The 55,438-nt window shown below is 73.5% G+C and carries 58 protein-coding genes (1 of these 58 cut by a window edge); 30 read left to right on the forward strand and 28 right to left on the reverse strand.

Going from position 1 to position 55,438, the window contains the following annotated elements; translation table 11 throughout:
• Positions 1-47: 47 nt before the first annotated feature.
• Positions 48-533 carry a carboxymuconolactone decarboxylase family protein gene (locus ACL02O_RS06995; protein WP_412817142.1) on the reverse strand — a complete coding sequence of 162 codons (486 nt, stop codon included), beginning with the start codon at positions 531-533 and terminating at the stop codon, positions 48-50.
• 155 nt (positions 534-688) lie between these two features.
• Between ACL02O_RS06995 and ACL02O_RS07000 the strand changes: the two genes are divergently transcribed.
• Positions 689-1,594 carry an RNA polymerase sigma-70 factor gene (locus ACL02O_RS07000; RefSeq protein WP_412817143.1) on the forward strand — a complete coding sequence of 302 codons (906 nt, stop codon included), beginning with the start codon at positions 689-691 and terminating at the stop codon, positions 1,592-1,594.
• A gap of 43 nt (positions 1,595-1,637) precedes the next feature.
• On the opposite strand, the gene ACL02O_RS07005 is transcribed toward ACL02O_RS07000, so the two are convergent.
• Positions 1,638-1,907 carry a hypothetical protein gene (locus ACL02O_RS07005; protein ID WP_412817144.1) on the reverse strand — a complete coding sequence of 90 codons (270 nt, stop codon included), beginning with the start codon at positions 1,905-1,907 and terminating at the stop codon, positions 1,638-1,640.
• Positions 1,904-2,143 carry a hypothetical protein gene (locus ACL02O_RS07010; RefSeq protein ID WP_412817239.1) on the reverse strand — a complete coding sequence of 80 codons (240 nt, stop codon included), beginning with the start codon at positions 2,141-2,143 and terminating at the stop codon, positions 1,904-1,906. Before ACL02O_RS07010 ends, ACL02O_RS07005 begins: the two co-directional genes overlap by 4 nt.
• A 387-nt stretch (positions 2,144-2,530) precedes the next feature.
• On the opposite strand from ACL02O_RS07010, the gene ACL02O_RS07015 reads away from it, so the two are divergent.
• On the forward strand, positions 2,531-2,758 hold the full coding sequence (locus ACL02O_RS07015; protein WP_412817145.1) for a winged helix-turn-helix domain-containing protein: 228 nt from the start codon (positions 2,531-2,533) through the stop codon (positions 2,756-2,758).
• A gap of 118 nt (positions 2,759-2,876) precedes the next feature.
• On the opposite strand, the gene ACL02O_RS07020 is transcribed toward ACL02O_RS07015, so the two are convergent.
• Positions 2,877-4,556: a DNA repair helicase XPB gene (locus ACL02O_RS07020; RefSeq protein ID WP_412817146.1), complete on the reverse strand. Its 1,680-nt coding sequence runs from the start codon at positions 4,554-4,556 to the stop codon at positions 2,877-2,879.
• Positions 4,557-4,730: 174 nt separating this feature from the next.
• On the opposite strand from ACL02O_RS07020, the gene ACL02O_RS07025 reads away from it, so the two are divergent.
• Together ACL02O_RS07025 and ACL02O_RS07030 are read left to right on the forward strand one after the other, a co-directional pair.
• Positions 4,731-5,600 carry a L,D-transpeptidase family protein gene (locus ACL02O_RS07025; protein ID WP_412817147.1) on the forward strand — a complete coding sequence of 290 codons (870 nt, stop codon included), beginning with the start codon at positions 4,731-4,733 and terminating at the stop codon, positions 5,598-5,600.
• A gap of 108 nt (positions 5,601-5,708) precedes the next feature.
• Positions 5,709-5,945 (forward strand): hypothetical protein, encoded by a 237-nt coding sequence (locus tag ACL02O_RS07030; RefSeq protein WP_412817148.1) that lies wholly within the window; start codon positions 5,709-5,711, stop codon positions 5,943-5,945.
• 53 nt (positions 5,946-5,998) lie between these two features.
• On the opposite strand, the gene ACL02O_RS07035 is transcribed toward ACL02O_RS07030, so the two are convergent.
• Entirely contained in the window at positions 5,999-8,473 is a 2,475-nt protein-coding gene (locus tag ACL02O_RS07035; protein WP_412817149.1) for a helicase-associated domain-containing protein, read from the reverse strand.
• A 61-nt stretch (positions 8,474-8,534) separates the two neighbouring features.
• On the opposite strand from ACL02O_RS07035, the gene ACL02O_RS07040 reads away from it, so the two are divergent.
• Positions 8,535-9,158, forward strand: coding sequence for an HAD family hydrolase (locus ACL02O_RS07040; RefSeq protein WP_412817150.1), 624 nt, complete (start codon positions 8,535-8,537; stop codon positions 9,156-9,158).
• 30 nt (positions 9,159-9,188) lie between these two features.
• Positions 9,189-9,575: a cold-shock protein gene (locus ACL02O_RS07045; RefSeq protein WP_412817151.1), complete on the forward strand. Its 387-nt coding sequence runs from the start codon at positions 9,189-9,191 to the stop codon at positions 9,573-9,575.
• Here ACL02O_RS07045 and ACL02O_RS07050 read toward each other — a convergent pair.
• Positions 9,536-10,366, reverse strand: a complete 831-nt coding sequence (locus ACL02O_RS07050; protein WP_412817152.1) for a 1,4-dihydroxy-6-naphthoate synthase — start codon at positions 10,364-10,366, stop codon at positions 9,536-9,538. The two genes, ACL02O_RS07045 and ACL02O_RS07050, sit on opposite strands and share 40 nt — an antisense overlap.
• Positions 10,367-10,949: 583 nt before the next feature.
• Between ACL02O_RS07050 and ACL02O_RS07055 the strand changes: the two genes are divergently transcribed.
• Positions 10,950-11,783: a GNAT family N-acetyltransferase gene (locus ACL02O_RS07055; RefSeq protein ID WP_412817153.1), complete on the forward strand. Its 834-nt coding sequence runs from the start codon at positions 10,950-10,952 to the stop codon at positions 11,781-11,783.
• Here ACL02O_RS07055 and ACL02O_RS07060 read toward each other — a convergent pair.
• Both ACL02O_RS07060 and ACL02O_RS07065 read right to left on the reverse strand, forming a co-directional pair.
• Entirely contained in the window at positions 11,761-12,426 is a 666-nt protein-coding gene (locus ACL02O_RS07060; protein WP_412817154.1) for a futalosine hydrolase, read from the reverse strand. The genes ACL02O_RS07055 and ACL02O_RS07060 overlap by 23 nt on opposite strands.
• On the reverse strand, positions 12,423-14,018 hold the full coding sequence (locus ACL02O_RS07065; RefSeq protein ID WP_412817155.1) for an MFS transporter: 1,596 nt from the start codon (positions 14,016-14,018) through the stop codon (positions 12,423-12,425). Before ACL02O_RS07065 ends, ACL02O_RS07060 begins: the two co-directional genes overlap by 4 nt.
• An 87-nt stretch (positions 14,019-14,105) precedes the next feature.
• Between ACL02O_RS07065 and ACL02O_RS07070 the strand changes: the two genes are divergently transcribed.
• Entirely contained in the window at positions 14,106-14,945 is an 840-nt protein-coding gene (locus ACL02O_RS07070) for a DUF3027 domain-containing protein (protein ID WP_412817156.1), read from the forward strand.
• Between the two features lie 11 nt (positions 14,946-14,956).
• On the opposite strand, the gene ACL02O_RS07075 is transcribed toward ACL02O_RS07070, so the two are convergent.
• Positions 14,957-15,214, reverse strand: coding sequence for a DUF2530 domain-containing protein (locus ACL02O_RS07075; protein WP_412817157.1), 258 nt, complete (start codon positions 15,212-15,214; stop codon positions 14,957-14,959).
• Between the two features lie 119 nt (positions 15,215-15,333).
• Here ACL02O_RS07075 and ACL02O_RS07080 point away from each other — a divergent pair, with 119 nt between their 5' ends.
• From ACL02O_RS07080 to thpR, 4 genes are all read left to right on the forward strand, one after another.
• On the forward strand, positions 15,334-15,783 hold the full coding sequence (locus ACL02O_RS07080; protein ID WP_412817158.1) for a MarR family winged helix-turn-helix transcriptional regulator: 450 nt from the start codon (positions 15,334-15,336) through the stop codon (positions 15,781-15,783).
• A gap of 76 nt (positions 15,784-15,859) precedes the next feature.
• Positions 15,860-17,146 carry an MFS transporter gene (locus ACL02O_RS07085; protein ID WP_412817159.1) on the forward strand — a complete coding sequence of 429 codons (1,287 nt, stop codon included), beginning with the start codon at positions 15,860-15,862 and terminating at the stop codon, positions 17,144-17,146.
• 111 nt (positions 17,147-17,257) lie between these two features.
• Positions 17,258-17,767: a hypothetical protein gene (locus tag ACL02O_RS07090; protein WP_412817160.1), complete on the forward strand. Its 510-nt coding sequence runs from the start codon at positions 17,258-17,260 to the stop codon at positions 17,765-17,767.
• Positions 17,768-17,770: 3 nt separating this feature from the next.
• Positions 17,771-18,349 carry an RNA 2',3'-cyclic phosphodiesterase gene (gene thpR, locus ACL02O_RS07095; RefSeq protein ID WP_412817161.1) on the forward strand — a complete coding sequence of 193 codons (579 nt, stop codon included), beginning with the start codon at positions 17,771-17,773 and terminating at the stop codon, positions 18,347-18,349.
• A gap of 125 nt (positions 18,350-18,474) precedes the next feature.
• On the opposite strand, the gene ACL02O_RS07100 is transcribed toward thpR, so the two are convergent.
• From ACL02O_RS07100 to ACL02O_RS07115, 4 genes are all read right to left on the reverse strand, one after another.
• A complete protein-coding gene (locus tag ACL02O_RS07100; RefSeq protein ID WP_412817162.1) occupies positions 18,475-19,461 on the reverse strand; it encodes an aldo/keto reductase in 987 nt (328 codons plus the stop codon).
• 109 nt (positions 19,462-19,570) lie between these two features.
• Positions 19,571-20,650, reverse strand: a complete 1,080-nt coding sequence (gene sepH, locus ACL02O_RS07105; protein ID WP_412817163.1) for a septation protein SepH — start codon at positions 20,648-20,650, stop codon at positions 19,571-19,573.
• A 188-nt stretch (positions 20,651-20,838) separates the two neighbouring features.
• Complete coding sequence (gene serC, locus ACL02O_RS07110) at positions 20,839-21,966, reverse strand: phosphoserine transaminase (RefSeq protein ID WP_412817164.1); 1,128 nt, start codon at positions 21,964-21,966, stop codon at positions 20,839-20,841.
• A gap of 278 nt (positions 21,967-22,244) precedes the next feature.
• A complete protein-coding gene (locus ACL02O_RS07115) occupies positions 22,245-23,351 on the reverse strand; it encodes a citrate synthase 2 (RefSeq protein WP_412817165.1) in 1,107 nt (368 codons plus the stop codon).
• 283 nt (positions 23,352-23,634) lie between these two features.
• Between ACL02O_RS07115 and pdxH the strand changes: the two genes are divergently transcribed.
• From pdxH to ACL02O_RS07150, 7 genes are all read left to right on the forward strand, one after another.
• Entirely contained in the window at positions 23,635-24,264 is a 630-nt protein-coding gene (gene pdxH, locus ACL02O_RS07120; RefSeq protein ID WP_412817240.1) for a pyridoxamine 5'-phosphate oxidase, read from the forward strand.
• Complete coding sequence (locus ACL02O_RS07125; protein ID WP_412817166.1) at positions 24,261-25,556, forward strand: MFS transporter; 1,296 nt, start codon at positions 24,261-24,263, stop codon at positions 25,554-25,556. Before pdxH ends, ACL02O_RS07125 begins: the two co-directional genes overlap by 4 nt.
• A gap of 66 nt (positions 25,557-25,622) precedes the next feature.
• On the forward strand, positions 25,623-26,549 hold the full coding sequence (locus ACL02O_RS07130) for an aldose 1-epimerase family protein (RefSeq protein WP_412817167.1): 927 nt from the start codon (positions 25,623-25,625) through the stop codon (positions 26,547-26,549).
• 2 nt (positions 26,550-26,551) lie between these two features.
• Entirely contained in the window at positions 26,552-27,154 is a 603-nt protein-coding gene (locus ACL02O_RS07135) for a nitroreductase family protein (RefSeq protein ID WP_412817168.1), read from the forward strand.
• A gap of 130 nt (positions 27,155-27,284) precedes the next feature.
• On the forward strand, positions 27,285-27,590 hold the full coding sequence (locus tag ACL02O_RS07140; protein WP_109945322.1) for a type II toxin-antitoxin system VapB family antitoxin: 306 nt from the start codon (positions 27,285-27,287) through the stop codon (positions 27,588-27,590).
• A 31-nt stretch (positions 27,591-27,621) separates the two neighbouring features.
• A complete protein-coding gene (locus ACL02O_RS07145; RefSeq protein ID WP_412817169.1) occupies positions 27,622-28,782 on the forward strand; it encodes an acyl-CoA dehydrogenase family protein in 1,161 nt (386 codons plus the stop codon).
• Between the two features lie 98 nt (positions 28,783-28,880).
• Positions 28,881-29,645 carry a DUF4230 domain-containing protein gene (locus tag ACL02O_RS07150; RefSeq protein WP_412817241.1) on the forward strand — a complete coding sequence of 255 codons (765 nt, stop codon included), beginning with the start codon at positions 28,881-28,883 and terminating at the stop codon, positions 29,643-29,645.
• A 56-nt stretch (positions 29,646-29,701) separates the two neighbouring features.
• Here ACL02O_RS07150 and ACL02O_RS07155 read toward each other — a convergent pair whose 3' ends face one another.
• A complete protein-coding gene (locus tag ACL02O_RS07155) occupies positions 29,702-29,899 on the reverse strand; it encodes a PspC domain-containing protein (RefSeq protein ID WP_412817170.1) in 198 nt (65 codons plus the stop codon).
• A gap of 433 nt (positions 29,900-30,332) precedes the next feature.
• Here ACL02O_RS07155 and ACL02O_RS07160 point away from each other — a divergent pair, with 433 nt between their 5' ends.
• From ACL02O_RS07160 to ACL02O_RS07200, 9 genes are all read left to right on the forward strand, one after another.
• A complete protein-coding gene (locus tag ACL02O_RS07160) occupies positions 30,333-31,703 on the forward strand; it encodes an L-serine ammonia-lyase (RefSeq protein ID WP_412817171.1) in 1,371 nt (456 codons plus the stop codon).
• A 64-nt stretch (positions 31,704-31,767) separates the two neighbouring features.
• The gene (locus ACL02O_RS07165) at positions 31,768-32,598 is read left to right on the forward strand and encodes an ABC transporter permease (protein WP_412817172.1); all 831 of its coding nucleotides are present in this window, start codon (positions 31,768-31,770) and stop codon (positions 32,596-32,598) included.
• Position 32,599: 1 nt separating this feature from the next.
• Positions 32,600-33,343: an ABC transporter ATP-binding protein gene (locus ACL02O_RS07170; protein WP_412817173.1), complete on the forward strand. Its 744-nt coding sequence runs from the start codon at positions 32,600-32,602 to the stop codon at positions 33,341-33,343.
• Positions 33,340-35,340, forward strand: a complete 2,001-nt coding sequence (locus tag ACL02O_RS07175) for a DUF5941 domain-containing protein (protein WP_412817174.1) — start codon at positions 33,340-33,342, stop codon at positions 35,338-35,340. Before ACL02O_RS07170 ends, ACL02O_RS07175 begins: the two co-directional genes overlap by 4 nt.
• A 16-nt stretch (positions 35,341-35,356) precedes the next feature.
• Positions 35,357-37,549, forward strand: coding sequence for a bifunctional glycosyltransferase/CDP-glycerol:glycerophosphate glycerophosphotransferase (locus ACL02O_RS07180; RefSeq protein WP_412817175.1), 2,193 nt, complete (start codon positions 35,357-35,359; stop codon positions 37,547-37,549).
• A gap of 157 nt (positions 37,550-37,706) precedes the next feature.
• Positions 37,707-39,011, forward strand: coding sequence for an ABC transporter ATP-binding protein (locus tag ACL02O_RS07185; RefSeq protein WP_412817176.1), 1,305 nt, complete (start codon positions 37,707-37,709; stop codon positions 39,009-39,011).
• Positions 39,012-39,114: 103 nt separating this feature from the next.
• Positions 39,115-39,582 carry a DUF4442 domain-containing protein gene (locus ACL02O_RS07190; RefSeq protein WP_412817177.1) on the forward strand — a complete coding sequence of 156 codons (468 nt, stop codon included), beginning with the start codon at positions 39,115-39,117 and terminating at the stop codon, positions 39,580-39,582.
• Positions 39,583-39,629: 47 nt separating this feature from the next.
• Complete coding sequence (locus ACL02O_RS07195; protein ID WP_412817178.1) at positions 39,630-40,379, forward strand: HAD family hydrolase; 750 nt, start codon at positions 39,630-39,632, stop codon at positions 40,377-40,379.
• A complete protein-coding gene (locus ACL02O_RS07200; RefSeq protein ID WP_412817179.1) occupies positions 40,376-42,748 on the forward strand; it encodes a glycoside hydrolase family 65 protein in 2,373 nt (790 codons plus the stop codon). The genes ACL02O_RS07195 and ACL02O_RS07200 overlap by 4 nt, the downstream gene beginning before the upstream one ends.
• A gap of 47 nt (positions 42,749-42,795) precedes the next feature.
• Here the strand turns inward: ACL02O_RS07200 and ACL02O_RS07205 are convergent, their stop codons facing one another.
• From ACL02O_RS07205 to ACL02O_RS07215, 3 genes are all read right to left on the reverse strand, one after another.
• Positions 42,796-42,972 carry a hypothetical protein gene (locus ACL02O_RS07205; protein ID WP_412817180.1) on the reverse strand — a complete coding sequence of 59 codons (177 nt, stop codon included), beginning with the start codon at positions 42,970-42,972 and terminating at the stop codon, positions 42,796-42,798.
• Between the two features lie 61 nt (positions 42,973-43,033).
• The gene (gene trxA / locus ACL02O_RS07210; protein WP_412817181.1) at positions 43,034-43,381 is read right to left on the reverse strand and encodes a thioredoxin; all 348 of its coding nucleotides are present in this window, start codon (positions 43,379-43,381) and stop codon (positions 43,034-43,036) included.
• Entirely contained in the window at positions 43,351-43,743 is a 393-nt protein-coding gene (locus ACL02O_RS07215) for a MerR family transcriptional regulator (RefSeq protein WP_412817182.1), read from the reverse strand. The genes trxA and ACL02O_RS07215 overlap by 31 nt, the downstream gene beginning before the upstream one ends.
• 202 nt (positions 43,744-43,945) lie before the next feature.
• Between ACL02O_RS07215 and ACL02O_RS07220 the strand changes: the two genes are divergently transcribed.
• Positions 43,946-44,605 (forward strand): dienelactone hydrolase family protein, encoded by a 660-nt coding sequence (locus ACL02O_RS07220; protein WP_412817183.1) that lies wholly within the window; start codon positions 43,946-43,948, stop codon positions 44,603-44,605.
• A 37-nt stretch (positions 44,606-44,642) separates the two neighbouring features.
• On the opposite strand, the gene ACL02O_RS07225 is transcribed toward ACL02O_RS07220, so the two are convergent.
• On the reverse strand, positions 44,643-45,773 hold the full coding sequence (locus ACL02O_RS07225) for an AI-2E family transporter (RefSeq protein ID WP_412817184.1): 1,131 nt from the start codon (positions 45,771-45,773) through the stop codon (positions 44,643-44,645).
• A gap of 120 nt (positions 45,774-45,893) precedes the next feature.
• Positions 45,894-46,799 carry an SMP-30/gluconolactonase/LRE family protein gene (locus ACL02O_RS07230; protein ID WP_412817185.1) on the reverse strand — a complete coding sequence of 302 codons (906 nt, stop codon included), beginning with the start codon at positions 46,797-46,799 and terminating at the stop codon, positions 45,894-45,896.
• Between the two features lie 89 nt (positions 46,800-46,888).
• Between ACL02O_RS07230 and ACL02O_RS07235 the strand changes: the two genes are divergently transcribed.
• Complete coding sequence (locus ACL02O_RS07235) at positions 46,889-47,347, forward strand: Lrp/AsnC family transcriptional regulator (RefSeq protein ID WP_412817186.1); 459 nt, start codon at positions 46,889-46,891, stop codon at positions 47,345-47,347.
• 24 nt (positions 47,348-47,371) lie between these two features.
• On the opposite strand, the gene ACL02O_RS07240 is transcribed toward ACL02O_RS07235, so the two are convergent.
• The 9 genes from ACL02O_RS07240 to ACL02O_RS07280 form a co-directional block, all read right to left on the reverse strand.
• Positions 47,372-48,295: a Nif3-like dinuclear metal center hexameric protein gene (locus ACL02O_RS07240; protein WP_412817187.1), complete on the reverse strand. Its 924-nt coding sequence runs from the start codon at positions 48,293-48,295 to the stop codon at positions 47,372-47,374.
• 43 nt (positions 48,296-48,338) lie between these two features.
• Positions 48,339-49,001, reverse strand: a complete 663-nt coding sequence (locus ACL02O_RS07245) for an HAD family hydrolase (protein WP_412817188.1) — start codon at positions 48,999-49,001, stop codon at positions 48,339-48,341.
• 87 nt (positions 49,002-49,088) lie between these two features.
• Positions 49,089-49,736, reverse strand: coding sequence for a C39 family peptidase (locus tag ACL02O_RS07250; protein WP_412817189.1), 648 nt, complete (start codon positions 49,734-49,736; stop codon positions 49,089-49,091).
• Positions 49,737-50,234: 498 nt separating this feature from the next.
• Positions 50,235-50,654 (reverse strand): pyridoxamine 5'-phosphate oxidase family protein, encoded by a 420-nt coding sequence (locus ACL02O_RS07255; protein ID WP_412817190.1) that lies wholly within the window; start codon positions 50,652-50,654, stop codon positions 50,235-50,237.
• 49 nt (positions 50,655-50,703) lie between these two features.
• Positions 50,704-51,045: a YkvA family protein gene (locus ACL02O_RS07260; protein ID WP_412817191.1), complete on the reverse strand. Its 342-nt coding sequence runs from the start codon at positions 51,043-51,045 to the stop codon at positions 50,704-50,706.
• A 40-nt stretch (positions 51,046-51,085) separates the two neighbouring features.
• The gene (locus ACL02O_RS07265; RefSeq protein ID WP_412817192.1) at positions 51,086-51,907 is read right to left on the reverse strand and encodes a hypothetical protein; all 822 of its coding nucleotides are present in this window, start codon (positions 51,905-51,907) and stop codon (positions 51,086-51,088) included.
• 122 nt (positions 51,908-52,029) lie between these two features.
• The gene (locus tag ACL02O_RS07270; protein ID WP_412817193.1) at positions 52,030-52,500 is read right to left on the reverse strand and encodes a hypothetical protein; all 471 of its coding nucleotides are present in this window, start codon (positions 52,498-52,500) and stop codon (positions 52,030-52,032) included.
• A 146-nt stretch (positions 52,501-52,646) separates the two neighbouring features.
• Positions 52,647-54,956: an FtsX-like permease family protein gene (locus ACL02O_RS07275; RefSeq protein WP_412817194.1), complete on the reverse strand. Its 2,310-nt coding sequence runs from the start codon at positions 54,954-54,956 to the stop codon at positions 52,647-52,649.
• Positions 54,953-55,438: the 3' portion of an ABC transporter ATP-binding protein gene (locus ACL02O_RS07280; protein ID WP_412817195.1), read on the reverse strand. The gene runs 198 nt beyond the window's last position; 486 of the gene's 684 nt are visible here — the last part of the coding sequence; its start codon lies beyond the right edge, outside the window — the gene reads right to left on this strand; the stop codon is at positions 54,953-54,955. Before ACL02O_RS07280 ends, ACL02O_RS07275 begins: the two co-directional genes overlap by 4 nt.

Raw genomic sequence — 55,438 nt, forward strand, 5'->3', positions numbered from 1 at the left:
GCACATTCACGGGCAGCCGACGCCCGCCGCTTGCCACGCCCCGGGGGTCAGTCGAACGCGGCGGCGAACATGCCGGGCTCGTACGAGCCGCCCTTCTGGTGCACGATCACGGCGAGCCGGTTGGCCGCGTTGATCAGGGCGACCAGGGAGACCAGCGCGGCGATCTGGTCGTCGTCGTAGTGCTTGCGGACCTGCGCCCACGTCTCGTCGGAGACGCCCTGGGCGGCGTCGGCGAGCCGGGTGCCCTCCTCGGCGAGCGCCAGTGCGGCCTGCTCCGCCTCGGTGAAGACGGTCGACTCGCGCCACGCGGCGACCAGGTTGAGCCGTGCCGGGCTCTCCCCCTCGGCCAAGGCGTCCTTGGTGTGCATGTCGATGCACCAGCCGCAGCCGTTGATCTGGCTGGCCCGCAGCGACACCAGCTCCTGCGTCGACTTCGGCAGTGACGACTGCATGATGACCATGCCGGCGTTGGCGAACCGCTTGAAGAACTTCATGGCGGTGTCGTTCTCGAGCATGTTGAATCGGGCGTCCATCGTTCCGTCCTTCGCTTCCGTCCGGTGGGACGAACACGAGATGCCGGCCGCCGGACTCCTGTGACGGTGACGACGGCCACAACCCTGAGGTGTCACACGACGGCGAGTTCCGGCATCTCATGGGTGACGCAGCCGCGAGGGAAGAGGAGCCACCGATGGTGGGTACGCCGCAGACCGACCGCCCGGACCCGGCCACCGAGGCGTTCCTCGCCCACCGCAACCTGCTCTTCACTGTCGCGTACGAAATGCTCGGCTCGGCCGCCGACGCGGAGGACGCCCTGCAGGAGACCTGGCTGCGGTGGGCCGGGGTGGACCTGGACACGGTCCGCGACCAGCGCGCCTACCTGGTCCGGATCACCACCCGCCAGGCGCTCACCCGGCTGCGGACGCTCGGCCGCCGCAAGGAGTCCTACGTCGGGCCGTGGCTGCCCGAGCCGCTGCTCACCACGCCCGACGTGGCCGAGGACGTCGCGCTGGCCGACAGCGTCTCGATGGCGATGCTGCTGGTGCTGGAGACTCTCGCGCCGACCGAACGCGCGGTGTTCGTGCTGCGCGAGGTGTTCGACCTCGGGTACGACGAGATCGCCGAAGCCGTCGACAAGAGTCCCGCCGCCGTCCGGCAGATCGCGCACCGGGCCCGCGCGCACGTGGCGGCGCGCCGGCCGCGCCAGGTCGTGTCGGCGGCCGAGACCCGGCACGCGCTCGACGCGTTCCAGCGGGCGCTGGAAACCGGCGACCTGCAGAGCCTGCTCGACATCCTCGCGCCGGACGTCGTCCTCCTCGGCGACGGTGGCGGAGTCAAGCAGGCCGTCCCGCGGCCCATCGTCGGGGCCGACAAGGTGGCCCGCCTGCTGGCCGGCGGGTGGGGCAGGGTCGCCGACACCTCGTCGCTGCGGCCGGCGCAGGTCAACGGCCACCCGGCGCTGGTCCTCCGGCTCGACGGCGAGCTCGACAGCGTCCTGGCCCTGCGCATCGACGACGGCCTCATCACCGGGCTCTACGCCGTACGCAATCCCGAGAAGCTGTCGCACATGGCGCGGGAGACCACCCTGAGCCGGTAGGTCGAGATGGTTCGGCGGGTGAACCGGCGACGGTCGGGGCTCGTCAGCGCGGCCTGAGCCACGGTGCGCGCCGCGCGCACGCCGAGCTGTGATCGACTGGCAGCGCGCACCGGCCGCCGCCGTCCGGCAACGGCCGATCACAGAAGACCCAATGGCGTACGCACTGCTCGTCCTCCGCCGACACGGTCACCCCGCCCGGCTCCACCTGGGCGCTGAGCTGGGCCAACACCCGAGCGGCGGTACGCGCGAAGATCCGCGCGCGGTGCAGGTCCGGTGCGGTGACCGGCAGGTGGATCACCCAGCGCCCTGTCATCGGTGACGGTGACTCGCAGACTGGCCGCTCTGCCAGGCGCGCAGGGCGTTCTTGATGCGTACGTTCTCCTCCTGCACCGCGACCAGGGCGGTCTGCGCGACGGCCAGTTCGTCGGCGACCCGGTGCAGGAAGGCGCGGATCTCCACCGGGTCGAGGCGGTGCCGGCGGACGTTGAAGCAGCGTTCCCGCACCTGCCAGGGGCGCAGCGGGGCGCGGTTCGGCGTGGTCCTCTCCATCGGCGCCGGTTGCGGGGCGGGGGGCCGGCGGGTCAGCCGGCGGAGCGGGTTGCGCACGAGGTGACCGCCCTTCGTGGAGGCCGCGGATCGTGGGGGGAGGGCGGCCTCCACCGGTTGCGGTCGGCGGAGGCCGCCCTGCCGCGCCGGGGGAGCGCGGAGGGTGTGAGGTCTCGACGGCGATGCGAGACCGGTACGAGAGGCGCCAACCGACCGCAGCAGCACCGCATCACCGAGAGCGACGCTACCGATACCTCTCACCTCGGTCAACGCTCTCTTACCTGTCGAACCTATCTGCCGCCCCGGTCTGCTGCCCCTACGTCAGTTATTGCCGCTGTTTCACCTGTTGCTCGATACTGGGAGGGCCAACCGACTGCAAGGGGCCTCCACGTGCCGATTCCGCCGACCATGGGTGAGTTGATCAATGATCTGCTGAAGCGGATCGAGACGGGCGAGTTCCGGCCCGGGTCGCAGATTCCGTCCACCCAACAGCTGGCTGATCACTACGACGTGTCGGTCTCGACGATTCACCGGGCCGTGGCCACGCTGCGGGAGCAGGGGGTGCTGGTCGGCCGCCCGGGGCGCGGTGTCTTCGTCGCGGAGTCTCCACAGCGCTGACCAGCCCGCACCGGCCAGCGCCGGGTTCGGTGCCGACCGACTCCGATTGCGGCATTCAGCGGCATCGCGCGCCTGGGTCACCGCGTGACGGCGCAAACGGTGTCGATCAAGCGGGGTGTCAGTCGAACGAGGGCAGCGACGGGCCGAGGACGTCGTCGGCGTCCACGATGGTGTACGCGTACCCCTGCTCGGCGAGGAAGCGCTGCCGGTGCGCCGCGTACTCCGTGTCGATGGTGTCCCGGGACACCACCGTGTAGAAGTGCGCCTGCCGGCCGTCGGCCTTCGGCCGGAGCACCCGCCCCAGCCGCTGCGCCTCCTCCTGCCGCGACCCGAACGTCCCGGACACCTGGATCGCCACCGCCGCCTCCGGCAGGTCGATGGAGAAGTTGCCCACCTTGGAGATGACCAGGGTGCGGATCTCCCCGGAGCGGAACGCGTCGAACAGCCGCTCGCGCTCCTTGTTGGTGGTCGACCCCTGCACGATCGGCGCGTCCAGGTACTCGCCGAGCTGGTGCAACTGGTCGAGGAACCCGCCGATGACCAGGGTCTGCTCGTTCGGGTGCCGGTCCACCAGCGCCTTGACCACCGGCAGCTTGGTACGGGCGGTCGCCGCCATCCGGTAGCGCTCCTCGGCCTCCGCCGTCGCGTACGCCATCCGCTCCGCGTCGGTCAGGGTCACCCGTACCTCGGTGCACTCGGCCGGGGCGATCCAGCCCTGCGACTCGATGTCCTTCCACGGCGCGTCGTACCGCTTCGGGCCGATCAGGCTGAACACGTCGCCCTCCCGGCCGTCCTCGCGGACCAGGGTCGCCGTCAGGCCCAGCCGGCGGCGGGCCTGGAGGTCCGCGCTGAACCGGAAGATCGGCGCGGGCAGCAGGTGCACCTCGTCGTAGATGACCAGGCCCCAGTCGCGGGCCCCGAACAGGTCCAGGTGGGTGAACGCGCCGCCGCGCCGCGAGGTGAGCACCTGGTACGTGGCGATGGTGACCGGGCGGATCTCCTTGCGCTCGCCCGAGTACTCGCCGATCTCGTCCTCGGTCAGCGAGGTGCGGGCCACCAGCTCCCGCTTCCACTGCCGGCCCGCCACCGTGTTGGTGACCAGGATCAGCGTGGTCGCCTTCGCCTCGGCCATCGCCGCCGCCCCCACCAGGGTCTTGCCGGCGCCGCAGGGCAGCACCACCACGCCCGACCCGCCGGCCCAGAACGCCTCCACGGCCTCCCGCTGGTACGACCGCAGCGTCCACGGCCTGCCGCCGTCCTTGCCGGCCTCGGCCAGCTCGATCGGGTGCGCCTCACCATCCACGTACCCGGCCAGGTCCTCGGCGGGCCAGCCGAGCTTGAGCAGCGCCTGCTTGAGCCGGCCCCGCTCGGACGGGTGCACCTGGATCGTGTCGTCGTCGATCTTGTTGCCGAGCATGCCGGCGAGCTTCTTGCTCTTGGCGACCTCGATCAGCACCACCCGGTCCAGGGCGCGCAGCACGAGGCCGTGCGCCGGGTCGTTGGCGAGCTGGAGCCGGCCGTACCGGTCCATGGTCTCGGCCACGTCGACCAGCAGCGCGTGCGGCACCGGGTAGCGGGAGTACTTGATCAGCGCGTCCACCACGCCCTCGGCGTCGTGGCCGGCGGCCCGCGCGTTCCACAGCCCCAGCGGGGTGAGCCGGTACGTGTGTACGTGCTCCGGGGAGCGCTCCAGCTCGGCGAAGGGCGCGATGGCCATCCGGCAGGCCTGCGCGTCGGGGTGATCGATCTCCAGCAGCAGGGTCTTGTCCGACTGCACGATCAGTGGTCCACCGCTCACGCCAGCGTCCTCTCCTTGCCGCGATCAGGGCCGCCCGCACCGCGGCTGACCTGCCGGAGGCGGACCATCCAGTGTTGCACGGGTGAAGGTGTCCGGAAAAAGTCACGCCGGACAGGCAACGTGACAGGGTTCCCATACGTCTAGCAAGCGGGACAACTGTCCAGGGGAGGGCCAATGAAGCGTGTCCGGTTCACCGCCCGGGTCGTCGCCCTGGCCGCGGTCGTGCTGGTCGGCGTCGGTGCGTGCGCGCTCGATCCGCGAGGCGACAGGGCCGGGGCCGCCGCCCCGGCCCCGGTCGCCGAGACGGAACGGGTATCGGGGGCGAGCGCGGTGCCCACGCCGGACCAGACGACCGGGTCCCCGTCGGCGGTGCCGAGCCGGACGGCCACGCCGAAACCCAGCCGGACGGCGGAGCCGACCGCCGCGCCGAAACCGAGCCCGACCGGGTTCACCGGCTGTCCGCAGGGCGAGCACCAGCGGGCCGTGGAGACGTACCTGGCCCGGCTGGGCGGGTTCGGGCAGGTCACCGTGGACGGCAAGCAGTCCGCCGCCGACTGCGCCGCGATCAAGAAATTCCAGCGCCGGTACGGGATCAGCCCGGCCGCCGGCCGCGCCGGCCCCAGCACGTACGACGTGGCCCGGCGGCTGGCCACCACCGACGTGCACCGCTGCCAGGCCGGCTCCGGCCTCACCTTCTGCGTCGACCTGACCCGGCAGACCGTCTGGGCGATGCGCGGCGGCAAGATTGTGATGGGGCCGACGGTCACCCGCACCGGCATGGCCGGGTACGCCACCCCGGCCGGCACCTACCGGGTGGGCGGGCGGAACCTGAAGGAGTGGTCCAACCCGTACGAGGTGTGGCTGCCCTACTGGCAGCGGTTCAACGGCGGGATCGGCTTCCACGAGACCACCACGTACCTGCACAACAAGTCGATCGGCTCGCACGGCTGCGTCAACCTGCTGCACCAGGACGCGGTACGGCTCTGGGAGCTGGGCTCGATCGGCACCCGGGTGGTCGTATTCGGCCGCCGCCCCGGCACCTGAGCCGTCCCGCCCGTGGCCGTCCCGGGCGGATCAGGGTTTTATCCCCTGTCCGCCCGTGCGCTCCGGTGTCACGCTGGAAGCGGGACCGGACGGGGCGGGAGGGATGGCATGACTGTCGACCACGATGTGCTCCCCGAGCAGGACCGCGCGCACGACGACGAGGTGCCCACCCCCGTCCTCGTCGGGTACGCGGCGGCCGCCGCCGCCCTGTTCGGCTGGTTCCTGTTCGGGCTGCTGGTGCAGCGACAGGGCTTCGTCGACTCGGTCGGTGAGTCGGCCGGCGCCGGGTTCGGGCTGCTGCTCGCCGTCTCGGTGATCGGCGCGTTCCGCCACAACGGGGAATGACGACGGCTCCAGGTCGCGGCGCAGGACGCGCCGCGCTGGGGCCGTCGCCCGGTTCAATCCTCCAGCACCGCCGCGGTGATCCGGTGCAGCGCGAAGGTGTGCAGCATCTCCGTACGCTCGTCCTCGGCCCGCAGGTAGCCCGCCCCGATCGACACCGGCCGGACCAGCCGGGACGCGGTCGCCCCGTGCGCGTCGACGTAGCCCACCCAGACCAGCGCCTTGTCCCGGACGGCCTGCTGAAGCACCGCGAGCGCGTCGCTGTGGGTGTGCGCCGGGGCCGGACCGGTCCGCGCCGTGCCGCCGCGGACCACCGCCGGGGCCCGCCGGGCCGCCCGCGCCGCCGCCTCGCCGCGCCGGATCTGCTCCACCACACCGAGCAGCCGGGGCAGCGGCAGCTTCGGCGCCGCGAGCGGGTCCATGCCGCGGGTGACGGCCGGCACCCGGGCCGGCGCCCGCCGGGTCTTCGGCCGGGACAGCACCGCCGCGCCGCTGGCGTCCTCCGGCACCGGCGCGTACCCGGCCTCGCGCAGCGCGGTCAGCATCCGCCCCACCTGGCACGGGGTGACCAGCACCGTGGGCGCCAGCCGGCGAAACGCCATCGACTCCAGCCGCTTGTCCGCCTGCACCTCGGTGAGCAGCGCCTCGTCGTCGCTGCGCACGTAACCGCCGGCCGAGCCGACCCGCAGGCCGCCGTGCTTGCGGGCCACGTCGTCCACCAGGTACGTCAGCCCTTGCGGTACCGGGGTGCGGGACCGGCGGCGGAACAGTGAGTGCAGGTCGTCGGCCGAGTAGCCGGCGTCCAGGGCGCGCCGGACGCTGGCCGTGGTGACCCGGTGCACGCTCGCCCCGCCCGCCGACTCGTGTTCGGCCACCACGTCCAGCTCGGCGGCGAGCGCCGGGTCGGGCGGGCCGGGCACCACCACGGTCAGGTCGGCCTGCACGAGGAAGTGGTCCACCGGGGCGGGGAGCAGGGCGTCCAGCGCCCGTACGGCGGTCGACGGCTCGCCCGACTCGGCGTCGGAGTGCAGCCCGAGCGGGTCGTCGGCCCGCTCGTCGGCGTCGGTCACCTCGGCCAGCAGCAGCCGCCCGTACGAGGTGAGCGCGCCGAGCCCGGTGACCCCGAGCTGGGCCGCCTCGGCCAGCACCTCCCGGTGCGCGGCCTCCCGGCCGCGGGCCCGCCGGGGCGCCCGCCAGTCCAGCAGCTCCAGCACCTCGTCCGGGGTGGGCGCGGTCGCCGGGGTGAGGTCGGCCAGCACGGCGAGCACCGAGCGGCGGGCGGCCGGAGCGCCGGCCCGTTCCGCCTCGGCGGAGAGCACCGAGATCGGCCGGTCCCGGTCGTCGCGCTGGCCGACCAGGCCCACCTGGCGGGTCATGGTCAGCCAGGCCCGGGCCAGCTGCTCCCAGCGCTGGGCGAGCGAGGTGGCCCGCCACACCTCGTACCCGCCGGTGGGCAGGATCTGCTGGTCGCCGCCGTGTCGGGTGGTGGCGGCACCGGTCAGGTCCAGCTCGCCGAGCAGCCCGGCCGCGTACGCCACCTCGAAGAGCAGCGCGGTGGTGGCGTCGTCCAGCCCCAGGCCCCGCGCCAGCCGGCGCAGGTCCCGGACGCCGACGCCGCCGGAGCGCAGCACCGGTGCCGGCTCGGCGGCGAGGCTCTCCAGCAGCGCCTCGGTGTGCCGGACCACCTCCATGGTCTGCCCGGCTCCGGCGGAGTCCACGGCCTTCACCTCGCGGGGTGGGCCGGCCACCACCGGCGGGCTGGTGCGCAGCGGGCCCAGCGGGCCGCTGTCCCGGCGCAGCAGCAACCCCACCTCGCGGGGCAGCTCCACGGTGCCCGCGCCGCCCTTGCCGCCCGACATCCGGACGAGCAGCCGGTGCTCGACCAGCCAGCGGATCGGGGAGCCGGTCGGCGCGCCGCCGTTGACCAGGTCCGGCGGAAGCGCGTCCTCGGCGCCGGTGGCGGGGGCCTCCAGCGCGCCCGGGGGCACGGTGCCGACCGGCGGGCCGGCGGCCAGCCGGTCCAGGATCGCCCGGGCCGACGGCGGCGCGGCCAGCAGCGTCCGCCGCAGCTTCGCCGGGTCCGCGCACAGCTCCGCCGCCCGCGGGTCCAGCTCCGCCGCGGGTCGGCCCAGCCCCGCCGGGTACGGGGCCACCTCGTCGACACCGCCCACGACGTGCAGGTCGTGCTCGGGGCCGTACAGCAGGAAGAGCGCGCGGAGCCGGTTCACCGCGCCCCGGACGGCGGTCGGGGCGGGCGGGTGCGGACCGGCGGTGGCCATCGCCAGGATGCTGTCGGTGGAGGTGCCGCCGCCGTGCGGGTCACGGGTGAGCCGGGCGGCATCCAGCATCTGGAGGGTGAACTGGTCCAGGCCGTCCAGCGCCCGGGCCACCGAAACGCGGGACTGGGCGCGGATGGCCAGCGCAGAGACGTCGGTCGGCACCGGCACGACGAGGTCGGGCCGCAGCTGAAGCAGGGCGGCCAGGGACTCGTCGGGGAGCGTCCGCAGATGGTCGGCGAGTGAGGTGGTCATCGTCGTTCCACGCTAGCCCGGCCGGGGGCCGTCGCGCCCCTCGGACGGGTACGTTCTCGGCATGCCCCCGTTCATGGTCGGCTTCGACCTCGACATGACCCTGGTCGACTCGCGTCCCGGTATCGCCGCCGCCTACCGGGCGCTGACCGCCCGGACCGGCGTGCCCGTGGACGCCGAACTGGCGGTCTCCCGGCTCGGCCCGCCGCTGCGCACCGAGATCGCGCACTGGTTCCCGCCGGAGCGGATCGAGGAGGCGGTGACGATCTACCGGGAGCTCTACCCGGCGTACGCGATCACCCCGACCCTGCCGATGCCCGGCGCGGCGGCCGCGATCGACGCGGTGCACGCCGGGGGCGGTCGGGTCATGGTGGTCACCTCGAAGATCGGCCGGCTGGCCAAGCTGCACCTGGACCACCTCGGGCTGGCCGCCGACGAACTCGCCGGGGACCTCTTCGCCGAGGAGAAGGCGACCGCCCTGCGGGAACACGGCGCGACCCTTTACGTGGGCGACCACGTGGCCGACATGGCGGCTGCGGGAGCGGCGGGAATCCCAGGTGTGGGAGTGGCGACCGGGCCCTGCTCGACGGACGAGTTGAGGGCCGCCGGAGCCCACCTGGTGCTCGATGATCTCACCGGATTCCCGGCGGCGCTGGACCGGATCATCCGGCTAGCCTTGGAGGGGTAGTGGTCTCCAGAGCGAAGCAGGGGTTTTCAGGTGCCGACGGGTCGAGTGAAGTGGTATGACGCGGCCAAGGGTTACGGGTTCGTCACCAGTGACGAGGGTGGCGACGTGTTCCTGCCCAAGGCGGCGCTGCCGGCGGGCGTCGCCGACCTGAAGGGCGGCCAGCGGGTCGATTTCAGCGTGGTCGACAGCCGTCGCGGCGCCCAGGCGATGGGCGTGAAGCTGCTGGAGGCGCCGCCGTCCGTGGCGGAGCTGCGCCGCCGACCGGCCGAGGAGCTGCACGGCCTGGTCGAGGACATGATCAAGGTGCTGGAGGCGAAGGTCCAGCCGGACCTGCGCCGGGGCCGCTTCCCGGACCGGAAGACCGCGCAGAAGATCGCTCAGCTGGTCCACGCGGTGGCGCGCGAGCTGGAGGTCTGAGGGACGAGCCCGGCGTCGGCGGCCCGGCCCAGCAGCGCCTCGACGGCGGCGAAGCCGGCCTCACCCAGGTCGGCGGTGAACTCGTTGACGTAGAGGCCGATGTGCCGGTCCACCACGTCGGGCTCCATCTCCTGCGCGTGGTGCAGGACGTACTCCCGGCTGGCCTCCGGGTCGGCCCAGGCTTGGCGTACCGACTCGCGGATCCAGGCGGCGGCCTCGACCGGGTCGACCGCGCCCTTGCGGGCCAGGATCGCGCCGAGCGGGATCGGCAGGCCGGTGTCGCCCTCCCACCACTCACCGAGGTCGACCAGGGCGGTCAGCCCGTGCCGGGGGTAGGTGAAGCGCGCCTCGTGGATCACCAGGCCGGCGTCGTACCGGCCGGCGGCGACGCCCGGCATGATCTCGTGGAAGGGCACCACCTCGATCCGGGCCGGTGACTGCTCGGCCGCCCAGAGCCGGAAGAGCAGGTACGCGGTGGTCCGCTCGCCCGGCACCGCCACGGTCGCGCCGGAGAGGTCGGTGCGGTCGCCCCGGGTGAGCACCAGCGGGCCGCAGCCCCGGCCCAGCGCCCCGCCGCAGGGCAGTAGGTGGTAGTCGTCCAGCAGCCAGGGCAGCGCCGCGTAGCTCACCTTCACCAGGTCGAACGCGCCACGTTCGGCGGCCGTGTTGGTCACGTCCACGTCGGCGTAGGTCACCTCGACCGGTGGTGCGCCCGGCACCCGACCGTGCACCAGGGCGTCGAACACGAAGGTGTCGTTGGGGCAGGGGGAGATCGCCAGGGAGAGCGCCACGCTCCCACGTTAACCCTGCCCCGCCGACCACCCGCCACCCCCGCCTGGTGCTGTGACCCGGACACCCTCTTTTCAGCGCCTACAAACTTGATGACGTAGACGGATCAGGTTCCCTGACCGGGCGATCGTGCTCCCTGCACCAGACCGGTGTGCTCCCTGCACCAGACCGGTGTGCCCTCTGCTTCAGACGGGCGTGCTCTCCGCTTCAGACGGGCGTGCTCTCCGGCCCAGACGGGCGTGCTCTCCGCCCCAGACGGGCGCGCTGCCTGCCGCAGCTGTGGCGTGCCGTCTGCCCCACGGTGGGCGTGCCCGCTGTCCGAAAGGGGCGTGCACAGACGGGCCTGCTCTACCGCAGATGGGCGTGCTGCCTGCCCTGGGCGGGAGTGCTGCCTGCGCCAGATGGACACGCTCTGTGGCGCAGGTAGATCGGTTCGCACGGGAGATTCGCTGAATCGTCCACGTCATCAAGTTCGTAGTGGCTCCAACCACTTGCCGGTCCCCAGGCGAGCGGGTTTTCCACAGCGTTGTCCACAGGTGGATACCTGGCCTTGAAGGGCGCCCGGACGCGGTCGAGCATGACCGGGTGGCTGATTTCGAGCATCGCACCGATCTGGGCGCGACCCTGCGAGCTTTGCGCCGCGCGGCCGACCTGAGCCAGCGGCAACTGGCCGCGAGGTCGGGGGTGCCGCAGGCGACGATTGCCCGGATCGAGTCGGGGCGGTGCACCGATCCCGGCTACCGCACGGTTGAACGACTGGTCGGCGGGGCAGCCGGCAGCATCACCATCTCCGCGCATCCCGCCGGTGAGCTGCCACCCGTACCGCAGGCGGAGCTGCGGGACGCGGCCGGCCGGCGCTGCCCCGCGCACCTCGACGCCCGCGGGGTGCGCGAGCCCCGGGACTGGCCGGGTGCGTGGTGGGCGCACTGGTACGTCGTTCCGCCCGAGCGCTGGCCTCGACTGCCGACGGTGACGTACCGGCTGGACCGGGACGAACGGGACCGCCAGCGGAAGCGTGACCGGGTGCGTCAGGACTACGTGGTGCGCCGGTACGTCGACCCGGCGCTCCCGTCGACCTCCTGGCGGTTGGTCGCCGAGCTGCCCGACGGAGAGCTGGTCGGCGAGCTGCGCGCGCACGAGCACAGCGACGAGATGCTGGTCGGGCACTCCCGGCCGGGCCGGCGGGAGGTCGTGCTCGACGGGGTGCTCGTCGCCACGCCCTACCAGCTGTTGGGCATCGGGCGGCGGTTGGTCGCGGCGCTGACGGCGGAGATGGACCGGGCGGGCATCCGCTCGGCCCACGCGGTCGCCGAGTTCGGCGGCATCGACTTCCTGCTCGCCTGCGGCTTCGCGGTCCAGGCGAGCCGGCCCGCGGCGCTGCGGCTGAACCGGCCGGTCAGCGCACGGCCGCCGGGGTGAGGGCCGCCGCCGCCGTGGTGAGGGCGGCGAACGCCTCCCGCATCCGCCAGGCGCCCCGGTCCCGGGGCCCGACCGGGTTGGAGACCGTGCGCAGCTCGGCGAAGGGCAGGCCGGTCTGGGCGGCGGCGACCGCCACGCCGTACCCCTCCATCGCCTCGGCCACCGCGTCGGGGTGACGGGCGGCGAGGGCCGCCGTGCCCTCGGCCGTGCCGGTCACCGTGCCGACGGTGAGCACCGTGCCGACGACCGCCGCTGGGAGCGCCGTCCGCAGGGCGTCCAGCAGCCCCGGGTCGGCCGGCACCACGCTCCCGACACCCAGCAGCTCCGCCGGCATGCCCAGCTCCTCGATCGAGAGGAAGCCCGCCGGCGACTCCGCCCCCAGGTCCGCCGCCACGCTGCGGGTGGCCAGCACCGTGCCGCCGACGGCCACCCGGCCGACGAAGCCACCCGCGATGCCCGCGCTGACCACCGCCCGGTACGGCCGTCCGGCCGCCTCCGCCAGCGCCAGCAGGCGGGCGGTGGCGGCGCCGGCGACGGCGGGGCCGACCCCGACCGGGGCGACGGTCGCCGTCGGGTCGGTGAGGCCCGCCCGGACCGCCTCCGCCTCGGCGGGTACGGCGGTCACCACCAGCAGCCCGCTCACGTGACCGGTCCCCGGGACTCCCGCTGGTTCTCCTCCCCCGTCCCGCCGGCCCCGCCGACCGAGGAGGGGCGGTAGATGTGGAAACCGGGCGGCGCCAGGCCGTCGGCGTCGACCGGTTCCGTGCTGCCGTTCCGGCCCGGGGCCGGCGAGGTGGGCGCCGGGTCGGCGAACTCCTCGACCGGCTCGGGACCCAGCTCGTCGTCGCCCAGCGGGCGGCCGACCAGGTGCTCGTTGCGCAGCCGGCCGGCCACCAGCAACCCGCGGGCCGCCACCAGGGCGGCGACGCAGGCGGCGACCGCGACCCCGACCCGCCCGGTGAACGGGACCAGGCCCAGGCCGCCGCCGGCCACGAAGGCCAGCATCAGCACCGTCTCGGAGTGGGCGAAGGAACTGGCCCGCAGCCGCTCCGGGATCCGCTCCTGGATCGACGCGTCAACGGCGAGCTTGGCGATCCCGCTGATCAACGAGGCGACCAGGCAGAGCCCGGCCACCAGCGGGAGCGAGAACTTCAAGGCCGCCAGCACCGCCACCCCGGCCACGATGATCGTGCCGCTGGACTGGATCGCGGTGGGCCGGTGGATCCGCAGCCGGGTGCCGATGGCGGTGGCCAGGAAGCTGCCCACCGCGAGCGCCCCGCCGATCAGCCCCAGCGCGGCCTGAGCGCCCAGGGTCCGGCCGAAGAAGTCGGTGGTCAGGTCGCCGGCCTTGATCGCGAAGGCCAGGAAGAGCAGCAGGAAGCCGTACAGCCCGCGCAGCGCCGCCGCACCGATCAGGGTGGCGATCACCAGGCGCCCGGCGGGGCGGCCCCGGCCCAGCGGTCGCTCGCCGTCTCGGCGGCGCAGTGCCCGGAGCGGGCGGGGGACGCGCTCCGGGGGCTCCGAATCGGCTCTCGGCGGCAGCCGCAGCGCGATGACCATGCCGACCAGGAAGATCAGCGAGGCCACCCGGAGCGGCCACTGCGCGCCGAACCAGAACGCGGCCAGCCCGAGCGGGGCGACCAGCGCGCCGGCCACCGTGCCGTAGACGCTCGCCCGCGCGCCCACCTGGGACAGCCCCAGCCCCTCCGGCAGCAGCCGGGGCACCGCCGCCGAGCGGGCCACCCCGTACGCCCGGGAGAGGGCGAGCACGCCGAACGCCGCCGGGTAGAGCCCGAAGGTGCCGATGTAGTCGGAGATCAGCCAGGCGAGGAAGGCCCGGCCGAGCATGGTGGTGGCCAGCGCGTACCGGCGGCCGTGCCGGAAGTGGTCCAGCAGCGGGCCCACCACCGGGGCGAGCATGGCGAACGGCACCATGGTCACCAGCAGGTAGAGCGCGACCTTGTTCCGGGCCTCGCCGAGCGGCACGTCGAAGAAGATCGTGCCGGCCAGCCCGATGGCGATCAGGGTGTCCCCGGCACAGGAGAGGGCGTGCAGATCGAACAGGCGGACCATGCCGACCTCGTTGCCGGCGCTGCGGGCCCGGGCCGACCCGGCCCGCCGGGTCATCCACCGTCCGCCCCGTAGCGAGCCACGGAACAGCAGGCGGGTGGCGCGGATGCCCGTACCGACGGTCCGCCCGAGGACGGACCGCCCGGAGCGGGAGGACAGCGGCATGCCCCCCATCCTCACCCATCTGCTCCAGGCATGCGCCACCAGCCGGGCAGAACGCCTCCGGGGAGTGCCTGTCAGCCGACCGTGGGCATGGGGAACAATGGGTGGGTGACCAGGCCCGCCTCCGCCCGCGCTCCCCGGCTCGACCAGGTCTGCGCCGCCGCCGTCGAGGTGGCCCGCGCCGGCATCACCGAGGTGGATCCCGCCGACGTCGGCGAACACCTGCAGGTCGTGGCCGAGGGTGATCGACTCGTGACGCACTACTTCGAATGCCGGCTGGCCGGCTACCGCGGCTGGCGGTGGGCCGTCACGGTGACCCGGGTGCCGCGCAGCCGGCTCGTCACGCTCTGCGAGACCGTCCTGCTGCCCGGCCCGGACGCGCTGCTCGCCCCGGGCTGGGTGCCCTGGCAGGAGCGCCTCAAGCCGGGCGACCTGGGCCCCGGTGACCTGCTGCCCACCCCGCCGGACGACGAGCGCCTCGCCCCCGGCTACGTGCTCTCCGACGATCCGGCGGTGGAGGACACCGCCTGGGAGCTCGGCCTGGGCCGGGCCCGGGTGCTGTCCCGGGAGGGCCGCTCGGACGCCGCCCAGCGCTGGCACGACGGCGACCACGGCCCGTCGGCGGCGATCTCGGTGGCCGCCCCCGCCGCCGCCCGCTGCGGCACCTGCGGCTTCTACCTGCCGCTCGCCGGCGCGCTGCGGCAGTCCTTCGGCGCCTGCGGCAACTTCTACGCCCCGGACGATGGCCGGGTGGTGAGCGCCGACCACGGCTGCGGCGCGCACTCGGAAACGCTGATCGAGGCGGCCGAAACGCCGGTCGACGAGCTGCCCACGGTCTACGACGACAGCGCGGTCGAGGCGGTGTCGGTGAGCCGGGCCCCGGGCTCGGTCGAGGCGGCCGAGCCGGGAGAGCCGTACGGCCACCCCTGACCCCTGACGGGTCAGCCCTGACCGGCGGCGGCCTCCCGGCGGCGACGCCGGTTCGCGTCGTGCCGCATCATCACCGCGAGGCCGGGAAAGCCCCACAGGAATCCGGCCAGGCAGGTCCAGAGCCAGTTCTGGTGCCCGTGCTCGGTGAGCCAACCGCGGAAGGCCAGCAGCACCAGCCCCACCACCGCCCAGATGATCAGCCCCGCGACGGCGATCGGCACCATCGGCGGGTCGAGCGGCTCGGGCCGTGGCGGTTGCTCCTGGGGCACGGCCACAGCGTACGCGATCGTCTTCCCCTCGCCGCCGATGATCTGGGACGATGCGCGGACCTCGTGAGTCCGGTCATATCCGATGTCGTTAGCCAGGCTCATTAGTTAAACTAACTACTGTGACGGAGCGGACGGTGACGGCGAAACGCGTGCCACCGGCGCAGCTGGCCCCTCAGTTGCGTGATGCGATCACTCGGCTCAACCGGCGGGTCCGACAGGCCCGCCCGGTCGGTGACCTGACGGTCACCCAGCTCTCCGCGCTCACCAGCCTCAAGCTGGCGGGCGCGCTGACACCCCGGGAGCTGGCCGACGTTGAGCGGGTGCAGCCGCCGACGATGACCAAGATCGTCGCGAAGCTGGAGGAGCGCGGCCTCGTGCAGCGCACCCCCCACCCGACCGACGGCCGGCAGGTCATCCTCGCGGCGACCGAGGGGGGACGGGCGGTGCTCGAACAGTTCGAGCGGGCCCGCAACTCATGGCTGGCCGAGCGGCTGGCCGCGCTCACCGAGGAGGAACGCGACACGCTGCGGCGGGCCGCCGAGATCCTCCAGGGAATCGCTCGCGCCTGAGCCGGTACCCGCGCCCCGCGGTCCGCTTCGTCCGCTGTGGATGAGGCGTACATGATCGCAAGGAGGCGCACCTAGAGTGCAGGCCAAGCTGAGCACGATGTTCCAGTCCCTACGAGTCCGCAACTACCGACTCTTCGCCACCGGACAGCTGATCAAGTTGATCGGCGTCTGGATGATGTTCATCGCCCAGGACTGGCTCGTCCTCGAGCTCAGCGACAACTCCGCCACTGCGCTCGGTGTGGTCACCGCGCTGCAGTTCACCCCCGTCCTGCTGCTGACCCTGCTCTCCGGCCGCCTCGCCGACCGGTACGACAAGCGGCTGCTGCTGTTCGTCGCCAACGCGTTCTGGACCGTGCTGGCGCTGGTGATGAGCCTGCTGGTGCTCACCGGGCTGGTGCAGCTCTGGCACGTCTTCGCGTTCGCCGGCCTGCTCGGGGTGGCCAACGCGGTGGAGACCCCGGTACGGCAGGCGTTCGTCTCCGAGCTGGTCGGCGTGCCGCTGCTGCCGAACGCGCTCTCCCTCAACGCGGCCACCTTCAACTCGGCCCGGATCGTCGGGCCGGCCGTCGCCGGCCTGGCCATCGCCGCCTTCGACGTCGGGCCGGTGTTCCTGTTCACCGCGCTCAGCTCGATCGCCCCGCTGGTCAACGTGGTGCGGATGCGCCCCGAGGAGCTGCACCGCAAGGACCTGCCGGCGACCGGCCAGCGCGACCGGGCCCGGGTGGTGGACGGCCTGCGGTACGTCTGGCGCCGGGCGGACCTCCTGCTGCCGATGGCGCTGATGTCGGTGGTCGGGATGAGCCTGTTCAACTTCCAGCTCACCCTCGCCGCGCTGGCCAAGACCGTGTTCAAGACCGGGGCCGCCTCTTTCGGCCTGTTCAGCACCGCCCTCGCGGTGGGCGCGCTGGCCGGGGCGCTGGCCGGCACCGGTCGGCGCAGCCGCCCCTCGGTCTGGCTGGTCCTCGGTGCGGCGATCGGCTGCGCCAGCTTCGGCACCCTGGTCGGGCTCGCCCCGACGTACGGGCTGGTGGTGGCGCTGCTGATGCCGACCGGGTTCTTCATGGTCTTCTTCGCCCAGGCCGCCAACCAGCGGGTCCAGCTCGGCGTCGACGCCGCCTTCCGGGGCCGGGTCATGGCCCTGTGGGTGCTGGTCTTCCTCGGCACCAACCCGGTCGGCGCGCCGATCATCGGCTGGGTGGCCGAGACCTTCGGCGCCGGGGCGAGCATCTGGATCGGTGGCCTGATCTCGCTGGCCGCCGCGCTCCTCGCGCTCACCTGGCAGCTCCGCCGGTCCGGCGCCCGGCTGCGGCTCCGGGTGCTGCCGATGCCCCGCTTCTACGTGGTTTCGCCCGGCGCGGAGTGATTTTCGCAGGGGCCGGTCCCCGACACGGGGGGCCGGTCCCCGCCCATACATTCGCGTCCGGATGTCGGCAATCGGGTGGCGGCCGGCCGCGACGCGGCTTAACGTCGATATGTGGGAGCGGGCCGGGGACTGCTGCTGGTGCTGGCGATTCTCGCCGTGTGCTGCCTACCCGCCCTCTTCGCGCTGGCCTTCTGCGCCGACGAGATCATCGATCGGGTGGTCTGCCGGTGGGCCGAGTGGCGGGAGCAGCGCCGCGAACAGCGCACCATCGCCCGGCTGGACCGGGCGATCGAGGCGGACGCGCTCACCCGGGACATCGACCTCACCGAGTTCGACCGGGACGGCCGGCGACCGCTGGAACAGCTCGCCACCGACCTGCGCCGGCTCGGTGGGCACCGGCTCGCCGCCGTCCACCGGTCGGTGGTCTGGCACGGCGCGGTCATCGACGCGTACGACGAGCGGTTGCGCGCCGCCTGCCGGGCACTGGGCATCGTGGAGCATCTGGCCGAGTTGGACGGTGTCGACCGGGAGATCGAGCGGGTCCGGGTGGAGGGGCTGCTGCACGCCGCCGGGCTCACCCTGCCCGCCGCCCGTGCCGGCCACCACCAGCGGCACCGCTGACCGGTGCGGCTCTTCGTCGCGGTCTACCCGCCCCGGCCGGCGGTCGAGGACCTGACCGGCCAGGTCACCCGGCTCCGGGTCGGGGCCGCCTCCGCCGCCGGCACCAACGTACGGCTGGCCGACCCGGCCGAGGCCCACCTCACCGTCGCCTTTCTCGGCGACGTCGAGGACGACCGACTGGTCGAGGTGGAGAGCACGCTCGGCGTGGCTGTTGAGACGTTCCGGGACGGCCGGGCCAGCTCCCCCCGGCTCCGACTGGGCGGTGGCGGCAGCTTCGGACGTGGCCGGTTCACCGTCCTCTGGGTGGATCTGCGGGGCGACGTCGAGGCGCTGGCGACGCTGGCCCGGCTGATCCGGCTCGGCCTGCGCCGGGCCCGCCTGCCGCACGACGAGCGGCCGTTCCGGCCGCACCTGACCATCGCCCGCCCCGGCGATCGGGTCGACCGCGCCGACATCCTGGCCGACCGCGAGACCCTGCACGACTACCTCGGCCCGGAATGGCCGGCCGCCGAACTCGTCCTGGTCCGCAGCCACCCCGGCCCGCACCCCAGCTACGACCGCCTGGCGGCCTGGCCGGTCTGAGCGGACCGGCGCGCACCTGGGGTGACGGGTTGCGGCATGCCGGGGCATTCCGAGGACCGGAAGCCGAGACATGCCGCAACCCGTGGATCATGCGCCGGGCCGGCCAGGCGCGACCCGGCGCGGCGTCACCAGGCCCAGGCCTCCGGGCCGGGGCCGCCGTTGCCGACCGGCGGAAAGAGCTCGTCGAGCTTCTGCAAGGTGGCCTCGTCGAGGGTGATGTCGAGGGCGCCGAGGTTGCGGTCCAACTGGTCCATGGTGCGCGGGCCGACGATCGGGGCGGTCACCCCGGGGCGCGAGAGCAGCCAGGCCAGCGCGACGTCGGCCGGATCGTGGCCGAGGTCCGCGCAGAGCTTCTCGTACGCCTCGACGGTGGGCCGGTGCGCGGCGAGCGCGTCGGCCGACCGGCCGCTGGTGCCGCGGGCCGCGCTGCCCTCGGCCATCTTCCGGATGATCCCGGAGAGCAACCCGCCGTGCAGCGGGGACCAGGGGATGATGCCCAGCCCGTAGTGCTGCGCGGCCGGGATGACCTCCAACTCGACGCAGCGGGTCATCAGGTTGTAGATGCACTGCTCGGAGACGAGGCCGAGGAAGTTGCGCCGGCCCGCCGCGGCCTGCGCCTGGGCGATGTGCCAACCGGCGAAGTTGGACGATCCGACGTAGAGGACCTTGCCCTGGGCGACCAGGGTCTCCATCGCCTGCCAGATCTCCTCCCACGGCGTGGTCCGCGAGATGTGGTGCATCTGGTAAAGGTCGATGGTGTCGGTCTGCAGCCGGCGCAGCGACTCCTCGCAGGCCCGGATGATGTGCCGGGCGCTGAGGCCCTGGTCGTTGGGCCACTCGCTCATCTTGCCGTACACCTTGGTGGCCAGCACCACCTTGTCGCGGCGCCCGCCGCCCTGCGCGAACCAGCGGCCGACGATCTGCTCGGTGACGCCCTCACCGAGCTTCCAGCCGTACACGTTGGCGGTGTCGAAGAAGTTGATCCCGTGGTCGAGCGCCCGGTCCATGATGGCGAAACTGTCCGGCTCGTCGGTCTGCGGCCCGAAGTTCATGGTGCCGAGGCAGAGCCGGCTCACCGAAAGACCTGTGCGTCCCAGGTTCGTGTACTCCATGCGTCCACCCTGGCACGCGGGCACTTCGAGTGCCCACGACAACTCCAGCTCCGCGCGTCCGACGCCGCGCTGCGACCTGGAGCCGTCGCCTACCAGCGTGGACCGTCGGTCAGGACGACTCGCGGGCGGCCGGGCCGCTGCCGAAGAGGACGTCGTCCCAGCTCGGCAGGCGCTTACGCGGCTTGCCGCCGGCCTCCGTCGACTCGCTGCCACCGGCCGCCGCGGCGCCCGTGCGGCGCGGCCGCAGCACGGCCAGCGAGGGTACGGCCGGGACCTCCTTCGGTGCGTCCGAGTCGTCGTCGAACGCCGAGCCCTGACCGCCGCCGAGCAGTGCCGCCGCTCCGCCGGAGACGGCCCGCTGCCGGGGCGCGTCCGGACCGGCCAGCGCGGCCGGGGACCGGGTCTCCAGACCCCGGCCGGACGCGCCGCCGAGCGGCCGGTCCAGCGAGGCGAGCAGGGCGTCCCGGCCGGCGCGGATCGGGTCCCGGCCCGGGCGGGCGTGCTCCGCCGGCGCCGGCAGGCCGTGCCCGCCCCGGCTCGGCTCGCCGCGCGACGGGCCGGGCAGCGCGTGACCGCCCCGCTCCGGTGCCGGCTCCTGGCCGAGGATCGGCGTGGGGCGCTCGGCGCACAGGTACTGCGCCATGTCGTCGTGCGGCGCGACCTGCTGCCGGGTCTTGTCGAGGTCCCAGACCGCCTGCGCGGTGGCCTTGCCCGACGGCCAGGTGGCGATGATCCGCCAGGTGCCGTCGTCCCGCCGGTAGGCGTCCCACGAGATCTTCTCGGTGTCGATCCCGTGCTGGGCCAGGCGGCCGTTGACCACCTCGGCCAGCGGGGTGGGCTTCTCCGCGCCCTTGAGCCGGGTCCGCCGGGCGTGCTGGGCGAGCATGGCCCGCTCCTGGAGCACCGGGCCCGCGTAGCGCAGGACGCGGTCGACCGGGACGCCGGCGATCCGGGCGACGTCCTCGGCGGACTCGCCGGAGCGGATCCGGGCCTGGATGTCCCGCGGGGAGAGTGACGGCGTCGGATCGGCGGTGGTCGGCACCGCCGCCAGCGGGGCCGCGCCGGGCTCGGCGTGCAACGCCGTGGCGATGCGTTCGTCGATGGGGAGGGCGAGCAGGCGCCCGACCTCGTCGGCGAGCACCAGAGCCTGACCGTCCTCGGAGAGGGCGACGAAGCGTACTGGGCGCATGGGCTTGCCTCCGTCCCGCTTCGCTGGCCGTCGCGCCACGAGCCGGCCACCCGGGCGTCTCGCACCACCGTACGCTCATCTACCCGGAGGTGGGGGATGCGACACCCGGCATGTCGCGACTGAGCTGCGGCGATGATCACGGTGGGTGGCCGGCGGAGCCCCGACGGCCACCCACCGTCACGAGGTGATCAGAGTCGCTCGACCACGTAGTCGATGGACGCGGTGAGCGCCTCGACGTCGGCCGGCTCCACCGCCGGGAAGAGCGCGATGCGGAGCTGGTTGCGACCCAGCTTCCGGTACGGCTCGGTATCCACGATGCCGTTGGCGCGCAGCGCCTTGGCGATCGCCGAGGCGTCCACCCCGTCGGCGAAGTCGATCGTGGCGACCACGTTGGAGCGCAGCGCCGGGTCGGCCACGAACGGGGTGGCGAACTCGGCCCGCTCCGCCCAGCCGTACACGGTGCCGGCGCTCTCGGCGGTGCGCTTGGCCGCCCAGGAGAGGCCGCCCTGCGCGTTCATCCAGTCGGTCTGCTCGGCGGCCAGGAAGATGGTGGCCAGCGCGGGCGTGTTGTACGTCTGCTCCAGCCGCGAGTTGTCGATCGCGGTGACCAGATCCAGGAAGGCCGGGACGTAGCGGCCCGACTCCTTGATCTCGGTGGCCCGGGCGAGCGCGGTCGGCGACATGAGGGCCAGCCAGAGGCCACCGTCGGAGCCGAAGCACTTCTGCGGGGCGAAGTAGTAGACGTCGGTCTCGCCGACGTTGACGTCCAGGCCGCCGGCGCCGGAGGTGGCGTCAACCAGCAGCAGCGAGCCCTCGTCGGCGCCCGCCACCCGGCTGATCGGCACGGCGACGCCGGTGGAGGTCTCGTTGTGCGGGGTGGCGTAGACGTCCACGCCCGCCTCGGCGACCAGGGTCGGCGCGGTGCCCGGCTCGGCCTTGCGGACGGTCGGCTCGCCCAGGAACGGTGCGTCCTTGACCGACTTGGCGAACTTCGCGCCGAACTCGCCGAAGCTGGCGAACTGGGCCCGGTCGCGGACCAGGCCGAAGGTGGCGACCTCCCAGAAGGCGGTGGTGCCCCCGTTGCCGATCACCACCTCGTAGCCCTCGGGCAGGGAGAAGAACTCGGCGATGCCCCGGCGCAGCCGGGCCACCTGGTCGCGGACCGTCTTCTGCCGGTGCGAGGTGCCCAGGTAGCTGGTGGCGACGTCGGCGAGGGCGGAGACGGCCGCCGGACGGACCTTGGACGGCCCGCAGCCGAAGCGCCCGTCGGCGGGCTTGATGTCGTCGGGAATCCGGATGGTCGGTGCGTCAGCCACGGTTTTCTCGATCCTTCCGCATGGGCGGGGACGGGCCCTGATGCGGGCGCGGACCGACGACGGCCGCGCGCGGGGCGCGCGGGGGAGCCGGGATCCGAGCCCGGTCCGGCGGCACTGCCGGCCTTCATCCTCGCACCCGCACCACCTGCCCCGACGGCTGGTCCCACCGCCGGGGCTGAGGGATGCGCCACATGCGGCGAGGCCCCGGCCGGAGCCGGGGCCTCGCTGGCGTCGCCGATCCTCGGGGGGTGTTGCGAGGTGCCCCCCTTCCGGACACCTCAGACGCCGTGCGGGACGGCGTCCCAGCCCTCGACCTGCTGCGGCTTGCGCGGGCCGTGGCCGACGTACTTCGCGGACGGGCGGACCAGGCGCTGGAGCTTCTTCTGCTCCAGGGTGTGCGCGGACCAACCGCCCATCCGGGCGCAGGTGAACATCGAGGTGAACATGTGCGCCGGCACCTCGGCGAAGTCCAGCACCACGGCCGACCAGAACTCGACGTTGGTGGCGAGCACCCGGTCCGGGCGGCGGGCCTGCAGCTCGGCGAGGGCGGCCCGCTCCAGCGCCTCGGCAACCTCGAAGCGCGGCGCGCCCAGCTCCTTGGCGGTGCGGCGGAGCACCCGGGCGCGCGGGTCCTCGGCCCGGTAGACCCGGTGGCCGAAGCCCATCAGCCGCTCACCGCGGTCGAGGACGCCCTTGACGTACCCCTCGGCGTCGCCGCTGCGCTCGACGGCCTCCAGCATGCTGAGCACCCGCGACGGGGCGCCGCCGTGCAGCGGGCCGGAGAGCGCGCCGATGCCGGAGGAGATGCAGGCGGCGGCGTCGGCGCCGGTGGAGGCGACGATCCGGGCGGTGAAGGTGGAGGCGTTCAGGCCGTGCTCGGCGGCCGAGATGAAGTACGCGTCGACGGCCTTGACGTGCCGCGGGTCGGGCTCGCCCCGCCAGCGCTTCATGAAGCGCTCGACGATCGTCTCCGCCTTGTCGATCTCCTTCTGCGGCACCGCGGGCAGGCCGAGGCCGCGCGCGGACTGGGCGACGAAGGAGAGCGCGGTGACCGACACCCGGGCCAGGTCCTCGCGGGCCTGCTCGTCGGAGATGTCGAGAAGCTGGTTGAGCCCCCAGTACGGGGCGAGCATGGCGACCGCGGACTGCACGTCGACGCGGATGTCACCGGAGTGCACCGGCACCGGGAACGGCTCGGCCGGCGGCAGGCCGGGGCCGAACCGCCCGTCGACCAGCAGCGCCCAGACGTTGCCGAAGGAGACCTGGCCGATCAGATCCTCGATGTCCACGCCGCGATAACGCAGCGACCCGCCCGCGCGGTCCGGTTCGGCGATCTCGGTCTCGAAGGCTACGACGCCCTCCAGGCCCGGTTTGAAGTCGGACATATCGTCTCCTGGCTTCCGGCGGCGGTGTGCGCCCGGGCGGGCGGGCTGATCCGGCCCCGCGACCCCGGGCGACCCTCTCAGGGTTGTGGTTCGTGACATCTTGCCTGCTGGGTAACCGAGTGCGCGACCCACCGCGACTGTGCGCCACGCGACATCCCCATGGGTGGACAAGCTCACGGCCTCGACCAGACTTGGCGGTGGGGTCTGGCCAGCGTCGGGGGACGCGGCCGCCCCGACGAGGGAGACGAAGACTGTGACGGGCAACACACCAGCTCCGGCCGGCATGCGTAACGAGTACGCGGCCGACCTGGGCCTTTCCGAATCGGACCTGGCTCCGGACTGGCCGACCCAGTTCGCCTGCTGGTTCGCCGACGCGGTGGCGTACCCGCTGCCCGAACCGAACGCGATGGTGGTCGGCACCGCCGACGCCGAGGGCCGCCCCAGCGGCCGGACCGTCCTGCTGAAGGGGTACGACCCGGAGGGCTTCGTCTTCTACACCAACTACGGCTCGCGCAAGGGCGCCGAGGCGACCGCCAACCCGTGGGCCAGCCTGGTCTTCCCCTGGTTCCCGATGCAGCGGCAGGTGGTCGTGGCCGGGCGGGTGGAACAGGTCGACCGGGCCGAGACCGAGGCGTACTTCGCCAGCCGGCCGCGCGGCTCCCAGCTCGGGGCCTGGGCCAGCAGCCAGTCCCGGGTCGTCCCGGACCGCGCGGCGCTGGACGCGGCGTACCGGGCGGCGGCCGAGCGCTTCGCCGGGGTGGACGGGATCCCCGCGCCGCCGCACTGGGGCGGATTCCGGGTCCGCCCGGAGACGGTGGAGTTCTGGCAGGGCCGGGCCAGCCGGCTGCACGACCGGCTGCGCTACCGGCGGACCGACGAGGGTGCCTGGGTCGTCGAGCGGCTGGCGCCGTGACCGGAGTCAAGGAGGCCCGGCCGCGCGGAGCGCGCCGCTGGGCGATCGACCTGCGCCCGCTGGGCGTGCCCGCGTACCGGCGGGTGTGGCTCGGCAACGCCGTGGCCATGTTCGGCTTCCAGTTCACCGCCGTGGCCGTACCGGTGGAGATGTTCAACCTGACCGGCGGCTCGTTCTGGGTCGGCCTGCTCGGGATCGCCGGGTTCGTGCCGCTGCTGGTGTTCGGGCTCTGGGGCGGGGCGGTCGCCGACGCCCGGGACCGGCGGCGGGTGCTGCTGGCCGGGGGTGGGCTGCTCTGGGCGTCGACCCTGGCGCTGCTGGTCCAGGCGCTGCTCCGGGTCGGCAGCCCGACCCTGCTGCTGTTGCTCGTGGCGGTGCAGTCGACCGCGTTCGCGATCACCTCGCCGGCGCGGAGCGCGATCCTGCCGCGGCTGGTACCGGCCGAGCTGGTGCCGGCGGCCAGCACGCTGAACTTCACCACCTTCACCGCGGCCTCGGTCTTCGGGCCGCTGACGGCCGGGCTGATCTTCGCGACCTGGCGGACCGAGGTCGGGCTGCCGATCGCGTACGCGGTGGACGCGCTGCTGTTCACCGTCTCGCTCTGGGCCACGCTGCGGCTGCCCGCGATGCGGCCGGAGCCGGATCCGGACGGCCACGGCTCCCCGCGCCGGGCGGGGCTGGCCAGCATCGTGGACGGGTTCCGCTATCTGGCCACCACGCCGGTGCTGCTGCTCTCCTTCGCCATCGACCTCGTCGCGATGATCCTGGCCATGCCCCGGGCGCTCTTCCCCGAGCTGGCGCACGAGCGGTTCGGCGGCGGTGCCGCGGTCGGCTGGCTCTACAGCGCGATCGCCATCGGGGCGATGCTGGGCGGCCTCACCTCCGGCTGGATCGGCCGGGTACGCCGGCAGGGGCTGGCCCTGGTGGTGGCCGTGGTGGGTTGGGGCGTGGCGATCGCCCTGGCCGGGCTGGCCCGGCAGCTCTGGCTGGTGGTGGCGCTGCTCGGCCTGGCCGGGGCCGCTGACCTGGTCAGCGCGACCCTGCGGCAGTCGATGCTGCTGGTCTACGCCCCCGACCGGATGCGCGGCCGGCTCCAGGGGGTGAACACCGTGGTGGTCGCGGGCGGCCCGCGCCTGGGCGACCTCCGGGCCGGTGCGACGGCGGCGGCGTTCGGCACCGGCGTCGCGATGGTCGGCGGCGGCGTCGCCTCCGCGATCCTGGCCGTGCTGCTGGTGGTGGCCTTCCCGGCGCTGCTCCGCTACCGGGCGGCGACCGCCGCCGGCCGGGACTGACCCACCGGTCGGGACGCGATCATCGAAGCCAGCGGGGGCCGACGGGGACGGGCTAAGGTCGCCGGCATGGAGAACGCCACGCACCCGTCCCCCTCCGGCGCACAGTGGACCATCGCCGCCGACGGCCACGAGGCCGTCGTGGTCGAGGTCGGCGGTGGCCTGCGGGCCTACCGGCACGACGGGGTCGACCACGTCGACGGGTACGAGGCGGACGAGCTCTGCCCCGGCTCGGCCGGCCACGTGCTCGCGCCCTGGCCGAACCGGATCCGGGACGGCGCGTACACCTTCGGCGAGCGGTCGTTGCAGCTCGACCTGAGCGAGCCGGCCCGGCACAACGCCATGCACGGCCTGGTCAACTGGGTCTCCTGGCACCTGGTCGAGCAGTCGCCGGAGGCGGTGACCGTCGGCTACGAGCTGCCGCCGAGCCCGGGCTACCCGTGGGCGCTGCGGCTGCGGACCCGGTGGAGCGTCGGGGCGGACGGGCTGCGCGCCGAGCACGAGGTGACCAACCTGGCCGGCGAGGCGGCGCCCTTCGGCTTCGCGACCCACCCTTACCTGCGGCTGCCGAAGGCGGCGGTGGACGAGGTGTCGCTGCGGGTGCCGGCGCGTACCCGGGTGCTGGTGGACAACCGGATGCTGCCGCTGGCCGCCACGGAGGTCGCCGGCACCGAGTACGACTTCACCGAGCCGCGGGCGATCGGCGACGCCGTGCTGGACACGGCCTTCGGCGACGTCGTGCGGGACGCCGACGGTGGCTCGGCGGTGACCCTCGCCGCGCCGGACGGCTCGGCGCTGCACGTGTGGGCGGACCGCGAGTTCGGCTGGTGGCAGGTGTTCACCGGGGACACGCTGCCCGGCGAGCGCCGCCGCCGCTCGGTCGCGGTCGAGCCGATGACCTGCCCGGCGGACGCGTTCCGCTCCGGCAAGGACCTCATCTCGCTGGCCCCCGGCGAGACCTGGCGGGGTGCCTGGGGCATCCGGCCCGGGGCCTGACCGTGGAGTTCGCCGAGGTTGTCCGGCGGCGCCGGATGGTCCGCAACTACGACCCGGACCGGCCGGTCCCGCCCGAGGTGGTGGATCGCCTGCTGGCGCACGCGGTCCGGGCTCCCTCGGCGGGTTTCGCCCAGGGCTGGGGCTTCCTGGTGCTGGAGGAGCCGGCCGACCGGGAGCGGTTCTGGGCGGCGGCCACTCCGGGCGGGGGCGGCCGGGACCGCTGGCTGGCCGGCATGCGCCGGGCCCCGCTGATCGTGGTGCCGCACGCCAACCGCTCCGTCTATCTGGACCGGTACGCCGAGCCGGACAAGGGCTGGGCGGACCGGTCGACGGACCGCTGGCCGGTGCCGTACTGGTACGTGGACACCGGCTTCGCCGCGCTGCTGATGCTGCTCACCGCGGTGGACGAGGGGCTGGGCGGGTGCTTCTTCGGCATCCCGCCGCAGCGGCTCGACGCGTACCGGGAGGCGTTCGGGGTGCCGGCGGAGTACCAGCCGATCGGCGCGCTCACCATCGGTTATCCGGCGCCCGACCACCGGTCACCGTCGCTGCGGCGGGGGCGGCGGCCGGTGACCGAGGTGGTCCGGCGGGGCCGGTGGGATTGAGGGGATTTGTTCCCGCCTGGCCGGGTATTGCAGGTCTAGAAACCGACATGAGGGAGGAAAACGCGGTGTGCCGGGTGCGGCTAGGCTGGCACCGACATCACCAGCCGGGCCAGGGGGAGGGGAGCGCGCCTTGATCTTCAGAGCGGTCCGGGACGGGCGTCCCTACCCGGAGCACAACCTCACGCTCAAGCAGTGGGCGGAGATCCCGCCGCGGCCGCTGCGGCTGGACCAGCTCATCACCACCAAGCGGGAGTTGGCGCTGGACAAGCTCCTCGCCGAGGACTCGACCTTCTACGGCGACCTCTTCCCGCACGTCGTGCAGTGGAACGGCGGTCTCTACCTGGAGGACGGCCTGCACCGGGCGCTGCGCGCGGCGCTCCAGCAGCGCAACCAGATCCACGCCCGGGTGCTGGTGCTCGGCCCGCAGGGCGAGTGACCGCCCACTGAGCCTTCGTTAAGGTGACGGCATGACTCCTCTCGACCTGCTGGACATCGACGCGTCGCTGGGCGAGGAGGAGCGGCAGATCCGCGCCGTCGTGCGCCAGCTCGTCGACGACCGGGTACGTCCGCACGTCGCCGGCTGGTACGAGGACGGCCGCGTCCCGGCCCGTGAGCTGGCTCGTGAGTTCGGCAAGCTCGGCCTGCTCGGCATGCACCTGACCGGGTACGGCTGCGCCGGCGCGTCCGCCGTCGCGTACGGGCTGGCCTGCCTGGAGCTGGAGGCCGGCGACTCCGGCGTCCGCTCGCTGGTCTCGGTGCAGGGCTCCCTGGCCATGTACGCCATCTGGCGCTACGGCAGCGCGGAGCAGAAGCAGCGCTGGCTGCCCGGCATGGCGGCCGGCGAGGCGATCGGCTGCTTCGGGCTGACCGAGCCGGACCACGGCTCCGACCCGGCCGCGATGGCCACCCGGGCCCGCCGGGACGGCGACGACTGGGTGCTCAACGGCAGCAAGATGTGGATCACCAACGCGCCGATCGCCGACGTCGGGGTGATCTGGGCGCGCACCGACGAAGGCGTGCGCGGCTTCGCCGTACCGATGGACACGCCCGGCGTGACGGCGCGCGAGATCCAGCACAAGATGTCGCTGCGCGCGTCGCTGACCGGGGAGATCGTCCTCGACGACGTGCGGCTCCCGGCGGACGCCCGGCTGCCCGAGGCGATCGGGTTGAAGGCGCCGCTGAGCTGCCTGACCGAGGCCCGGCACGGCATCGTGTGGGGCGCGCTCGGCGCGGCCCGCGACTGCCTGGAGACGGCGCTGTCGTACGCGACCACCCGGACCCAGTTCGGCCGGCCCCTCGCGGGCTTCCAGCTCACCCAGGCCAAGCTCGCCGACATGGCCGTCGAGTGGAACAAGGGGCTGCTGCTGGCGCTGCACCTGGGCCGGCTCGCCGACGCCGGGAAGCTGCGCCCGGCGCAGGTCAGCGTGGGCAAGCTGAACAACGTGCGGGAGGCCCTGGCGATCGCCCGGCAGTGCCGGACCATCCTTGGCGCCAACGGTGTCTCCGGCGAGTACCCGGTGATGCGGCACGCCAACAACCTGGAGAGCGTGTTGACCTACGAGGGCACCTCGGAGATCCACCAGCTGGTCATCGGGCAGCAGCTCACCGGGCTCTCCGCCTTCGCCTGAGCGTCCTGTGCCCGCCCCGGGCCGCTCGCCGCGCGAGTGTCGCACGAGGGCCGTAACGTCATCATCAGTCGATGTTTCTGACGAGGACGGTGAGGACGATGGCCCGCGACGGTGACATCAACGAGCCCACCAGGGAGTTCCCGGAGTACCCGGCCGGTGACTCCCGCGAGGCCCGGGCCGGCGTCACGGACGAGCCGGCGCCGGACGCCCCGGCGTCGACCGGCGGCCCGGTCCGGGGCCTGCTCTGGGTGCTCGGCGCGGCCGCGCTCGTCGTGGTGGCACTGCTCGGCGTGCAGGCGACCGGCATCCTGCCGGACTTCCGCAACCCGTTCGCCCAGCAGCAGACCGACCGCAGCCAGCCGCCGCTGCTGAAGTCGATCCGGGACCTCAGCCGGTACGTGGCCGCCGAGGGTGACTTCCAGGTGGTCGTCGACGTGCAGAAGGATCGGAAGAACGTGCCGGACTTCCTGCTCAACGAGCGGACGCTCTTCGTCGGGGCGGGCCGGGTCGAGGCGTACGTGGACTTCTCGAAGATCGCCGAAGGGGCGGTCGTGGAGTCCGCCGACAAGAAGTCGGTGGAGATCAAGCTGCCCGCGCCGCAGCTCGGGGAGACCAACCTCGACCTGGAGAAGAGCTACGTCTTCGCCGAGGAGCGCGGCCTGATCAACCGGCTGAACGAACTGGTCGCCGGCGACCCCAACCGGCAGCAGGCGGTCTACAAGCTGGCCGAGGACCGGATCACCTCCGCCGCCCGGGACAGCGGGCTGACCGCCCGGGCGGAGGAGAACACCCGCAAGATGCTGGAGGGGCTGCTCCGTTCCCTCGGCTACCAGAAGATCACGGTCACCTACACGGCTCCCTGAACGCGCGCTTCCCGACGCCCGCCCGGCCTCCCGGGCGGGCGTCGCCCGTTCCGGGGTCAGTAGCGCACGCGGCCCTCGTCAGGCATCAGGATCCAGAGGATCAGGTAGATGATCACCTGGGTGCCGGGCAGCAGCAGCGACAGCAGGAACAGCAGCCGGACCATGCCGGCGGACATGCCGAACCGCTGGGCCAGGCCGGCGCAGACGCCGGCGAACATGCGCCCCTGGCGGGGCCGGACCAGTTTGCGACTCATCGTCGTACTCCCACTCTGCGGCGATCCGCCGCGCCTAATTCCACGCTAGGAAGGGATGCGCGCCGCGCCCTCGGTCCCGAGGAGGATCGGCGACCCGGGCACCCGTAGGTGCTTACCCCGGCGGCCCGCGGCCGACGCGTGGCGGATCTCGCTCGGCACGACTGCCCTCGGCGGTGCGCGGGCCGGCCGCCGCTGCGACACCTCGACGGCGACGCGGCAGTTCGGCGGGGCGGCGGGGCGACGGGTGGTGACGGTGGGGAGACGGGTGGCCGCGCAGGGTGGGCGTGCGCCGGGAGACGGCGGGTACCGACCTGGGCGGGTAGGCTCGCCGGTCGGACCCCGTACCCCGGGGGCCCACCCGCCGTCCCCGACCGGGGCGGCTCGCACCGGTCCGGATCCGCACAACGGGTACGACGGCGAGGAAAGTGCAGCCATGATCAGTGTTTTCGACCTCTTCAGCGTCGGCATCGGGCCGTCCAGCTCGCACACCGTGGGCCCGATGCGGGCCGCGCGGACCTTCGTGGCCGGGCTCAAGGCCGACGCGCTGCTCACCGACGTCGCCCGGGTGCAGGCCGAGCTGTTCGGCTCGCTGGGCGCCACCGGGCACGGCCACGGCAGCGACCGGGCGGTGCTGCTCGGGCTGGAGGGCGAGGCGCCCGAGACGGTCGACACGGACTCGGTGGGCCCGCGGGTGGAGCGGATCCGGGCCGGTCGGCGGCTCGACCTGCTCGGCACCCAGGAGATCGCCTTCGATCCGGACCGGGACCTGGTGCTGCACCGGCGGCGGTCGCTGCCGTACCACCCGAACGGGATGACGTTCGCCGCGTACGACGCGGCCGGAGCGCTGGTCCGCGCCCGCACGTACTACTCGGTGGGTGGCGGTTTCGTGGTGGACGAGGCGGCGGCCGGGGCGGATCGGATCAAGCCGGACAGCACCCGGGTGCGGTTCCCGTTCCTCACCGGCGCGGAGCTGCTCGCCGTGACCACCGGCACCGGGCTGTCGATCAGCGAGGTGATGCTCGCCAACGAGCTCTCCTGGCGCAGCGAGGCGGACGTACGGGCCGGGCTGCTGGAGATCTGGCGCGTGATGCGGGAGTGTGTCGAGAACGGCTGCGCCCGCGACGGCGTGCTGCCGGGCGGGCTGAAGGTCCGCCGCCGGGCGGCCGAGCTGCACCGGAGCCTGGAGGCGGAGGCCGACACGACCGACCCGCTGCGGGCAATGGACTGGGTCACCCTGTTCGCCCTCGCGGTGAACGAGGAGAACGCGGCCGGCGGCCGGGTGGTCACCGCGCCGACCAACGGCGCCGCCGGGATCATCCCGGCCGTGCTGCACTACTACACCCGGTTCGTGCCCGGCGCCTCCGAGGAGGGGGTGATCCGCTTCCTCCTCGCGGCCGGCGCGATCGGGGTGCTGTTCAAGGAGAACGCCTCGATCTCCGGCGCCGAGGTGGGCTGCCAGGGCGAGGTCGGGTCGGCCTGCTCGATGGCGGCGGCCGGGCTCGCCGAGGCAATGGGCGGCACCGCCGAGCAGGTGGAGAACGCGGCCGAGATCGGCATGGAGCACAACCTCGGGCTCACCTGCGACCCGGTCGGCGGCCTGGTGCAGATCCCTTGCATCGAGCGGAACGCGGTGGCCAGCATCAAGGCGATCACCGCCGCCCGGCTGGCGCTGCGCGGCGACGGCGTGCACGCCGTCTCGCTGGACAAGGTCATCAAGACCATGCGGGAGACCGGCGCCGACATGAAGGTGAAGTACAAGGAGACGGCGCGGGGCGGCCTCGCGGTCAACGTCATCGAGTGCTGAACCCGAAGGAGTGAGCACGGGGGTACCCGTGTCGACCGAGAACCGTGGAGGCGAGGATGGGACGGTGACGACAGGAGTCGCCGCGCTCTGGTCGGCCCGCAACTCGCTGCGCATCCTGGTCAAGCGGGACCTCGCGGTGAAGTACCAGCAGTCGGTGCTGGGCTACTTCTGGTCGCTCATCGAGCCGCTCGGCATGGGCCTGATCTACTGGTTCGTCTTCGGCGTGCTCTACTCCGGTGCCACCCGCCGCCACCTCGGCGAGGCGGCCGGGTCGTACCCACTCTTCCTGATCACCGGCATCTTCGCCTGGATGTGGGCCAGTTCGGCGCTGACCGAGGCGACCAACGCGCTGACCGGGCAGGCCCGCCTGATCACCACGATGAACGTGCCGCGCCAGGTCTTCCCGATCGGCCGGGTCACCGGCCGGTTCGCCGAGTACCTCGCCGGACTGCCCATCCTGCTCGGCATCGCGGTGATCTACCTGGTGCCCGGGAAGATCCACCCCGGCTGGTGGCCGCTGCTGGCCCTGCCGCTCGCGGTGACCGTGCAGTTCATCCTGCTGGTCGGGCTCGCGCTGCTGCTGTCGGCATGGAACGTGCTGATGCGGGACATCGAGCGCTTCATGCGGCTGATCATCCGGGTGCTCTTCTACGCCACCCCGATCATCTACCCGCTGACTCTCGTCCGGGATTCCGGTATGCCGACCTGGGTCAAGATCGCATACGAGCTGAACCCGCTGGTCGGCATCTTCCAGCTGCACCATGCGATCTGGTACCCGGACCAGTTCCCCGACGCCCGGCTGCTGGCCGTGACCGTGCTGGGCAGCCTGCTGGTGCTGGCGGCCGGCTGGTGGTCGTTCAGCCGGCTCGAACCGGCCGTGCTCAAGGAACTCTGACATGACGGCGATCATCGAGGCGGAGGGGCTCGGCATCCGGTTCGTGCGGAACCGGCGTCGCCAGCTCCGACTGCGCGAGCTGGCGATCCACCGGGGCCGGCGGAACGCCGCCACCGACCAGTTCTGGCCGCTGCGCGACGTGTCGTTTCGGATCGAGCCGGGCGAGACCGTGGGGGTGGTCGGGCGCAACGGCACCGGCAAGAGCACCCTGCTGCGGCTGATCGCCGGGGTGCTGATCCCCGACGAGGGCCGGATCCGGGTCCGCGGCGCGGTGGCTCCGCTGCTGGAGCTCTCCGCCGGCTTCTCCAACGACCTGACCGGGCGGGAGAACCTGTACCTGGTGGGCGGGCTGCACGGGCTGTCCACCGGGTACCTGCGGCGGCACTTCGACGAGATCGTCTCGTTCGCCGGGGAGCAGGTGGAGCGTTCGGTGGACACCTCGGTCCGGCACTACTCCTCCGGCATGAAGGTCCGGCTCGGCTTCGCGATCATCGCCCACCTGCCCCACCCGGTCCTGCTGATGGACGAGGTGACCGCCGTCGGGGACGCGGAGTTCCGCGCCAAGTGCTATGCGACCATCGAGCGACTTCTCGCGGAAGGGCGCACGCTGGTGCTGGTGTCACACAACGAAAAGGACCTCACCCGGTTCTGCCGTCGGGGGCTCTACCTCGACGCCGGACGGCTCACCATCGACGGGACCATCGACGAGGCGCTGCGGGCGTACGCCGCCGCGTGCCCGCGGTGACGCTCGCGATCGTGCTCGCCGCCGGGCCGGCGGCGGGCCTGACCACCGATGCCGGGGAACGCCTGACCGACCGGCTCGCCGGGCAGTGGCGGCGGGCCGGGGCGACCGAGGTGCGGGTCGCCGCCGACCTGGCCGAGCTGGCCGGACTGCTGGCCGCCGCTACCGGCCCGGTGCTGCTCAGCGGGGCCGACCTGGTGGCGCACACCGCCGTACTGAAGCACCTGGCGACCAGCCCGGTGGGGCCGACGGTGGCCCTGGTGCTCACCGACCCGCCGGCCCCCGGCCGGGCGACGGTGCGCGAGGAGCGGGGTCAGGTGGTCGCGGTCGGCGACCCGGCCGGCGCGACCGGGGTGTTCGGCGGCGCGCTGCGGGTCGGCCCGGCCGACCTGCCGTTCCTGGCCGCCGCCGCCGAGCGGGCGGCGGCGGGTGCGGGGGACCCGGCGTCCGCGCTGGACCAGCTCTTCGCGGGCCTCGCGGCGCGTGGCTCGCTGATCTTCGCCCACCGGGTACGCCTGCTCGTGGCGCACCGGGTAGGCGCGGAGTCGGAGTTGCCCGCGGCCGAGGCGGCGGTGGCGGCGGTCGACGAGGACAAGGCCGAGCTGCGCCTGTCGGTGAAGGAGCGGGACGACTTCTTCACCACGTTCTTCGTCAGCAGCTGGTCCCCCCAGGTGACGAGGGTGGCCGCCCGGATCGGCCTCAGCCCGACCGGGGTGACCATGATCTCGGTGGCCTTCGCGGTGGCCGCCGCCGTGCTGTTCGGGGTCGGCGGCCGGGCCGCGCTGGTCGCCGGCGGTGTCCTGCTCTACCTGGGCTTCGTGCTGGACTGCGTGGACGGGCAGCTGGCCCGCTACACGCGGCACTTCAGCGCCTGGGGCGGCTGGCTGGACACCATGGCCGACCGGGCCAAGGAGTACGTGGTCTACGCCGGCCTCGGCTACGGTGCCACGCACGCCGGCTTCCGCTACGGCTGGGCGCTGGCGATCGCCGCGATGACCCTGCAGACCGTGCGGCACATGACCGACGCCTGGTACGGCGTGCTGCACGACGAGGCGGCCCGGCGGCCCCGGGCGGCGGCCGGGGACGCCGACGGCATCGGCGGGAAGCTGAACGCCGCCTCGACGAAGGTGCAGGCGGACACCGGTTCGGTGTCGTACTGGCTGAAGCGGACGGTGGTCTTCCCGATCGGTGAGCGGTGGGCGCTGATCGCGGTGACCGCCGCGCTCTTCGGTCCGCTGGTCTCGCTCTGCGCGGTGCTGGTCTGGGGCACGCTGGCGTTCGGGTACACCGGTGCGCTGCGGACGCTGCGGGCCTGGTGGATGCGGGTGCCGGTGATGACCACGGTCGACGTGACCCTGCACCGGGACGACGGCCCCGTGCTCCAGCGGTTCGCGGCGGCCCGCCCGTCGGGCGTGGAACGTCTCCTGCTCCGGGCTGCCCGCCCGGGGACCGGCGTGCTGTGGCTGGCCGGGCTGCCGGCGCTGGGGCCGGCGGTGCTGCTCCTGCTCGCCTGGCGCTGGGGCACCGACACGCCGCGCTGGGTGGTCGTGGTGGCCCTGCTGGTCTGGCTGCTCGCCGCGCTGGGCGTCCGGGCGACCCCGGACGGGCCGCTGGACTGGCTGGTCCCGGCCGCGCTGCGGGCCGGGGAGTACCTCTTCGCCATCGCGGTCGGGGTGGTCGGCGGCGCGTCCGCCTGGCTGATCTTCGGGTACGTCTTCGTGCTGACCCTGCACCACTACGACCTGACCGCCCGGCTGGAGAAGCGGCAGGCGGCCCCGCCGCTGCACGCCGCTTCGCTGGGCTGGGAGGGGCGGTCCGTGCTGCTGGGTCTCGCCGCAGTCGCCGGAATGGCCGGAATCGTGAGTATCGCTCTGGCTACACTCGGTGCGTACCTTCTCGTGGTTTTTGTCGCGAGCGTGGTCCTCGCCTGGGCGGTCCTGCCGGCTCGCGCCCAGCGGACGCCGGCCCCGACGGGCGGGGGTGTGCGCTCGCCGGGCTGACGGAGGGCCGGCCGGGATGACTCTGCTCAGCTTCGTCGTACCGGCCTACCGCGTGCAGGGCTACCTGCGGGAGTGCCTCGACTCGATCCTTGAGCAGCCCTACGACGACCTCGAGGTGATCGGGATCGACGACGCCTCGCCGGACGACAGCGCCGAGATCCTGGCCGAGTACGCGCATCGCGACCCCCGGGTCCGACCGGTCGTCCTCGCCGAGAACGTCGGGCTCGGTCCGGCCCGCAACATCGGGCTGGACCGGGCCGTCGGCGAGTACGTGTGGTTCGTCGACGGCGACGACTGGCTGGTCCCGGGCTGCCTGCCGCACGTCGCCGACCGGCTCGTCGCCACCCGCCCGGACGTGCTGATCGTCGACCACGTCCGGGTGCACTGGAACAACGTCGGCACCCGCAGCGCGATGCGCGACGTGTTCCCGGAGCCGCCCGGTGAGGCGACCTTCCGGCTGACGGACCGGCCGGAGACCACGCGGCTGCTGCACACCGCCTGGAACCGGGTGGCCCGTCGGGAGTTCCTGGTCGAGCGGGGCCTGCGCTTCGCGCCCGGCTGGTACGAGGACGTCTCGTTCAGCTATCCGGCGCTGATGGCCGCCGGGCGGATCGGCGTGCTGGACCGGGTCTGCCTCAACTACCGGCAGCGGCGGACCGGGGCGATCACCCGGACCCGGGGCGACCGGCACTTCGAGGTGTTCGCCCAGTGGCACCGGGTGTTCCGGCTGATGGACCGGTGGGACGGGCCGGTCGACGCGCTGCGCCCGGCCCTCTTCGAGCGGATGATCTGGCACTACCTGACCGTGCTCGGCAACGGCGAGCGGATCGACTCGGCGCTGCGGCCCGCGTTCTTCGCCCAGATCCACGCCGATTACGCCCGCTTCCTGCCGCCCGGCGGCTACCCGGTCCCGTCCGGCGTGGAGGGGCTGAAGCACCGCCTGGTGGCGGCCGGGCGGTGGCGGACGTTCAGCGCGCTTCGCGGCGCCAACCAGGCGGCGGACACGGCCCGGCGGACGGCCCGCAAGGTCAGGCGGCGGGTGCTGCCGGTGGCCCGGCGTACCGCGCGGAAGGCCCGGAACTCCGCGCTGCGCGAGTACTACCGGGGCGAGCTGCACCGGCCGTTGGACCCGACGCTGGCCGTGTTCGCCGCGTACTGGTACCGGGGTTTCGCCTGCAATCCGGCCGCGATCTACACCGCCGCCCGCCGCCTCGCCCCCGAGGTGCGTGGCGTGTGGGTGGTCCGGCGGGACCGGGTGGGCACCCTCCCGCCCGGGGTGGAGTACGTGGTCGCCGGTACCCGGGACTACTACCGGGCGCTGGCCCGGGCCCGCTGGCTGGTCAACAACGTCAACTTCCCGGACTTCGTCCGCAAGCGACCCGGCTCGGTGCACGTGCAGACCCACCACGGCACTCCGGTCAAGGTGATGGGGCTGGACCAGCAGCGTTACCCGACGGGTGCGATGGGCATGAACTTCGCCAAGCTGTTGCACCGGGTGGACCGGTGGGACGTCAGCGTCTCCTCGAACAGCTTCTCCACCCAGATGTGGGAGCGGGCGTACCCGGCCGCCTACCGCACGCTGGAGGTCGGCTATCCGCGCAACGACCGGCTGGCGCTGGCCACCCCGGACGAGTGCCAGCAGGTCCGCAAGGAACTGGGCATCGGTCCGGACGAGTTCGTGGTGCTGTACGCACCCACGCACCGGGAGCACCTGCCCGGTTGGCGTCCGCCGTTCGACCCGGACCGAATGCGTGACGTGCTCGGCCCCGCCGGGCGGCTGCTGATGCGCAGCCACTACTTCCACGACCGGGACCGGCGGCCCCGCGGCCCGGCCGGGGGCGGCGGGGTGCTGGACGTGAGCGCCCACGACCGGGTGGAGGACCTCTACCTGGCGGCGGACGTGCTGGTCACGGACTACTCGTCGGCGATGTTCGACTACGCGGTGCTGGACCGGCCGATCGTCGTGTACGCGCCGGACTGGGACGCGTACCGGGTGGCCCGGGGTGTCTACTTCGACCTGATCGCCGAGCCGCCCGGGGCGGTGGCCCTGGACTTTCCGGCCCTGCTGGAGGTGTTCCGGTCGGGTGCGCTGCACTCGGTCGGGGCCGAGCAGCACCGGCAGCGGTTCCGGGCGCGGTTCTGCGCCCTCGACGACGGGTACGCCGCCGAGCGGGTGGTCCGGCACGTATTCCTCGGCGAGCCAGCCTGAGAAGGGGTTACTCGCCGGTCACCTTACTCATCGGCGCCGACCGATCCGGTGTAATGGGTCTGTCACGAGACGAACATGGAACGTTTACCCGATGTGCGAATCGGATGATCCTGGTCACAGTCATTCCCGGGTTCGGCCGAGAGCTGGGGAGGAGACGGTGACCACCGTCGCGCTCAAAGATGTCACCAAGGTGTTCCAGGACGGGACAGTCGCGGTCGACACCATCAATCTGGACGTAAACGACGGCGAGTTCATGGTGCTGCTGGGCCCTTCGGGCTGCGGCAAGTCCACCGTGCTCCGGATGGTGGCCGGGCTGGAGGATCCGACCGCCGGTGCCGTGATGCTCGACGGCGAGGTGGCCAACGACCTGCCGCCCCGGGAGCGGAAGATCGCCATGGTCTTCCAGGATTTCGCCCTCTATCCGCACATGACGGTGGGCGACAACATCGGCTTCCCGCTGCGGCTGTCCGGCGTCGAGCCGGGACCGCGTGGAGAGCGGATCCAGGACGTGGCCAGCGCCCTCGGCATCGGGGACGTGCTCGCCCGTAAGCCCAGCCAGCTCTCCGGCGGCCAGCGGCAGCGGGTCGCGATGGGGCGGGCGATAGTGCGCCGGCCCGGCCTGTTCCTGATGGACGAGCCCCTCTCCAACCTGGACAGCGGTCTGCGCGCCGAGCTGCGTGCCGAGATCTCCGGGCTGACCCGCGAGCTCGGCGTCACCACCATCTACGTGACGCACGACCAGGCCGAGGCGTTGACCATGGCCGACCGGGTCGCCATCATGCGCAAGGGCGTGCTCCAGGACGTGGGCACCCCGACCCAGGTGTACGGCCGGCCGGCGACGCTCTACGTCGCCGCGTTCCTCGGCAGCCCCCGGATGAACCTGCTGGAGGCGTCGGTCTACGTCCACCTCGACCGCTACGTGGTGTTGAACCTCGGCGAGCAGTCGCTCTACCTGCCCTGGAACGACATCCGCAGCCGGGCCGTGGCCCACTACCACGGCGAGCGGATCGTGGTCGGCATGCGGGCCGAGGCGCTCACCCCGGTCGCCCCGGACACCCCCGGCGACGTGCTCCAGGGCCGGATCCGCTACCTGGAGCACCACGGCCACGAGTCGCTGGCCTTCCTCGACATCGGGGCCACGGCGATCATGGTGGACGAGATGGGCAGCCCGGTGGAGAACGCGATGCCCGGCCAGCGTGGCCTGCGCCGGTTCGGCCACGTCATGCAGCGGCTCGCCGGCCGGTCGGTGGACGCCCCGGTCTCCGCGCCGCCCGGCGGGGGGAACCGGACCAGCGTGCTTGCCGACCCCGGCCGGCACCACCGTCGCCCGGCGGAGCTGGCCGTGCGACTCGCCCCGTACCCGGCCGTCTCGGCGGGGCACCCGCTGGCCGTCCAGGTACGCATGGACGCGCTGCACCTCTTCGACGAGCGCGGCGACCGGATCGACGTCGGCTGGCGCTGAGCGGGGCCGGCTGACCGTCGGGGTGGATGTTGGCCCGAGCCGCGTAACGCTCCGTGAGAGGCATCCTCTTGCCGGTGAGGTTACCGACGAGTAGCGTTCGGGCATGTCCATCGACTCTCGCCAGGTGGCGGCCGGCCTGCTCGAGGCCGTGCCGTTCGCCCGTACGCTCGGTATCGAATTCGTCGAGGTCGCGCCCGAGGCGGAGGGCGGGGTGCGGGCGGTCGTCCGGCTCCCCGACCTCCCGGAGCACCACAACCACGTCGGCGGTCCGCACGCCGGGGCCATGTTCACCCTCGGGGAGACCGCCTCCGGGGCGGTGGTGCTGGCCGCCTTCGGTCCGGTGCTCGACCGGGCGGTGCCGCTGGCGGTGACCGCCACCATCGGGTACAAGAAGGTCGCCATGGGGCCGGTGCGGGCCACTGCCCGGCTGGGGCGGGCCCCGGCCGAGGTCATCGCCGAGCTGGACGCGGGGCAGCGGCCGGAGTTCCCGGTCGAGGTGGAGATCGGCACCGAGGACGGCGCCGTCACCTCGGTGCTGACGGTGGTCTGGACGCTTCGGCCGAATCGCTGACGCCCGAAACGTGGTCGTCCGGCCGGTCCGCTGGATAGATTGATCCGATGCTGGGCCTGCCCGCTCACGTGACCGCCTGCCTCTTCGATCTGGACGGCGTGCTGACGCAGACCGCCAAGGTGCACAACGCCGCCTGGACCGAGACCTTCAACGCCTTCCTGTCCGATCGCGCGGCGGCCACCGGCGAGCCGTTCCGCCCGTTCGACCCCGGACCCGACTACAACCGGTACGTGGACGGAAAGCCGCGGGCCGACGGGGTGCGCTCCTTCCTGGCCTCGCGCGGCATCACCCTGCCCGAGGGGTCGCCCGAAGACCCGCCGGAGGCGGAGACGGTCAACGGGGTGGGCAACCGGAAGAACGCCGTCCTGCTCAAGCGGATCCACACCGACGGGGTGGAGGTCTACGACGGCTCGGTGCGCTACCTGCAGGCGGCGGCCCGCGCCGGGATCCGGCGAGCGGTCGTCTCGGCCAGCCGCAACTGCGCCGTCGTGGTGGCCGCCGCCGGGCTGGACCACCTGCTGGAGGCCCGGGTGGACGGGGTGGTCGCCCACGAGCGGGGGCTGCGCGGCAAGCCGCACCCGGACACCTTCCTGGCCGGCGCGGAACTGCTCGGCGTGCCGCCCGAGCGGGCCGCGGTCTTCGAGGACGCGCTCTCCGGGGTCGAGGCCGGCAGGGCCGGCGGCTTCGGGTACGTGGTGGGCGTCGACCGGGTCGGCCAGGCCGACGACCTGCGGGCGCACGGTGCCGATGTGGTGGTCACCGACCTCGCCGAACTGATGAACGGGGCGGCCGCGTGATCCGGGAGCGGGCGTACCCGGTCGAGCCGTGGCACATCCGGGAGATCCAGCTCGACACGGACGTGCTCGCCCAGTCCGAGTCCGTCTTCGCCCTCTCCAACGGGCACATCGGCCTGCGCGGCAACCTCGACGAGGGAGAGCCGCACGGCCTCCCCGGCACCTACCTGAACTCCTTCTACGAGCTGCGGCCGCTGCCGTACGCCGAGGCCGGCTTCGGCTTCCCCGAGTCCGGCCAGACCATCGTCAACGTCACCAACGGCAAACTGATCCGGCTGCTGGTCGACGACGAACCGCTCGACGTCCGGTACGGCGAACTCCTCTCCCACGAGCGGGTCCTCGACCTGCGGGCCGGCACCCTGCACCGTGAGGTGCACTGGCGCTCGCCGGCCGGGCGGGAGGTCAAGGTCCGCAGCACCCGGCTGGTGTCGTTCACCCAGCGGGCCGTCGCCGCGATCAACTACGAGGTCGAGGCGGTCGACGGGCCGCTCCGGCTGATCCTGCAGTCCGAACTGGTGGCCAACGAGGCCCTGCCGCCGCAGAGCCGCGACCCGCGGGTGGCGGCGGTGCTGGAGTCCCCGCTGCAGGCCGAGGAGGAGCTGACCACCGACGACGGCGGGCTGCTCATCCACCGGACCAAACTCAGCGGCCTGCGGCTCGCCGCCGCGATGGCGCACGACGTGCACGGCCCGGAGCGCACCACCATCGAGTCCGAGGGGTACGAGCACTGGGTCCGCACCACCGTCGGCTGCGTGCTCAAGTCGGGCCAGACGCTGCGGGTGGTCAAGTACCTGACGTACGGCTGGTCCAGCCGGCGTTCGCTGCCGGCCCTGCGCGACCAGGTCGGGGCGGCCCTGGCCGCGGCCCGGCTGGACGGCTGGGACGGGCTGCGTCGGGCGCAGCGGGAGTACCTGGACGAGTTCTGGGACGCCGCCGACGTACGGGTGGAGGGCGATCACGAGGTCCAGCAGGCCGTCCGGTTCGGTCTCTTCCACGTGCTCCAGGCCGGCGCCCGCGCGGAACGTCGCCCCATCTCCGCCAAAGGGCTCACCGGCCCCGGGTACGACGGGCACGCGTTCTGGGACACCGAGATGTTCGTGCTGCCGGTGCTCACGTACACCCAGCCGTCGGCGGTGCGGGACGCGCTGCACTGGCGCTACTCCACGCTCGAACAGGCGCAGGAGCGGGCCCGGACGCTCAACCTGACGGGAGCCGCCTTCCCGTGGCGGACCATCGAGGGACCGGAGTCCTCGGCGTACTGGCCGGCGGGTACGGCAGCGTTCCACATCGCCGCCGGCGTCGCCGACGCGCTGCGCCGGTACGTGCTGGTCACCGGCGACGAGGGGCTGGAACGGGAGATCGGGCTGGAGTTGCTGATCGAGACGGCCCGGCTCTGGCGCGCGCTCGGCCACCACGACCGCAACGGCCGGTTCCACATCGACGGGGTGACCGGGCCGGACGAGTACACCGCCGTCAAGAACGACAACATCTACACCAACCTGATGGCGCAGCGGAACCTGCTCACCGCCGCCGACTGCGCGATGCGTTACCGGGACCAGGCCCTCGACCTCGGGGTCACCGAGGAGGAGGCGGCCGCCTGGCGGGACGCGGCGCACGCCATGCACGTCCCCTACGACGCCGACCTCGACGTGCACGAGCAGGTGGAGGGTTTCACCCGGTTGCAGGAGTGGGACTTCGAGCACACCCCGCCGGAGAAGTACCCGCTGCTGCTGCACTACCCGTATTTCGACCTCTATCGCAAGCAGGTCGTCAAGCAGTCCGACCTGGTGCTGGCCATGCACTGGCGCGGGGACGCGTTCAGCGGCCTGGAGAAGCTGCGCAACTTCCTCTACTACGAGCGGCGCACCGTCCGGGACTCGTCGCTGAGCGCCTGCACCCAGGCGGTGGTGGCGGCCGAGGTGGGTCTCCTGGAGCTGGCCCACCGCTACCTGCGCGAGGCCGCGCTGATGGACCTGCACGACCTGAACGAGAACACCCGCGACGGCGTGCACATGGCCTCGCTGGCCGGCGCCTGGATCGCCCTGGTGGCCGGCTTCGGTGGCCTGCGCGACCACGACGGGACGCTCTCGTTCGCACCCCGGCTGTCCAGCCGGCTCAGCCGCCTGGAGTTCTCCCTCCAGTGGCGGTCGAATCGGCTGCGGGTGGACGTCCGGCCGCACCAGACGACGTACTCGCTGCGCAAGGGGGGACCGGACACGGTGGTGGAGCTGCGCCACCACGGGGAGCCGGTCCGGGTCACCTGCGCCCAACCGGTCACCGTGCCGGTGCCGCCGGCCCACCCGTCCGGCCCGGCACCGGAGCAGCCGCCGGGCCGGGCGCCCCTGCTGCACCTGCCGGAGAACATCGACTGAGCCGCCCCGGGCCGCGTCGTGGCGGTCCGGGGCAGCTCAGGCGTACGTCAGAACTGGCGGCCGTTGGACGGCCGTCCACCGGCGTCCCGGGGCGCCATGGCCCGCGGATCGTCGGCGGTGCGGGCCTGCGCCGCATCGTCCGCCCAGTCCCGGGAACGCTCGACGTCCTGTTCGCGACGTTCCCGTTCGGCGGTCTGCTGTCGGGACCTGTCCTGCTTGGCCATGACGATCCTCGCGATCCGTCGGGGTCCGTGGTCACCCCGCGCGTTCCCGCTCGGTGCCGGCTCAACCGTCCAGGTGCCGGGCGAAGCTCAGCCGCAGGTGGTTCTTGGGCCGGGAGCCGACGGTCGAGCCGACCACCCGACCGTCCCGGAACACCAGCATGGTGGGCAGCGACATCACCTGGTACGCCCGCGTGGTCTCCGGGTTCTCGTCCGAGTTGAGGGTGACGAAGCGCAGCGTGTCGCCGAACTCCTCGGCCAGTTCGGCCAGGTGCTTCGAGACCGCCCGGCAGGGCGGGCACCACTCCGCCCAGAAGTCGACCACCACCGGCCGGTCGGCGGACAGCACCGTGGCCGGGAACGTCGCGTCGGTGATCGCGGTCAGTCGGCTCTCTTGCGTGTCCTGAGGCATGTTTCCTCCCGGTGGGCGATCGCGTGGGCGAGCTGGTCGTGCAGCTGTCGGCGGACCGCGCCGAGCCGGTCGAGGTAGTCGTCCACCTCGGCGAGCTTGCGCCGCAGCACCGCCACGGAGTCCGGGCAGGCGTCGCCGGAGCTGTGACCGGCGCGCAGGCAGGCCACGAACGGGCGGATGTCGTCCAGGCCGAAGCCGACCGCCAGCAGGGAGCGGATCTCGTGCACGACGCGCAGCTCCGCCTCGTCGTAGAACCGGTAGCCGTTCGCGGACCGGCGTGGTCGTACCAGCCCCTGGGTTTCGTAGTACCGCAGGGTCCGGGTGCTCGTGCCGGCCCGCTGCGCCAGCTCCCCGATCCGCATCCCGACCTCCCCGAGCTGCCCGTGCCGCCCACGCTAAACCTTGCCGCCGACGTCAAGGCAAGCCCGCACGCCCACCCGCCGGCGGGTCGGGCTGAGGGTGACGGTGCCGGCGAGCGCCGTCCCCGCCGCCAACCGCCCGATCGACGAGATCGGGGGTGAGGTGGGACGCAACGGGGGTATGCGGGCGGGCGGAGGTGTGGGGATGGAGACGCGTGAAGTGACGGTTCCAGTGGTGGAGGGCGGGTTGGCCGCCGACGTGATCGTGCCCCCCGGGGCCGGCGGGGTGGTGCTCTTCGCGCACGGCAGCGGCAGCTCGCGGCACAGCCCGCGCAACACGGCCGTGGCGCGCCAGCTCAATGACCGCGGGCTGGCCACCGTGCTGGTCGACCTGCTCACCCCCGAGGAGGACGCCCGCGACGAGATCACCGCCGAGCTGCGCTTCGACATCGGGATGCTCGCCGAGCGGCTGGCTGCCATCGTCGACTGGCTGGCCGCCGATCCCACGCTGGGGCGGCTGCCGATCGGTCTCTTCGGGGCCAGCACGGGCGCGGCCGCCGCCCTGGTCGCCGCGGCCGCCCGGCCGGAGCAGGTCCGCGCGGTGGTCTCCCGCGGTGGTCGCCCCGATCTGGCCGGCAGCTCGCTGTCGGCGGTGCGCGCTCCGACGCTGCTGCTGGTCGGTGGCCTGGACGAGCAGGTCATCGCGCTCAACGAGCAGGCCAGGGCCGCGCTGGGCGAGGTTGCCGAGCTGCGCATCGTGCCCGGCGCCACCCACCTGTTCGAGGAGCCCGGCACCCTGGAGCAGGTGGCCGACCAGGCGGGCAGCTGGTTCGCCAGCCGGCTGCGTACCCCGCACCCGGCCTGACCGGGTGGGGGCGCGGTCCGGGTCGACGGCCGGGGGTTCAACCGGCCGGGGCCGGCCGGTGGCGTTGGACGGTGTCCAGGACGCGCCAGGCGACCGCCGCGATCGGGACCGAGACGAACGCGCCCGCGATGCCGGCGACCAGCGTGCCGGCGGTGACCACCACCAGGATGACCGCCGGGTGGAGCTGCACCTGCCGCCGCATCACCAGCGGCTCCAGCAGGTTTCCCTCGATCTGCTGCACCGCGATGACCGCGGTCAGGGTGAGCAGGGCGGTCGTCGGACCGTCGGCGGCGAGGGCGACCAGCACGGCGATCGCACCGGCCACCGTCGCGCCGATGATCGGCACGAACGCGCCGATGAAGGTGATCAGGGCGAGCGGCAGGGCCAGCGGTACGCCGAGCAGCACCAGCGCCAGGCCGATGCCGATCGCGTCGATCGCCGCGATGATCATCGTGCCCCGGCTGTACGCGCCGAGCGTCCCCCAGCCGGCCCGGCCCGCCGCGGCGACGAGTTCCCGGTTGGGGCCGGCCATCCTGCGCAGCACCCAGCGCCACATGGACCGACCGTCCTTGAGCAGGAAGAAGAGCAGGACCAGAGCGAGCAGCATCGAGCCGAGCACCTCGGCGGCGGTACGCGCCCCGCCGACCGGGTCGGGGGCGTTGCCGCTCAGCCCCTTCCGGGCCTGCTCGATCAGCCGGTCGAGTTGGGCGTCGCTGATCGGCAGGCTGGACGTGACGAAGTCGCGAGTGCGCTCCAGCCCCTGGTCGAGCTGCTGGCTCAGCTCGCCGAACTGGCTCGCGGTCAGGTTCCACACCAGCACACCCACCCCGACCAGGACGCCGAGCAGCAGCAGGATGGTGAGCAGGGCCGCCGGAGCGGCGGGCACCCGGACCCGGCGCAGCAGGAGCAGCACCGGGTCGAGCAGCGCGGTGAGGAAGAGGGTGCCCGCCAGCGCGACGGCCAGCGGCGCGAGCAGCACCGCGATCTTCCCGAGCAGCCAGAGCCCGGTGACCACGACCACCAGGCAGGCGCTCCACGTGACGGCCGTCCGGACCGGCCAGGGCAGGCCGGCCCAGGCATGCCGGGGACCGGCTGGTCCGCCGGGCGTCACCGGTGCGGTCTGCTCCGCCGTCACCTCGGGCGTACGCCCGCCGTCGTCCTTGACCACGTCGACCCTCCTCGATCGTGGCCGTTCGGTACCCGAGTCGCCAGGATCCACACCCGAGCGGTGGCACCCGACCGCTCCGTGCCCGACGGCGGCCGGCGCCGGCCCCGCCCAGAGCAGTGATCACCACCCCGGGTAGCGGACCCCGCTGACGTTCACCCGGAGGCTGTAGAGCGAGCTGGAGGCGCAGATGTGGAGGTGGTTGCGCTGCGGCCCGCCGAAGGTGAAGTTGGCGACGATCTCGGGCAGGTGCAGCTTGCCCAGCAGGCTGCCGTCCGGGTCGAAGCAGTGCAGCCCGTCGTGCGCCGCCGCCCAGACCCGCCCCGCGTCGTCGAGGCGTACGCCGTCGAACGAGCCGGTGTCGCAGGTGGCGAAGACCTCCCCGCCGCGCAGTGCGCCGCCCTCGGTCACCCGGAACCGGCGCAGGTGCTTCATCCGGGTGTCGACCACGTAGAGCAGCGACTCGTCCGGGCTGAAGGCCAGCCCGTTGGGTTGCCCGAAGTCGTCGGCGACCCGGCGCACCACGCCGTCGTGCGGATCGACCCGGTACACGTGGTTGCCGCCGATCTCGCTCTCCGCGCGGTGCCCCTCGTAGTCGCTGTCGATGCCGTAGCTGGGGTCGGTGAACCAGATCGACCCGTCGGAGTGCTCGACCACGTCGTTCGGGCTGTTGAGCCGTCGGCCCCGCCAGCGCTCGGCGAGCACCGTGTCGGTGCCGTCCGGCTCGGTGCGGGTGACCCGCCGTCGGCCCTGCTCGCAGCTCACCAGTCGCCCCCGTCGGTCGACGGTGTGCCCGTTCGCATAGCCGGCCGGCTGGCGGAACACCCCGACCGCGCCGGTGGTCTCGTCCCAGCGCAGCAGCCGGTCGTTGGGGATGTCGCTGAAGACGAGGTGACGACCGGCGGGAAACCAGGCGGGCCCCTCCAGCCAGCGGCCCCCGGTCCACAGGCACTCCGTCCACTCGTCGCCGTTGATCCGACGGAACCGCTCGTCGAGCACCTCGAAACGAGTCCTGAACCGGTCCAGCACCGTTGCCTCCGCCCGTGACTTATGTTCGGCCTCAAGCTAACATGACCGAACCACAATCGGCATAGAGAGATTTTCCCGAACGGAGGGCGTTGGTGGACGAGGTTGACCGGAAGCTGTTGGCCGCGCTGCAACGCGACGCCACCCAGTCGTACGCCGCGCTGGCCGGCGCGGTCGGGCTCTCCACCGGGGCCGCTCACGAGCGGGTCCGCAAGCTCCGCGAGCAGGGGGTGATCCGGCGGACCACGGTGGACGTCGACCCGGCTGCGGTCGGCCGGGGGGTGCTGGCGTTCGTGCTGGTCGAGGCGAACGCCTGGATGGGTGACCGCCCGACCCACGAGGCGCTGGCCGCCCTGCCCGAGGTGGAGGAGGCGCACGTCATCGCCGGCCCCGCCTCGCTGCTGGTGAAGATCCGGGTCGGCACGCCGGAGCAGCTCCAGGCCAGCCTGCGCCGCCTGTTCCAGGTGGAGGGCGTCACCGGTACGCAGACCGTGGTGGTGCTGGAGAGCTTCTTCGAGCGCCCGCTCGACCCGCACCCGCCGAGCCGCTGACCGGTCGGTCGTTGCCTGCCTCCGTCAGCGCCACCACTCCGGCTCGCGCACCGGCACGACGTCGACCCCGTGCCGCTCGCGGAACCAGCGGGCGAGCTGGGTCTCCAGCACCAGTTGCTCGCTGGCCGCGTGCGACACCCCGACCAGGGTCATCGACGTCCCGGCGGCGAACTCGCGCACCTGGTCGTACTTGCGGCGGCCGTACTCGCCCTCGATCCGGACGTGCAGCTCGCCGGTCAGGTACGCCTGGGCGCCGAGCCGCTCGGCGTGCGCCATCTCGTCGACGTGGTCGCCGACCCCGCCCACCACCCCGATCCGCTCGATCACGTGCCGCTGCCGCCCCGCCACCTCGACCAGCTCGACCCCGAAGAGCTGGCGGGCCCGGGCCACCAGGTCGGCGCTGCTCATCGTCGGCACCTCGCAGACCAGTCCGGCGTGGCCGGCGCCGTACGGCCAGAACCGGTCCACCACCTCGCCGCCCAGCGCCTCGACGATGGCGGCGGCGGTGCCGACCCGGAGCGAGGTGTCCATCGGCGCGTGGCAGGCGTAGAGGCTGACCCCGGCGTCGCGGAGCTGCGCGAAGCGATCGGCCGGGATCGGCACGAAGCCCTCCGCCCACACCCCGCGTGGGTGGCCGTTGCGCAGGTCAATCGGGTGGTGGGTGACCAGCAGGTCGCCGGGCGCGGCGGTGGGCAGCCACCGGTCCAGCACCTCGGCCGACGGGAAGCAGGCGACGAGGACCCGGCCGACCTCGGGGTGGCCCTCGATCATCAGGCCGTTGAACCGCTCGGCGAACCCGGGGGTGACGTACCGCCGCCAGTCGATCTCGGCCTCCTCGTGCACCCGGGGCACGTGTCGCCGCATCGCGGTGTCCGGCTCGGCGTCCGCCAGCTCGAAGAGGTCGTCCAGGTCGGCCACGAGCGTGGCGAGCGGGATCCGATCCGTCATGGCTCGGCAAGATAGCCGCGGTTCACCGGCATCGACCAGCGGATTACCCCTCGCGTAGCAGGACGGGCAGGTCGCCGAGGGCGGCGAGCGCGTGGCCGTCCCAGGCGGGGTCGGTGTCGTTGTGTTCGGTCGTCCGGAACACGGCCATCCCGACCGCCGCCGCGCCGGCCAGCTCGCCGTCGGCGCCGTCGCCGACGAAGACGCAGTCGGCCGGGTCGACGCCCAGCCGGTCCGCGGCCGTCCGGTAGATCGCCGGGTCGGGCTTGGCGACGCCGAGGTCGCAGGAGAAGACCGCGATGTCGAAGCGGCGGGCCAGCGCGCTGCCCGGCCACGCCTCGGCGGTCTCGGCGGTGGCGTTGCTGATCAGGCCGAGCGGATGGCCGTCGGTGCGCAGCGCGTCCAGCACCGCGAGGGTCTCCGGCGACACGCCGGCCAGCAGCCGGGCGGCCAGTTCGCGGCGGTGCGCCGCCGCCCGGGACACCTGGTCCGCGGTCGGCGCGGCGCCGAGCCGCCCGGCGAGGATCCGCACCGTCTCGGCGACATTCCATCCGGTCATCCGGTCCCGCCAGGTGGCGTGGTAGGCGGTGACCAGCTCGGCCGGCGCCACCCCGACCATCTGGGCCATCTCGCCGATCACCCGGTCCCGCTCGGCATCGCCACCGTGCACCAGAGTGTGGAAGAGGTCGAAGATCACCGGTCGGGGCACGATCCACATGCTACCGGCGCGCCACAGTGGTCGGGACGCCGAAGGGCCGGCCTCCCACGGGGGAGACCGGCCCTTCGTGCCGCTCAATCAGGAGCTGTAGCCGCGGCTCGCGATCCAGTTGGCCAGGTCGGTGACGTTCATCCAGTACGTCGGCTCGTTCGGGCTGGCCGGGTCGGCGATCAGCACCGTGTTGCCGTCGTCCTTGTACTCGACCACGGTCAGGTAGTGGCCGGTGTAGCTGTGCGCCACTCCGTCGACGTCCACCGCGCTGCCGATGATGTTGGCGACGACCGGGCGGCCCTGGTCCACAGCGCTCTTGACGTCGACCCGCAGCCGCTCGATCTGCTCCTTGGTGGCCACGTCGTCCCGGATCTCGGTGGTCTTGTACTTGCCGCCGGTGTACTCGTTGAGCACCCGGGTGATGTCGATCGCCGAGTCGGTGCCGTTCACGGTCGTGCCCAGCTTGGCGGCGAGCTCGTCCTGGCTCACCGTCTTGCCCTCGGCGGACAGGGCGATCCGGGTCGACGCCGGGCCGCAGTAGTAGAAGTTCGGCTGGGCCTGGTAGTCGAAGCGCGCGGAGCGCTCGCCCTTGTCACCCTTGGCGCTCTTGTTCGCGGTCACCGGCTTCGCGGGCAGCGGGGCGGCGGACGCGGCCACCGCCGGCCCGGCGACGACGCCACCGGACATCACGAGACCGGCCACGGACAGCATGCTCTTGCGGAAGATCGAGTTCATGGCGAAGCTCCATTCGGGGGTTGTTGTCGTCCCCTCGCGGGACGCAGCAGCACCGGGAGTGGCGCTTGGTCGTTGTCGGGATGCGGACCGGACGAACCCGCCCGCTCACGGGAGATGTAACGGCCGGCCGGGGGTCGGGATTCCGGCGCATCGGTGGCACCGATCACCGGTGAACCGGACATCCGGGCGAGTACGGTGCGTTCGGTCGCTCGTCCGACGTCCGCGGTCGACGAACCGCCCGGCCGGCGTGCGCGCCGGGTCGGGTGGGGGCGAGGGACGGATCGGTGGGGGCGAGGGACGCTACGAACTTGATGACGCCGAACGGATCGAGGGTGACGGCGAGGACGTTCGCGCCGACTTTCGGTCCGGAGCCCGGAATCGGGTGAGTCATTCACGTCATCAACTTTGTAGCGGAACGCCAGGCAGTCCGGAGGGCGGCCGGAGCGGGGCGAGCCGGGGCGTGCCGGGACGGATCGGCGGTGCGGTGATATCGACCCGTCAGCCGGCGGGTGGGAGGCTGCCGAGGAGGCGGGTGACGGCGATCTCGATGACCACCCGCTCCGGGTTGGGGCGGGGCGGGCGGTAGCGCTCGGCGTACCGGCGCACGGCCTCCGCCACCGACTCGGGGTCGCGGCGCAGCACCGCGCGGCCCTCGACGGTCAACCACCAGCGGCCGTCCACCTGGCAGACCGCCACCGGGGTGCCCTCCGGGCCGGCCGCCCCGACGTGCCGCGCCTTGGCCGAGGTGTCCGAGGTGATCACTCGGGCCAGGCTGGCGTCCGCGTCGAAGGTGACGCCCACCGGAACGACGTGCGGGGTGCCGTCGGCCCGCAGCGTGGTCAGCGTGGCGAGGTGCCGGTCGCGGAAGAACCGCGTGACCCGTGCGTCGTGTGGGTCCAGCCCGTGGTCGCCCGCCATGCCCGTCCTCGGTCGCTCGTTCCGGGCCGCCCGCCGACCCGGTCGGACATCATGACACGGGACGGTGCGGGCGGCCCGGCACCGCCGGAGGCTGCGACCGGTCGGGCAGCCCGCGCTGCGCCGCGCGGTGCTTGGCGACCAGGCGGCCCAGGTAGAACAGGGCGCCGGCCAGCACCCCCATGTCATCCAGGTAGATCGGGTCGGGCAGCAGGTCGATCGGGAGGATCGTGTAGATCAGGGCGCCGTAGAAGGCGACCTTGCCGCCGGCGCCCAGCGCGCCGAGCAGCCGGCGGGTGCGGACCACCCGTACGGCGAGCAGCACCGCGCCGACCAGCGTCGCCAGCGCGACGACGCCGGCGAGCGCCACCAGGATCCAGGTCTCGCGGGACACGAGGTCACGCTAGCCGAATCGGGCCACCTCCGCGCGGCGGTCAGAACGCCGGCACCGCCGCCCGGCCCCGGACCGCCGGCGCGGCCTCCGGCCGGGGGGTGGCCGGCAGCTCCCGGGCGCTCTCCGCCCCACCGAGGTCCACGATGGAGAACGGCGACCGCCGCTCCGGGCCGGGCGAGGTCGCCGCGTACGCCTCGTCGCGCAGGCTCCGCGCGGCGGCGGCGGCCAGCTCCGCAGCCCGCCATGCCGCCTGCTCCCGCTCCTGGACAGCCCCGTGCCGAGCCCGGACGTTGTCCCGGACCAGCCGGCGCAGCAGCAGTTCCTGTTCCACCGGGTGCCGGCGCGAATCCCAGCCACGTTGCCCGAGGATGTCGCTGAGCTGCTCGACGGTGATCTCCCCACGCTCCTGCGCCGCCGTGGCCGCCCGGTGCAGCCAGCGCTCCCGGTCGGCGTACTCGGCGGGTGTCCGGGCCGTCCGGGGCAGCGGCAGGGCGGCGGCTGCGGCCAGTCGGCGGACGTCCCGCTCCGCCGCCTCGTACGCCTGCCAGGCCTGCTCGACCTCCTCCTGGACGGCCAGCCACTCGGCCCGCCGCCGCTCGGCGCTCGCCGCCGCCCGGCCCGCGGCCACCTCGATCTCCTGCGCGTACCGGGCCCGCTCGCGGGAGCGCTCACGGACCTCCACGGCCAGGTCCAGGCTGCTCGGCCGGGCCGCCTCGCTGATCCGATCGCCGAACACCCGGCGGAATCGGCCCGGGCGAACGATCAGGGCGGCGATCACGATGGCTGCCACGGCGATCAGGGCCAGCCAGATCCCGGCGGCCTGGGGGACGTCGTACAACACGGCGGAGAAGACGGTCTGCATCACCAGCACCTCGTGGTGGAAACGTGCGAAGTCAACGGTCTGCGGGCCCGGGCGACGGGCACGGGGAGCTGTCTGTACCCGTTGGACGGGTGAAAGATGCCGGGCCGGAGCGGCCGGCGCGATCAGGCGCGCGGCGGGCCGCGACGGGTGACCGGCTCCCGGCCGGGATCGGCAGGAGGTGCGGCAGCGGTGGTCGTCGCCCGCACGGCCGAGGCGGCGGAGTCGACGTGGCGTGCCGGTACGTCGGCGGCCGGCGCGCCCGACGGGACCTGCGGGTGCCGGGTGGGCGAGTCGACCGTGCCCGGCCCGACCCGGGACACCCCGGCCACGGCCGTCAGGCTCGGGCCCCGGCCGGCTGCGACGGCATTGCGCAGAGCCAGGCTCGCCGGAACGCCGAGCGGCTCGTGGGTGACCTGGACGCCCGCCAGCGGGCGAAACGTCGAGACTGGACGGAGCGGATCGGCGGTGACGGGCGCGGCCAGCCCGTTGAGGCCGACGACGAGCGCCAGCGCGGTCGCCGCCATCCGGGTGAGGCGGCGCAGGCTGCGCAGCGTGACCGCCCAGAGGGGCGGAGCGAACGCTACGGGCTGCACCGTTTCAACCTATCGGTCGGATCCACCTCATGCACCCCGTGAACCGGCCGGGTGACGTGACCCGCCCCACGATGCGCTGTGGACAGACCCGTCCCGGCCCGGGGCGGCCCGCCCGGTGCCCCCGTACCACCGGGCGGGCCGCCGGCTCATTCGGCGCGTAACCCGTCCGGCCGGGTGAGCCGCCAGAGCACCGGCAGGCTCGCCCCGGTGACCAGCAGCACCACCGCGGCGCCGAGCCCGACGCCCAGCCCGACCACCGGCCAGCTCACCACCACCGGCGCGCCGACCAGCCGGAGCAGCGCCGCGCCCATGGCGATCCCGATGCCGGCGGCGAGGACCAGCCCGGCCAGCACCGGCACCCCGGTCTGCCCGAGCACCGACCAGCCGAGCGTGCCCCGCGGCGTCCCCACCGCGACCAGCGTGGCGAGCAGCCGCCGTCGTTCCCGGAGCTGCTCCAGGACGCCGACCAGCATGCTCAAGCCGATCAGCAGCAGGGTGACCACCGCACCGATGAGCAGCCCGCGCCGGACGTTGGCGAACTGGCGGCTCTCCCGGGTCGCGTCCAGCGTGAGCACCGAGCCGGTCAGGTCGATCCCGGCAGCCCCGCTGCGGAGCCGCTCCAGCGCGTCCCCGTCCGTCGGATCCAGGCGGACCAGCGCGGTGGCAGTGAGCCGGTGCGCCGGCAGGGGCCCCAGCGCGCCCGGCGTGATCAGCAGACCGTTGTGCGGCGCGCCCACCGGATCCGCCCGTACCGGCACGGTCCGGGTACCGGTCGGCATCTGCCAGGTCTCCGTGCCCTCGCCGAAGTCGACCCGCGCCCCCGGGGTGAAGCCTGGCACGGGGTCGTCCCGCCAGGTCAGGAAGACGTCACCGTCGGCGCAGGTGCCGACGTCGGCGTACTCGGCCAGCGCCGAGCAGTCGCCGACCCGTACGTCGACGGCTGCCCGGGAGGACGCGGGGAACGCCGCGAACGACAGGGTGCCGGCGCTGCGGGTCACGCCCGGGACGGCGGCGATCTGCGCGAGTGCCTGCCAGGGAGCCGACGGGCTGTCAAGCAGCACCACGGCCTGAGCGCGGGTGGGGTCCTGACCGGAGGGTTGTCGGAACTCGTCCTGCACCCCGGCCACCAGCATCTGCAGTCCGATGGTGCCGGCCACGGCCACGGCCACCCCGCTGACCAGCCGGGCCGAGGCGGTGCTGTCGAGCTGGAGCCGCCGGACCGCGAGCTGCCACGGCGGCGGTCCGCCGCGTAGCCGGCGTACCAGCAGGTCGACCAGCCACGGCAGGAGGGTGACCGTGCCGATGAGCAGGAGCACCGCGCCGGTCGCGATCTGGCCGTCGGTCGCGTCGCTGCGCGTGGTCCGCACGTCGGCGACCGGCTGGAGCAGCGCGAGCCCGGCGGCGGGCAGCAGCAGCCGCCACCAGAGGCGACGCCGGGCCGGGGTGGCCTGGCGGCTCACCCCCAGCGGCGTGACCACGACCCGGCGCAGGGCCAGCAGCGCCATCCCGGCGGCGAGCAGCGGTACGGCCAGCGCCACCACCGCCACCAGCCACGGCACCGGACGCAGGTCGTCCGGGTAGACGCTGATGTCGTACAGCGAGACCAGCAGAGCCAGTTGACGGCCGGCGAGGAAGAAGACCCCGCCCACGGCGAGCCCGAGCAGCGCGGCGGTGCCCGCCTCGGCGGCGGCGATCCGGCGGACCATGCCGGCGTCGGCGCCGAGCAGCCGCACCGCGGCCAGCCGGCGGTCGCGCTGTTCGCCGCCGAACCGGACGGCCGCGCCGAGGAATACCACGATCGGCAGCAGCAGCACCACCCCGACCACCACCACGAGCAGCCAGAGCACCGGCCCGAACTCGTCGACCGGACCGCTCCCGCCGAAGTGGTCCAGCCGCGTCGCCCGGTCCGCCGACAGGGCGTCCCGGCCCAGGTAGAAGGCCAGCTCTCGCGGGCCGGTCAGGCCCTGCGGGCCGATGGTGCCGATGACCCGTGCCCCGCCCAGGCGGGGGGCGAAGAGCGCCCCGTCCGGTGAGTCGAGCAGTTCCCGCAGCGCCGGGGAGACCATCACCTCGCCGTCCCGGGGGAGCGCGGTCAACCCCGGCGGCACCGGCGCGTCCGGGCCCTCCGGATGGAGGAGCCGACCCCGCACCGGACGGTCGCGGAAGACCGTGTCGACGGCGGCGACCAGCATGGTGTCGGGCCCGGCGGCCAGTTCCGGGCCCGGCCGGCCCAGGTCGAAGCGGGCCTCGCCGCGCGCCCCGCGGGCGTCGATCGCGCCCGGCACCGCCGCCGCGAGCAGCAGCATCGCCACGCCGATGCCGACACCGAGCGCGGTCAGCACGGTGCGCGTCCAGCCGGCCCGCCCGCCGGTGACCGCCATCCGGGCACCCATCGCCACGTCGCCCAGGCCGGCCCGGAGCCGGCCGCCGGGCCGGCGGGCGTCCACCCCGGTCACGCCACCTGCTCCAGGCTCCGGGCCCGACCGTCCCGGACCACCACCTCACGGTCCGAGTACGCGGCCACCCGCGGCTCGTGGGTGACCAGCAGCACCGCCGCCCCGGTCTCCCGTGCCGCCGCGCTCAGCAGGCGCATCACCCGCTCGCCGTTGAGCGAGTCCAGGGCGCCGGTGGGCTCGTCGGCAAAGACGACGCGCGGGCCGGTGACCAGGGCCCGGGACACAGCCACCCGCTGCCCCTGGCCGCCGGAAACCTCGCCGGGCCGCTTGCCGGCGACGTCGGTCACCTCCAGCCGCTCCAGCCACTCGGTGGCGCGCCGCTCCGCCTCCCGCCGGGGAACCCGCTCCAGGCGCAGCGGCAGCGCGACGTTCTCCAGGCAGGTCAGCTCCGGTACCAGCTGCCCGAACTGGAACACGAAGCCGAACTCCCGCCGGCGCAGCGCGCTGCGCGCCGGGTCGGAGAGGGCGGTCAGCTCGGTGCC

Origin of the sequence: Micromonospora mangrovicola, from assembly GCF_047200535.1 — a bacterium.
In the GTDB taxonomy this organism is placed as follows: Bacteria; Actinomycetota; Actinomycetes; order Mycobacteriales; family Micromonosporaceae; genus Micromonospora.

Excerpts from the sequence above, each read along its gene's own strand:
- ACL02O_RS06995 (WP_412817142.1), bottom strand. The coding sequence starts at position 533 with ATGGACGCCCGATTCAACATGCTCGAGAACGACACCGCCATGAAGTTC.
- ACL02O_RS07000 (WP_412817143.1), top strand. The coding sequence starts at position 689 with ATGGTGGGTACGCCGCAGACCGACCGCCCGGACCCGGCCACCGAGGCG.
- ACL02O_RS07005 (WP_412817144.1), bottom strand. The coding sequence starts at position 1,907 with ATGACAGGGCGCTGGGTGATCCACCTGCCGGTCACCGCACCGGACCTG.
- ACL02O_RS07010 (WP_412817239.1), bottom strand. The coding sequence starts at position 2,143 with ATGGAGAGGACCACGCCGAACCGCGCCCCGCTGCGCCCCTGGCAGGTG.
- ACL02O_RS07025 (WP_412817147.1), top strand. The coding sequence starts at position 4,731 with ATGAAGCGTGTCCGGTTCACCGCCCGGGTCGTCGCCCTGGCCGCGGTC.
- ACL02O_RS07030 (WP_412817148.1), top strand. The coding sequence starts at position 5,709 with ATGACTGTCGACCACGATGTGCTCCCCGAGCAGGACCGCGCGCACGAC.
- ACL02O_RS07035 (WP_412817149.1), bottom strand. The coding sequence starts at position 8,473 with ATGACCACCTCACTCGCCGACCATCTGCGGACGCTCCCCGACGAGTCC.
- ACL02O_RS07040 (WP_412817150.1), top strand. The coding sequence starts at position 8,535 with ATGCCCCCGTTCATGGTCGGCTTCGACCTCGACATGACCCTGGTCGAC.
- ACL02O_RS07065 (WP_412817155.1), bottom strand. The coding sequence starts at position 14,018 with ATGCCGCTGTCCTCCCGCTCCGGGCGGTCCGTCCTCGGGCGGACCGTC.
- ACL02O_RS07070 (WP_412817156.1), top strand. The coding sequence starts at position 14,106 with ATGGGGAACAATGGGTGGGTGACCAGGCCCGCCTCCGCCCGCGCTCCC.
- ACL02O_RS07100 (WP_412817162.1), bottom strand. The coding sequence starts at position 19,461 with ATGGAGTACACGAACCTGGGACGCACAGGTCTTTCGGTGAGCCGGCTC.
- sepH (WP_412817163.1), bottom strand. The coding sequence starts at position 20,650 with ATGCGCCCAGTACGCTTCGTCGCCCTCTCCGAGGACGGTCAGGCTCTG.
- ACL02O_RS07115 (WP_412817165.1), bottom strand. The coding sequence starts at position 23,351 with ATGTCCGACTTCAAACCGGGCCTGGAGGGCGTCGTAGCCTTCGAGACC.
- pdxH (WP_412817240.1), top strand. The coding sequence starts at position 23,635 with ATGCGTAACGAGTACGCGGCCGACCTGGGCCTTTCCGAATCGGACCTG.
- ACL02O_RS07130 (WP_412817167.1), top strand. The coding sequence starts at position 25,623 with ATGGAGAACGCCACGCACCCGTCCCCCTCCGGCGCACAGTGGACCATC.
- ACL02O_RS07145 (WP_412817169.1), top strand. The coding sequence starts at position 27,622 with ATGACTCCTCTCGACCTGCTGGACATCGACGCGTCGCTGGGCGAGGAG.
- ACL02O_RS07150 (WP_412817241.1), top strand. The coding sequence starts at position 28,881 with ATGGCCCGCGACGGTGACATCAACGAGCCCACCAGGGAGTTCCCGGAG.
- ACL02O_RS07155 (WP_412817170.1), bottom strand. The coding sequence starts at position 29,899 with ATGAGTCGCAAACTGGTCCGGCCCCGCCAGGGGCGCATGTTCGCCGGC.
- ACL02O_RS07160 (WP_412817171.1), top strand. The coding sequence starts at position 30,333 with ATGATCAGTGTTTTCGACCTCTTCAGCGTCGGCATCGGGCCGTCCAGC.
- ACL02O_RS07170 (WP_412817173.1), top strand. The coding sequence starts at position 32,600 with ATGACGGCGATCATCGAGGCGGAGGGGCTCGGCATCCGGTTCGTGCGG.
- ACL02O_RS07180 (WP_412817175.1), top strand. The coding sequence starts at position 35,357 with ATGACTCTGCTCAGCTTCGTCGTACCGGCCTACCGCGTGCAGGGCTAC.
- ACL02O_RS07190 (WP_412817177.1), top strand. The coding sequence starts at position 39,115 with ATGTCCATCGACTCTCGCCAGGTGGCGGCCGGCCTGCTCGAGGCCGTG.
- ACL02O_RS07195 (WP_412817178.1), top strand. The coding sequence starts at position 39,630 with ATGCTGGGCCTGCCCGCTCACGTGACCGCCTGCCTCTTCGATCTGGAC.
- ACL02O_RS07205 (WP_412817180.1), bottom strand. The coding sequence starts at position 42,972 with ATGGCCAAGCAGGACAGGTCCCGACAGCAGACCGCCGAACGGGAACGT.
- trxA (WP_412817181.1), bottom strand. The coding sequence starts at position 43,381 with ATGCCTCAGGACACGCAAGAGAGCCGACTGACCGCGATCACCGACGCG.
- ACL02O_RS07215 (WP_412817182.1), bottom strand. The coding sequence starts at position 43,743 with ATGCGGATCGGGGAGCTGGCGCAGCGGGCCGGCACGAGCACCCGGACC.
- ACL02O_RS07220 (WP_412817183.1), top strand. The coding sequence starts at position 43,946 with ATGGAGACGCGTGAAGTGACGGTTCCAGTGGTGGAGGGCGGGTTGGCC.
- ACL02O_RS07240 (WP_412817187.1), bottom strand. The coding sequence starts at position 48,295 with ATGACGGATCGGATCCCGCTCGCCACGCTCGTGGCCGACCTGGACGAC.
- ACL02O_RS07250 (WP_412817189.1), bottom strand. The coding sequence starts at position 49,736 with ATGAACTCGATCTTCCGCAAGAGCATGCTGTCCGTGGCCGGTCTCGTG.
- ACL02O_RS07255 (WP_412817190.1), bottom strand. The coding sequence starts at position 50,654 with ATGGCGGGCGACCACGGGCTGGACCCACACGACGCACGGGTCACGCGG.
- ACL02O_RS07265 (WP_412817192.1), bottom strand. The coding sequence starts at position 51,907 with ATGCAGACCGTCTTCTCCGCCGTGTTGTACGACGTCCCCCAGGCCGCC.